The organism is Nostoc spongiaeforme FACHB-130, assembly GCF_014698475.1.
GTDB classification, from domain to species: Bacteria; Cyanobacteriota; Cyanobacteriia; order Cyanobacteriales; family Nostocaceae; genus Nostoc_B; species Nostoc_B spongiaeforme.
The window spans coordinates 1-57,671 of sequence record NZ_JACJTB010000030.1 but is presented as its reverse complement, the minus strand read 5'-3'; the positions used below and the strand labels follow the sequence as shown (position 1 = coordinate 57,671).

44 protein-coding genes and 1 pseudogene (1 of these 45 running past the window's edge) are annotated in these 57,671 nt (G+C 40.6%); 27 read left to right on the top strand and 18 right to left on the bottom strand.

The features are described from left to right. Positions 1-629 carry the 5' portion of a hypothetical protein gene (locus H6G74_RS20230; RefSeq protein WP_190969373.1) on the bottom strand. Its footprint begins 214 nt before the window's first position, so the window shows 629 of its 843 coding nt (coding positions 1-629); it begins with the start codon at positions 627-629; its stop codon lies off the left edge, out of view. 64 nt (positions 630-693) lie between these two features. Between H6G74_RS20230 and H6G74_RS20225 the strand changes: the two genes are divergently transcribed. The 4 genes from H6G74_RS20225 to H6G74_RS20210 all read left to right on the top strand — a co-directional run bounded on the left by H6G74_RS20225 (position 694) and on the right by H6G74_RS20210 (position 5,786). After that, positions 694-843: a hypothetical protein gene (locus H6G74_RS20225; RefSeq protein ID WP_190969372.1), complete on the top strand. Its 150-nt coding sequence runs from the start codon at positions 694-696 to the stop codon at positions 841-843. A 992-nt stretch (positions 844-1,835) separates the two neighbouring features. Next, entirely contained in the window at positions 1,836-4,187 is a 2,352-nt protein-coding gene (locus H6G74_RS20220; protein WP_190969371.1) for a ribonuclease R family protein, read from the top strand. Positions 4,188-4,206: 19 nt separating this feature from the next. After that, entirely contained in the window at positions 4,207-4,827 is a 621-nt protein-coding gene (locus tag H6G74_RS20215) for a flavin prenyltransferase UbiX (protein WP_190969370.1), read from the top strand. A 260-nt stretch (positions 4,828-5,087) separates the two neighbouring features. Next, a complete protein-coding gene (locus tag H6G74_RS20210; RefSeq protein WP_190969369.1) occupies positions 5,088-5,786 on the top strand; it encodes a LapA family protein in 699 nt (232 codons plus the stop codon). A gap of 148 nt (positions 5,787-5,934) precedes the next feature. Here the strand turns inward: H6G74_RS20210 and H6G74_RS20205 are convergent, their stop codons facing one another. After that, positions 5,935-6,135: a hypothetical protein gene (locus H6G74_RS20205; protein ID WP_062294935.1), complete on the bottom strand. Its 201-nt coding sequence runs from the start codon at positions 6,133-6,135 to the stop codon at positions 5,935-5,937. A 471-nt stretch (positions 6,136-6,606) separates the two neighbouring features. Here H6G74_RS20205 and H6G74_RS20200 point away from each other — a divergent pair, with 471 nt between their 5' ends. From H6G74_RS20200 to argB, 3 genes are all read left to right on the top strand, one after another. Beyond that, positions 6,607-8,244, top strand: a complete 1,638-nt coding sequence (locus tag H6G74_RS20200; protein ID WP_190969396.1) for an NB-ARC domain-containing protein — start codon at positions 6,607-6,609, stop codon at positions 8,242-8,244. A gap of 235 nt (positions 8,245-8,479) precedes the next feature. Beyond that, entirely contained in the window at positions 8,480-9,040 is a 561-nt protein-coding gene (locus tag H6G74_RS20195; protein ID WP_190969368.1) for a shikimate kinase, read from the top strand. 296 nt (positions 9,041-9,336) lie between these two features. After that, positions 9,337-10,230 (top strand): acetylglutamate kinase, encoded by an 894-nt coding sequence (gene argB, locus H6G74_RS20190; RefSeq protein ID WP_190969367.1) that lies wholly within the window; start codon positions 9,337-9,339, stop codon positions 10,228-10,230. Positions 10,231-10,316: 86 nt separating this feature from the next. On the opposite strand, the gene H6G74_RS20185 is transcribed toward argB, so the two are convergent. After that, positions 10,317-10,730, bottom strand: a complete 414-nt coding sequence (locus H6G74_RS20185) for a hypothetical protein (protein ID WP_190969366.1) — start codon at positions 10,728-10,730, stop codon at positions 10,317-10,319. A gap of 151 nt (positions 10,731-10,881) precedes the next feature. Here H6G74_RS20185 and H6G74_RS20180 point away from each other — a divergent pair, with 151 nt between their 5' ends. Together H6G74_RS20180 and H6G74_RS20175 are read left to right on the top strand one after the other, a co-directional pair. Continuing rightward, positions 10,882-11,412: a tetratricopeptide repeat protein gene (locus tag H6G74_RS20180; protein ID WP_190969365.1), complete on the top strand. Its 531-nt coding sequence runs from the start codon at positions 10,882-10,884 to the stop codon at positions 11,410-11,412. Between the two features lie 151 nt (positions 11,413-11,563). Beyond that, positions 11,564-12,439, top strand: coding sequence for a DUF3153 domain-containing protein (locus tag H6G74_RS20175; RefSeq protein WP_190969364.1), 876 nt, complete (start codon positions 11,564-11,566; stop codon positions 12,437-12,439). A gap of 722 nt (positions 12,440-13,161) precedes the next feature. Here the strand turns inward: H6G74_RS20175 and H6G74_RS20170 are convergent. The 5 genes from H6G74_RS20170 to ebsA form a co-directional block, all read right to left on the bottom strand. Next, on the bottom strand, positions 13,162-13,653 hold the full coding sequence (locus H6G74_RS20170; protein ID WP_190969363.1) for a YajQ family cyclic di-GMP-binding protein: 492 nt from the start codon (positions 13,651-13,653) through the stop codon (positions 13,162-13,164). A gap of 70 nt (positions 13,654-13,723) precedes the next feature. Then, positions 13,724-14,119 carry an MAPEG family protein gene (locus H6G74_RS20165; protein ID WP_190969362.1) on the bottom strand — a complete coding sequence of 132 codons (396 nt, stop codon included), beginning with the start codon at positions 14,117-14,119 and terminating at the stop codon, positions 13,724-13,726. Positions 14,120-14,213: 94 nt separating this feature from the next. Further along, positions 14,214-14,717 (bottom strand): hypothetical protein, encoded by a 504-nt coding sequence (locus H6G74_RS20160; RefSeq protein WP_062294944.1) that lies wholly within the window; start codon positions 14,715-14,717, stop codon positions 14,214-14,216. Between the two features lie 448 nt (positions 14,718-15,165). Further along, entirely contained in the window at positions 15,166-16,260 is a 1,095-nt protein-coding gene (locus tag H6G74_RS20155) for a phosphotransacetylase family protein (RefSeq protein WP_190969361.1), read from the bottom strand. A gap of 330 nt (positions 16,261-16,590) precedes the next feature. After that, positions 16,591-16,965 carry a type IV pilus biogenesis protein EbsA gene (ebsA, locus tag H6G74_RS20150; protein WP_190969360.1) on the bottom strand — a complete coding sequence of 125 codons (375 nt, stop codon included), beginning with the start codon at positions 16,963-16,965 and terminating at the stop codon, positions 16,591-16,593. A gap of 511 nt (positions 16,966-17,476) precedes the next feature. Between ebsA and H6G74_RS20145 the strand changes: the two genes are divergently transcribed. Continuing rightward, the gene (locus tag H6G74_RS20145) at positions 17,477-18,883 is read left to right on the top strand and encodes a glycosyltransferase (RefSeq protein ID WP_190969359.1); all 1,407 of its coding nucleotides are present in this window, start codon (positions 17,477-17,479) and stop codon (positions 18,881-18,883) included. 114 nt (positions 18,884-18,997) lie between these two features. On the opposite strand, the gene H6G74_RS20140 is transcribed toward H6G74_RS20145, so the two are convergent. Continuing rightward, positions 18,998-20,944, bottom strand: coding sequence for a DNA polymerase III subunit gamma/tau (locus H6G74_RS20140; protein WP_190969358.1), 1,947 nt, complete (start codon positions 20,942-20,944; stop codon positions 18,998-19,000). A 399-nt stretch (positions 20,945-21,343) separates the two neighbouring features. Between H6G74_RS20140 and H6G74_RS20135 the strand changes: the two genes are divergently transcribed. The 6 genes from H6G74_RS20135 (at position 21,344) to H6G74_RS20110 (ending at position 34,122) form a co-directional block, all read left to right on the top strand. Beyond that, entirely contained in the window at positions 21,344-22,039 is a 696-nt protein-coding gene (locus tag H6G74_RS20135) for a hypothetical protein (RefSeq protein WP_242051293.1), read from the top strand. A gap of 338 nt (positions 22,040-22,377) precedes the next feature. Continuing rightward, on the top strand, positions 22,378-26,412 hold the full coding sequence (locus H6G74_RS20130) for a CHAT domain-containing protein (RefSeq protein WP_190969357.1): 4,035 nt from the start codon (positions 22,378-22,380) through the stop codon (positions 26,410-26,412). Positions 26,413-26,637: 225 nt separating this feature from the next. Then, positions 26,638-28,860, top strand: coding sequence for a substrate-binding domain-containing protein (locus H6G74_RS31760; RefSeq protein ID WP_190969356.1), 2,223 nt, complete (start codon positions 26,638-26,640; stop codon positions 28,858-28,860). Positions 28,861-28,943: 83 nt separating this feature from the next. Continuing rightward, on the top strand, positions 28,944-29,093 hold the full coding sequence (locus H6G74_RS20120) for a hypothetical protein (protein ID WP_190590166.1): 150 nt from the start codon (positions 28,944-28,946) through the stop codon (positions 29,091-29,093). Positions 29,094-29,106: 13 nt separating this feature from the next. Continuing rightward, positions 29,107-29,610: a phage tail protein gene (locus tag H6G74_RS20115; RefSeq protein WP_190590165.1), complete on the top strand. Its 504-nt coding sequence runs from the start codon at positions 29,107-29,109 to the stop codon at positions 29,608-29,610. 6 nt (positions 29,611-29,616) lie between these two features. Then, complete coding sequence (locus H6G74_RS20110) at positions 29,617-34,122, top strand: hypothetical protein (protein ID WP_190969355.1); 4,506 nt, start codon at positions 29,617-29,619, stop codon at positions 34,120-34,122. Between the two features lie 7 nt (positions 34,123-34,129). Here the strand turns inward: H6G74_RS20110 and H6G74_RS20105 are convergent. Both H6G74_RS20105 and H6G74_RS20100 read right to left on the bottom strand, forming a co-directional pair. Then, positions 34,130-34,274, bottom strand: a pseudogene (locus H6G74_RS20105) (WYL domain-containing protein); the annotation flags it as partial. A 193-nt stretch (positions 34,275-34,467) separates the two neighbouring features. Next, a complete protein-coding gene (locus H6G74_RS20100; protein ID WP_190969354.1) occupies positions 34,468-35,814 on the bottom strand; it encodes a pentapeptide repeat-containing protein in 1,347 nt (448 codons plus the stop codon). 341 nt (positions 35,815-36,155) lie between these two features. Between H6G74_RS20100 and H6G74_RS20095 the strand changes: the two genes are divergently transcribed. Further along, the gene (locus tag H6G74_RS20095; protein ID WP_190969394.1) at positions 36,156-37,013 is read left to right on the top strand and encodes a tetratricopeptide repeat protein; all 858 of its coding nucleotides are present in this window, start codon (positions 36,156-36,158) and stop codon (positions 37,011-37,013) included. Positions 37,014-37,254: 241 nt separating this feature from the next. On the opposite strand, the gene H6G74_RS20090 is transcribed toward H6G74_RS20095, so the two are convergent. Next, positions 37,255-37,653, bottom strand: a complete 399-nt coding sequence (locus tag H6G74_RS20090; protein ID WP_190969353.1) for a response regulator — start codon at positions 37,651-37,653, stop codon at positions 37,255-37,257. Between the two features lie 227 nt (positions 37,654-37,880). Here H6G74_RS20090 and gyrA point away from each other — a divergent pair, with 227 nt between their 5' ends. Continuing rightward, positions 37,881-40,403, top strand: a complete 2,523-nt coding sequence (gyrA, locus tag H6G74_RS20085; protein ID WP_190969352.1) for a DNA gyrase subunit A — start codon at positions 37,881-37,883, stop codon at positions 40,401-40,403. A 493-nt stretch (positions 40,404-40,896) separates the two neighbouring features. Continuing rightward, positions 40,897-41,079 (top strand): chlorophyll a/b-binding protein, encoded by a 183-nt coding sequence (locus tag H6G74_RS20080; protein WP_190969351.1) that lies wholly within the window; start codon positions 40,897-40,899, stop codon positions 41,077-41,079. Positions 41,080-41,207: 128 nt separating this feature from the next. On the opposite strand, the gene rpoD is transcribed toward H6G74_RS20080, so the two are convergent. Together rpoD and gyrB are read right to left on the bottom strand one after the other, a co-directional pair. After that, positions 41,208-42,383 (bottom strand): RNA polymerase sigma factor RpoD, encoded by a 1,176-nt coding sequence (rpoD, locus tag H6G74_RS20075; RefSeq protein WP_190969350.1) that lies wholly within the window; start codon positions 42,381-42,383, stop codon positions 41,208-41,210. A 1,844-nt stretch (positions 42,384-44,227) separates the two neighbouring features. Beyond that, a complete protein-coding gene (gyrB, locus tag H6G74_RS20070) occupies positions 44,228-46,165 on the bottom strand; it encodes a DNA topoisomerase (ATP-hydrolyzing) subunit B (protein WP_190969349.1) in 1,938 nt (645 codons plus the stop codon). 356 nt (positions 46,166-46,521) lie between these two features. On the opposite strand from gyrB, the gene miaA reads away from it, so the two are divergent. The 4 genes from miaA to bioB all read left to right on the top strand — a co-directional run bounded on the left by miaA (position 46,522) and on the right by bioB (position 50,721). Continuing rightward, positions 46,522-47,415 carry a tRNA (adenosine(37)-N6)-dimethylallyltransferase MiaA gene (gene miaA, locus H6G74_RS20065; protein WP_190969348.1) on the top strand — a complete coding sequence of 298 codons (894 nt, stop codon included), beginning with the start codon at positions 46,522-46,524 and terminating at the stop codon, positions 47,413-47,415. 268 nt (positions 47,416-47,683) lie between these two features. After that, positions 47,684-48,427 carry a tetratricopeptide repeat protein gene (locus tag H6G74_RS20060; protein WP_190969347.1) on the top strand — a complete coding sequence of 248 codons (744 nt, stop codon included), beginning with the start codon at positions 47,684-47,686 and terminating at the stop codon, positions 48,425-48,427. Positions 48,428-48,550: 123 nt separating this feature from the next. Beyond that, positions 48,551-49,435, top strand: coding sequence for an SDR family oxidoreductase (locus H6G74_RS20055; RefSeq protein ID WP_190969346.1), 885 nt, complete (start codon positions 48,551-48,553; stop codon positions 49,433-49,435). Between the two features lie 290 nt (positions 49,436-49,725). Then, positions 49,726-50,721 (top strand): biotin synthase BioB, encoded by a 996-nt coding sequence (gene bioB / locus H6G74_RS20050; protein ID WP_190969345.1) that lies wholly within the window; start codon positions 49,726-49,728, stop codon positions 50,719-50,721. A 95-nt stretch (positions 50,722-50,816) separates the two neighbouring features. Here bioB and petL read toward each other — a convergent pair whose 3' ends face one another. Further along, on the bottom strand, positions 50,817-50,912 hold the full coding sequence (gene petL / locus H6G74_RS20045) for a cytochrome b6-f complex subunit PetL (protein WP_190969344.1): 96 nt from the start codon (positions 50,910-50,912) through the stop codon (positions 50,817-50,819). A gap of 292 nt (positions 50,913-51,204) precedes the next feature. Here petL and aroB point away from each other — a divergent pair, with 292 nt between their 5' ends. Further along, a complete protein-coding gene (aroB, locus tag H6G74_RS20040) occupies positions 51,205-52,299 on the top strand; it encodes a 3-dehydroquinate synthase (RefSeq protein ID WP_190969343.1) in 1,095 nt (364 codons plus the stop codon). A gap of 75 nt (positions 52,300-52,374) precedes the next feature. On the opposite strand, the gene H6G74_RS20035 is transcribed toward aroB, so the two are convergent. After that, a complete protein-coding gene (locus H6G74_RS20035; protein WP_190969342.1) occupies positions 52,375-52,791 on the bottom strand; it encodes a hypothetical protein in 417 nt (138 codons plus the stop codon). Positions 52,792-53,052: 261 nt separating this feature from the next. After that, positions 53,053-54,081, bottom strand: coding sequence for a hypothetical protein (locus tag H6G74_RS20030; RefSeq protein WP_242051292.1), 1,029 nt, complete (start codon positions 54,079-54,081; stop codon positions 53,053-53,055). Positions 54,082-54,308: 227 nt separating this feature from the next. Between H6G74_RS20030 and H6G74_RS20025 the strand changes: the two genes are divergently transcribed. Together H6G74_RS20025 and H6G74_RS20020 are read left to right on the top strand one after the other, a co-directional pair. Then, on the top strand, positions 54,309-54,881 hold the full coding sequence (locus tag H6G74_RS20025; protein WP_190969341.1) for a Uma2 family endonuclease: 573 nt from the start codon (positions 54,309-54,311) through the stop codon (positions 54,879-54,881). Between the two features lie 204 nt (positions 54,882-55,085). Beyond that, a complete protein-coding gene (locus H6G74_RS20020; RefSeq protein WP_190969340.1) occupies positions 55,086-55,553 on the top strand; it encodes a hypothetical protein in 468 nt (155 codons plus the stop codon). Positions 55,554-55,806: 253 nt separating this feature from the next. Here H6G74_RS20020 and H6G74_RS20015 read toward each other — a convergent pair whose 3' ends face one another. Continuing rightward, positions 55,807-56,718, bottom strand: coding sequence for a polysaccharide deacetylase family protein (locus tag H6G74_RS20015; RefSeq protein WP_190969339.1), 912 nt, complete (start codon positions 56,716-56,718; stop codon positions 55,807-55,809). A 164-nt stretch (positions 56,719-56,882) separates the two neighbouring features. On the opposite strand from H6G74_RS20015, the gene H6G74_RS31590 reads away from it, so the two are divergent. Continuing rightward, entirely contained in the window at positions 56,883-57,014 is a 132-nt protein-coding gene (locus H6G74_RS31590; RefSeq protein WP_277927168.1) for a hypothetical protein, read from the top strand. Positions 57,015-57,671 lie beyond the last annotated feature (657 nt).

The following is a 57,671-nucleotide window of genomic DNA, read 5'->3' as shown; positions in this document are numbered from 1 at the left end:
CTGGTGGTTGTGGAAGTAGTTGCAGTTTCAGAAGAACTATAGTTACGGGGTGTAAATGGAGTGACATTACTTGCAGTCATTCCCGAAAAAGCAGGTGTTTCTGGCTGATGCGGAACTTCAATTTCTAAATTATCGACAGAGGGAACAAACGCTGGCTCTCGATTGGGAGTTAAAGGTAAGCTAGGCGTTAAATCTGGGGTATGAGTATCAATGCTTAATGCTTCCGCAGTAAATAAATCGGGTGTGATAGTTTTACTACTAGCAGCGACTGGAGATATTTCCGGTTTACTAGTCACTAATTCCAAATTCTTATCGGGTGTAGCAGCATAAGTTGATTCACTTACACCCACTGTTGTCTGAATCACAGGTGTAGGAGCTACAGAATTTGTCACTTGCGGCGATGATTCTGCCTGAGTTTGTGGTGTATTTGTTACTCCCAATACCATCAGCGCCCGGTTGCGGGCTTGGTCTTCTGCGGCTTCTACGGTTTCGGCTGCGGCTAAACCAGTAGCGCGGATTACACCATCAATCTGCACACTGGCTCTAACAATATATTTGCCTTGAAAAATGTCTACTAATTCGGAAGTTAAACTACCGTTGGGATACAAGCTCTGAAATTGAGCCAACATAATACTGTCACCAAAATCTAATGTCTGCTAAATCACGGGGTTAATTTTCCTGGATTTCTCTCTTGTGAGAAATCCAGGGGTGTGGGAGGGGTGGGAGGTGTGGGAGGATGGTGAAGAAATGTTTCCCATCACACTTTCCTCTCTCCCCACACTCCCCACACTCCCCACACTTCCCTCTCTCCCCACACTCCCCACACCCCCTACCTATGCGTGAAAAATTCGGGTTTTATCTATAGCAGGGAACAGAGAACAGGAAACAAGGATGTTTGACAATTATTCCTTGTCCTCATTCATCTGGCAACTGCGATATTTACCCCAATGGCGAAAGAGAGATAACTATAATATGTCCACAGTGAATCTATGGAAATATTTTAATTTAAGTCTATAATTCCTGGGTTGGTAGAGAAAAGTTTTCGGAAATCTCAGCTTTGGCAAAGTTGATTTGTCCAATAAAGCGATCGCCTACAACTCCCGCCCCATCCTCCAGCTAATTTTTCTGGTATCTTAAAATTCAGAGTAATGTTTATGCTTTATCTGTGGTGTTGTCATTGCAGCAGTAACAATTATTTTGAGGCATAATTAACTACTAGCTCTATTTATGTAGGTTATATCGCCTTGAGTGCTATACTATTTACCTAAATCTCTATTTAGAATTATTTCCTAGAAGTACGCTCTAAATCTACAATAATGGAGATAAGGTTCGCCCTCACTGCTTGTCTGACTGCTGACCTAATTGTGACCGATTCTACATGTGGGAATATTGGGTTAATCGGCAGTTTCTCCTAGTTAAACATCAGAGTCGGATAGCGTAAAAGCACCTTCAAGCTAGACAATCAAACACCTGTGGTTTTTCCGAATCGATCGCTTTTGGGTACTGTGGAGATGAACCTTAAGCCAACCTCTCAAAAACCCTTTGCGTAATTAATTAGCAGGTAAAACCCCCTCATCAGGCGTACTTTATCAGTTTGGTTCAGTGAAGGAGCAGAAAACGCCAGTCAACTCTGAAATGGTCATGCAGTGAGAAGTTCTCAAATTTGGGGAGTAAGTTGATCTCAAGGTAGGTTAACTTCCTCGATGGGGAACTTCACAGAACCATGCCTCAAGGCAACTCGTTTCCAGTTAGTTAGTATCTGTAGGCCGTGAGGGTATACAGAACAGAACCAGATTCAACCAACATGATGTTTTGACCAAAGGTCGGTTCACTGCATGGAATTTTCAATCGCTACACTCCTTGCCAATTTCACCGATGATAAATTGGTAGCTCGGAAAGTTTTAGAAAAGAAACTTGGCTGCGAAGATGAGGATAGTTTAGAAAAGCTGCATATTGCCTTAGATATTCTCGAAAAAATCGGAATTTTAGTCAAAGAACGGGGCAAATATCGCCGCGTCTTTGAAGAAGGGGTGATTGAAGCCAAGCTTCGCTGTTCTAGTAAGGGCTTTTGTTTTGCGATTCAAGATGTAGAAGGCGCTGAAGATATCTACATCCGCGAAAGTCATTTAAGTAATGCGTGGAATGGCGATCGCGTTTTGGTAAGAGTTCTCAAAGAAGGCAGTCGGCGGCGCTCTCCCGAAGGCGAAGTTAAGTTAATTTTAGAACGTTCTAATCACACTTTACTAGCCCGGATTAAACAAGTAGAAAGTGGTTTTCGCGCTGTACCTTTAGATGATCGCCTGTTGTTTGAACTCAAGTTGCAAACAAATGGGATGACTTTTGCCGAAGCCATCGACCATCTCGCCCATGTGGAAGTACTGCGTTATCCTTTAGCACAATATCCCCCCCTGGGAAGGGTCGTGCAAATTTTGGGTAGCGATGCGGAAGCCGCCGCCGATATTGATTTGGTGACTTGTAAACATGATTTATCTCGCAATTTTTCCGAAGCGGTACAAGAAGCAGCCGCGAAGTTACCCAAACGCATCCTGAAAGCGGACATCAAAACCAGATTAGATTTACGCAGTTTATTTACCTTGGCAATTACGGGGATCAATACTGATGCCAAGTTAGTAGAAAATGCTTTGAGTTTGGAAAAAACCAACAAAGGTTGGCGTTTAGGCTTTCACATTGCCGATGTTTCTCACTTCATTCAACCTGATGAAATTTTAGACAGAGAAGCCTTGAAGCGCGGACGTTCTGTGTATTTGGGTGATTTAGTATTGCCTATGTTACCAGACACTGTAGCCGATCGCTGTTCTTTGGTGGCGGGAAGCGATCGCCTGACACTCTCATTCTTAATTACCATCGACCCAACATCCGGGGAAGTGGAAGAATGGGAAATTCAGCCGAGTGTGATTAATGTTGATACCGCCATCAATAAAGACAAGGCGGAAGCAGTTCTCAGTGGTCAACCTGCTAAGGAATCTGAGGAAGTTATTCAGTTATTGCAAAACCTGGAAGGTTTACACCAAGTCGTCAAACAAGCACGCCTCGCCCGTGGTAGCTTGCAATTAAACTTGCCACCAAATCAAAATCCTTACTTTGATGAAGGAATGTTAGGTGCGGTTGTAGTGAATAATTTAACTGTGCGATCGCTCCTCACCGAGTTTACGCTATTAGTCAATCAACTAATGGCAGAACATCTGAGTGCATTAGGTATTCCCGCCATTTGGCGAGTCCAAGGCGCACCTGATCCCGAAGATGTCCAAGAAATGCTCAAACTGGCAATTAATTTGGGTGTGGAACTGACATTAGACCCCGAAGCGGATATCCAACCCTTAGATTACCAATTATTAACGCAAGCCTTTGCCGAATCACCTTCCGAACAGGTGTTAACTTATTTGTTGCAAGACACCCTCAAACCAGCCGCTTACAGCACCACCAAAGGCAGTCATTTTGGCTTGGCACTAGCGCAATATACCCACTGTACTTCGCCCTTACGCCGCTATCCCGATTTGCTCTTGCAACGAGTTTACTACCGACTGATTGAACATGGACGCGATCGCCGCACTACCCGCGTTAAAGACCGCGTTAACCTGCGTCATTCATCATCCCACATCGAAGTCAGTTGGAACGTCTTACCGCCCGAATTGCAACAAGAACTGCAAAGCGATTTAACCAGAGTCATCATTCAACTCAATGACCGCGAAAAAGAAGTCCAAGAAGCCGAAGCTGACTTGGCAGGGTTGCAAAAAGCCCAACTGATGAAACAACGCATCGGGCAAGTATTCCAAGGCGTAATTACTGGTGTGCAGTCCTACGGGTTCTTTGTGGAAATTGAAGTCCCAACCACAGACTCGCCCAAACAAAAACATCCCAGTGCGCCATTACGGGTAGAAGGATTAGTCCACGTTAGTTCATTAAAAGATGACTGGTATGAATATCGCGCCAGACAACAAGCCTTGTTTGGTCGAAAAAATCGTGCTTCTTACAGATTAGGCGATCGTGTATCTGTCCAGGTGAAGAGTGTCGATTATTACCGCCAACAAATTGATTTAGTCACCGTTGGCAGTGATGGCCTACCTAAAGGCTTAGGTAATTCTAGTCTTAACGATGACCGAGATGACATTTATTTGTCCCGTGACCTTGAACCTAACGATTTAGAACCATACACTGATGATGAATAAGTTTTGTTAAGAAAATCGCGTGTCACATCACACCAAGCCTTTAATCATTGGCGTATCAGGAGCATCTGGGCTAATTTATGCCGTCCGCGCTCTTAAATACTTGCTTGCTGCTGACTATGAAATTGAATTAGTTGCCTCTAAATCAAGTTACATGGTTTGGCAAGCAGAACAGGAAATTAAAATGCCAGCCGAACCAACTCAACAAGAGCAATTCTGGCGCGAACAAGCAGGAGTAGCCGTTGCAGGCAAACTACGCTGTCATCCTTGGAGTGATGTGGGAGCCAATATCGCCAGTGGCTCCTTTCGCACTTTGGGGATGATTATTATTCCCTGTAGTATGAGTACAGTTGCCAAGATAGCTGCTGGCTTGAGTTCCGACTTATTGGAAAGGGCTGCTGATGTCCAACTCAAAGAAGGGCGTAAACTAGTGATTGTCCCCCGTGAAACTCCCTTTAGCCTGATTCATCTGCGGAACTTAACCACCTTGGCAGAAGCAGGAGTAAGAGTTGTGCCAGCTATTCCCGCTTGGTATCACAACCCGCAAACTATCGATGATTTGGTAGATTTCGTTGTTGCCAGGACTTTAGATCAATTGGAGATTGACTGCATCCCCATTCAACGATGGCAAGGAAGGAAGTAAAAAGGTAAAAGTAAAAGGGTAAAAGTAAGATAGACTGTCTTTTACTTTTTTAGTAAGAATTCAGCACTCAGGAGTCAGAAGTCAGAATAATAAAGTCCAGTAGTAAATCAGTAGATTGATTTCTCAAATATTGTTCCTCATTCTTTAAGCCTTCTGGCTCCTGAATTCTGACTCCTGAATTCTTACCTTTTTACTCTTACCTTTTGTTTTCATTGACCTAAATAACTTTTAACTTTTGCCTTTTAACTTTTGCCTTGTTTATGGCTGTACTTCGCTTAATTTTATTAGTGGCAATACTAGGAGGACTAACACTTTTGTTAGTGCAGAACTGGTCGCCTGCCATATCGTTAGTATTTTTGGGGGTGCGTACTCAACCATTACCCCTAGCGATGTGGATATTATTCATTACTACTGCGGGTGCGTTGACATCTGTATTGATTACTACTTTATTTAAATTATCAAGTTATTTTGCAGGGCAACCGCAAGTATCCCCCAAATCACGAGTCACTCCGAGACGTGTCACCACACCGCGTAGAGAAGAACCTCAATCTCAACCTTATACTCCACCATCATCCTCTAGGTCAAATCAGACGGCTGAGAGTGAAGAATTTGATGATTGGGAAACAAGCAATAATAACGATGATTGGGATTTTGCAGAACAGTCAGAACCAGCGCCTCCAAGCAAACCAAAAACTCAGCCAGAACGCAATTTTGAACCAGAAGAACGCCAGCCAGAACCTAAAACTGCTTCTAAGTCTGGTTCGACCTACTCTTACAGCTACCGCGAACCAAAAAACACGGCGGCAGGCAAAACAGAATCAGTTTATGATGCTGACTACCGCGTGATTATTCCCCCCTACAAACAGCCTGAAGACGAACCCAAAAATACTAATGATGACGATGACTGGTCATTTTTTGAGGATGATGAATTTGGGGATGATGAAAAACCACGCAAGTGATTGAGTAGATTAGGAGCAGGAGGCAGGAGGCAGAAGAATTTTAGATTTTGGATTGCCGATTTTAGATTGAAAGAGTTTCCTAATCTAAAATCCAAAATTTAAAATCCAAAATTGATTCACTCAGCACTTTCAAGTCAGTCTACAAACTTCAGACTTCACATTTCACACTTCTTTCACGCGATTCTTGCTTGACTTGGCCATTCATCGCCGCTTCCTGTAATGACATAAAAGCATTGAAATCTTCTAAGTCATAGCGGGTAGTCAATAAATGGCGCAATTGGTTTTCTGCTTCAACCGTTAGATAGCCAGTTGCTAAAGCTTGATGTACAACGTCACGAATTCGAGTCATGGTTGATGCCTCTTAACACACCACAATTAATTTATTCGGGCTGATTCCGGTAGATTACGCATCGGTTTTGGTGTTTATACCTTAAATTTTGCAAAGCTTAGTTCTGACAAGCTCAAAAATTCAGTCATTTTTTACACCTTGCTTGGCAAAAGTTATTGATGAGAAGCTAGTTTCCAAGAACTTTAGAATTCCAATAATGTGATGTTGAAAACACAGTGGGATGCCAATCTAAAAATTCTCACAGTACAGACCAAAAGTTACGTAGATTTATGTTGACTGAGTTTGGTTGCTTAAAGTTTCAAACAAGCTTTATAAAAATTCCGTTAAGTCTAAAGATATCTAAGTAATAACTTCCAAGTCACCTAACAACAGTTAGCAAATTCGTTATAAATTTAATTTTGATTTATTCTGACTTCATCGAATAATAGTTAGGATATTTTCGGGGTTATATAAAATACATCAATAATGGTAATGATAACACCAGATGCAAATCAGGCAGAAGAGGAATTTTTTGAGGCTAAAAATAATTGGGAGTTAGAAAAGTTATACGTAGATTTAGCTTCAACAAAGGGTAAGGCTTTAACACCTGTAGAAAAGAAATTTTTGAGAGGTTTACTGTGTGGTTGTAGTCCGGCGGAAATTGCCAGTATAGTTTATCAAAGTCGCAGTAGTAGTACTGTGAGAGTTTATTTGTCTAATGGTTTATACAAGTATATAGAAGAAATGCTGAGTAATGCTGCTGGCTACTCAGTGAAAGTGAAAAATTGGAGCCGTGTAACTTATTTACTTGAGAAAGCTGGGTATAAGAAAATCAGGTTTCAATTACCAGCCGCCATTATTCCCCAACAAACACAAACAACTCAACAGATAGAGTTAGTCAAAACTCCTGCTACGTTGGTTCAAGATTGGGGTGAAGCAATTGATGTTAGTATTTTTCATGGTCGCACCACAGAACTCGCAAAAACTCAGCAATGGGTTTTGCAAGAAGGTTGTCGCTTGCTCTTACTATTAGGGATGGGTGGGATTGGTAAGACTGCTTTCTCGGTGAAGTTGGCACAAGAAATTAAACATCAGTTCGATTATGTTATCTGGCGATCGCTACGTCTTTCCCCTACCCCAGAGCAGATAATTGAACAGTTAATTCAGACTTTATCGCCCACACCAGAGATAGTAATTGCAGAAACTATAGAAGGACGCATCTCTCAATTGATAGATTTTCTGCGCCATAATAAATGTTTAATTATTTTAGATAATTTAGATGCGGTTTTAGCGAGTAATGATATTGATGCGAATTTAACAGTTAGTCACCAAGGGATAAAGAATCATGTTCCGGCTTTTATCCTGCCGCAAATTCAATATCGTTCAGGCTATGAAATCTATGGTGAACTGATCAGGCGAATAGGTGAGTCTCAACATCAAAGTTGCTTACTATTAACCAGCCGAGAAAAAACTCCAGAGATAGCAGCTTTAGAGGGTAACACATTACCTGTGCGATCGTTCAAATTAACTGGTTTAAATCAATCAGAAAGTCTGTCACTGCTGAAGTATAAAGGGTTATTCAATATATCAGCAGAAAAATTCCGCATCTTGTCAGAACAATATGCAGGCAACCCCTTATTTCTGAAATTAGTAGCGACAACAATTCAAGATTTATTTGGGGGTAATGTTGATGAGTTTATTCAGCAAGGAACCGTAGTTTTTGGGGAAATTCGCACTATATTAGACCAACAGTTTAATCGGTTGTCGCAGTTAGAAAAGCACATGATGTACTGGTTGGCAATGAATAAAAATGCTGTTTCAGTGCGACAATTGCAGAAAAACACCATACCAGGATTGTCGCCTAGACTGTCGCAAAGATTAATCTTAGAAGCTGTAGATTTGTTGCATAAGCGATCGCTATTGGAAAAAACTACACCTACGCCCATCGAACAACAAGCTTCTAGCTTTTCGCTAACTGTGGTGTTAATGGAGTATATCGTTGAACGGTTAATTGAGGAAAACTTGAAATTAAGTGACGAACAAGAAAGCTACTTTTTAATGAGTCAGACTATTTTTGCAGCCCACCTGAAAAACCATATCAAACAAAGTCGCTTGAATGCCGAGATTTAAAGTAAAGTGAGGAGTTGAGAATTTACTGGAGTAAAGCGACTGGCGAGCGTAGTTGAAAGGATAATACCATTTTGGATTTTAGATTTTAGATTTTGGATTGAGGCAGGCTTTACTGGTAAGCTTTTGGGCAATTCATTTGTCGCAATCATTCTTCAATTTGGTATAAGTTAACGGCAAGCCAAGACGCAAACAGTAATTCCCAATCCAAAATCTAAAATTTCAAATCTAAAATTGTATGAGCAGCTTATTGCAAGGAGTCAGCCTGTACTTGATTGGCATGATGGGCGCTGGTAAAACAACGGTAGGACGTTTACTAGCACAGCAGTTGGGTTATGGGTTTGTAGATACTGATGATGTGATTACTCAAGCCACAGGTAGATCCATCAATCAGTTATTTGCCGAAGAAGGAGAAGCTGCATTTCGCCAGTTGGAAAGTGATGTATTGGCACAAATTAGCGCCCATATTAAATTAACTGTAGCTACAGGTGGCGGCATTGTGCTGCGGCGAGAAAATTGGAGCTACTTGCGTCACGGTTTAATTGTGTGGCTAGATGTACCCGTAGAACTACTCTACACCCGCTTGGCAGAAGATACCACAAGACCATTACTGCAAGATCCTGATCCCCAAGGTAAACTGCGATCGCTCCTCGAACAACGCCAACCACTCTACGCCCAGGCTGATTTACACATCATCGTCAAAGAAGGTGAAACACCAGAGCAAATCGCTAACAGAGTGATGGCAGCCATTCCTAGCGTGTTGAAAACTACTGCATCTCACCAGAATGTAGAAAATTGAGCGATCTCCAATAAACTCTAGACTCTTGGCGCTCTTGGCGCTCTTGGCGGTTCGTTTCTTCAGATTCTGTGCATCTTCATACAGAACTGGTATAAGCTCAAAAAACTTGAGAGTTCATTTTTACAAGTTAGCTACTTATGAGAACATATCACTACCAAATATGAAACAGGGACTCTTGACTAGATACTAGGATTTTTACTCAGCACTCAGCACTCAATACTCAGCACTTCCAAGCAAGAGATTGTGACCAGTGAAAAAGTCTTCTACACTGACTGCATAGGTTTAAAATCTCAACCATGATGGTCAACGATACTGAGTATATCAGGCAAGCTGAAGCCACCCGTGTGCGGGTACTCAGCGAAGCACTACCCTACATTCAACAATTCGCGGGACGTACTGTTGTTGTGAAATATGGTGGTGCGGCGATGAAAGACAGCACCCTCAAAGACAAGGTAATCCGCGATATTGTCTTTTTATCTTGTGTTGGTTTGCGTCCCATTCTTGTTCACGGTGGCGGCCCAGAAATTAACAGTTGGTTAGATAAATTAGGCATTGAACCACAATTTAAGAATGGTTTACGAGTTACTGACGCTGCCACAATGGATGTTGTGGAAATGGTGTTAGTTGGTCGGGTAAATAAAGAAATTGTGGCTTTGATTAACCAAGCCGGTGGTATGGCTGTGGGGCTATGTGGCAAAGATGGTCACTTAATTACCGCCCGTCCCCAAGGTCAAGAAGGCATCGGCTTTGTAGGTGAAGTTAGCGGTGTTAATATCAAAATTTTAGAAACTCTGTCGAGTAATGGTTATATTCCAGTAGTGTCAAGTGTCGCCGCCGATGATTCGGGACAGGCTTATAACATTAACGCAGATACCATTGCGGGGGAAATTGCGGCGGCGCTGGGGGCAGAAAAGTTAATTTTGCTGACCGATACTAGAGGGATTTTAAAAGATTATAAAGACCCATCAACGTTGATTCCCAAAGTGGATATTCGGGAAGCGAGGGAATTGATTGCTAGTGGTGTAGTCAGTGGCGGGATGATCCCCAAAGTTAATTGTTGTGTGCGATCGCTCGCTCAAGGAGTCAGGGCTGCACACATCATCGATGGTCGTCTACCTCACGCACTGCTACTGGAAATCTTTACCGATGTTGGGATCGGGACAATGATTTCTGGTTCTCACTTTGCTTAAGTTATTGGTCATTTGTCCTTTGTCATTTGTCCTGTGTTCTTTGGTGTAACAAATGACTAATGACTAATGACAAAGGATTAACATCATTACCAAGGATGAGTGATAATCACCCGCGATCGCCCTCTAAATGGTGTCCGTTGCCAGGAATTATTGATAATCACTGGATTCACGATTGTGGAATCTTTAATAATGGGATTAATCAAAGTCGGATTCACCAGCGTGGAATTATTGAACCTGTCGTACCTGACTTGGGGATAATAATTGGGGTAGATGGTGCGGCTAGGTAAAAGCCCTGTTGTGGGATCTACGGGCATAGGCGTGGGAATCGGACTACCATAAATAAAAGAACCAACAGCAGGCGGCTGACTGACGCTAAAAGGATTGCTGCGATCAATCACAATCACTTGTTGGGCTGAAGCTGGAGTAATTACGGTACTCATCAATACCAAAGTGATTCCGGCTCCTAACCAATTCAGTTGAGAAAGCTTGATATCTACCATATTTTGCTCACCTGCATTGCATAATTAAGGGTTTTTACAGATGACTTCTAGTTAGAATTGTAAAAGCTTATTTACTTGAAGATTGCCAGGTTTTGAAAAGATTACAAAAAGATTACTGGCGTTGGCAAAATTAAAGCAGTGCTGATTTAATATGCAAAACGTGAGTGAACAAAGTTTAGAAATTGCCAGAAAGCGTTACCAAGCTGGAAGAATTGCCTTTGAAAATGGGCAGTATCGGGAAGCGATTGAAAATCTGGAAAAGGCCAGCGCCTTGTTAGCGCGGAATTCTCGCTTAGGGGGAGAAGCTCAACTGTGGCTAGTAACAGCTTATGAAGCAGCCGGCAGAAATGAAGAAGCGATCGCACTTTGCAAACAACTACAACGCCATCCCTATTCCGAAACGAATAAACAAGCTCGGCGATTGCTCTACATTTTACAAGCACCAAAGCTGAAACGACCCAGCGAATGGATGACGGAGATTCCCGATTTGGGTACATTATCAGATAATGAATCGAAAATGCGGGTGGCGACTAATACCCCCAAATCTTCCGTCAAGAAAAAACCTGCTGAACAGGAATTTGTTGATCTCAGCCAAGTTAATACCAAAGATAATCGCTTTATTTGGGTGGCGATCGCTGCTATTGGATTAATTCTCTCATACTTAACTTGGTTGGCTTTTTAAAATAGTCAGAAAAAGTCAAGATTAGTTAAGTTATTTGACTAAATCATATTAATAAGGATAAAGGATGAAAAAGGGTAAAAATAAAGGAATAATTTGCGATTTCATCCTTTACACTGCACCCTTAATCGATTTTTTCAGGAGAAATACAGTGATGAATTTTTCTAAGTTGGGAAAAATATTGATGTGGTTAACTCAACCATTGGGCTGGTTAACGATACAAGTCAGACACAACATTAACCGCATCTTTTCCCCAAGAAAAACTATTTTGTGGATAGTAGTGTTTACATCCCTGCTGTTATCTGGGTGTGTAAAGTATGATGTTGGCGTGAATTTTCATCACTCCAATAGCGGCGAATTAGTGCAGCATATTAAGTTAGGTGAACAACTTACTAGTTTTAGTGGTGATTATGTATATGCCTGGTTAGATAGTATAGAAAATCGGACTCGTAAACTAGAAGGCAAAGTCCGGCGTATTTCGCAAGAAGAACTAATAGTTACTATCCCCTTTAGTAATGGTCAAGAATTACAAACTAAGTTTAATGACTTTTTTAATTCCCATAACAATCAAAAAGTAGCGGCTACAAATAGTGAAGCTGATGCGGAATTACCGAAAATAGAATCTAATTTACTGCTATTCCAGAATAATTTTTTATTGTTAGTGCGGAATCGGTTAATTTATGATTTAGACTTGCGATCGCTGGCGTTAATTGCCAGTAAAGGTAACGTCATTGCTGATCCAGGTGCAATTCTCAATTTAGAATTTAGCTTAAACACTCCCTGGGGTGCAAAAAATATTCAACTCACCGAAAATGCTGTCGAACCAGAAAAACAAGGTAATCAACTGCTATGGCGACTCCAACCCGGTGAACTCAATCATATAGAAGTAGTATTTTGGCTTCCCAGTCCTTTGGGTATTGGTGCTTTATTAATTGTGTTGTTTGTTTGGGGTGGATTATACCTCCGATACAATTTCATGCCAGATCCCAGAATTCAGTTTACGCCGCAGCCAACTGCTACAGAACCTTAATTTATCAAGATAGAATTCAGGAGTCAGGAACCAGAATTCAGAACTTAATTCTATGCTAGTGGCGGGGATTTTCCGCCACTCATTGATTCTTACTTCTTCTTCAAAGCCACGAATTCTATTCTTTATTATTTCTTTTTACTTTTGCCTTGTTGTACTAGGTAGTACTCCCGTGATAGTTCTACTCCATACCATCCACACCAGTGATTTCCACGTAAATAGCTTCAAAACAGTTATTTAGCAAGGATCAATCTTTCTATTATCCTCTTACTGCCAAAACAACCCAGTGAGTACAAGAGGTAAAAGTATTAATATCGACACAATTAAAACAACAGTTGCTGGGTCAATTTTAATTGTATTCTTCTGTGGATCACGCATTTGACTAATCTCGAACAATAACTATACTTATAACTATTCTCTATGAAGATGTACCAAATTATTTTGGGATATAGAGCAATAGGTTTCACTCTACATATTTTGTGTTGAAAATAAAAATAACTGCCAACGAACAAAAACTCGCTGGCAGTTTCTTGGAAAAATTTTAACTAGTACAGGTCGGCGTAAATAAACAGACTATAAGAAATTGCTAAAAGGCTTGTGGTATCGTTATTCTTTCTTTTTCCTTTTGCCCTTCGGGTTCACCATTTGCTTTATGCCGGGAAACCCGTCCACCGCAATGGCTCACCTTTTTACTTTTGCCTTGTTGTACTAGATTTAAGCATTTCCTAACGATAGTTTGTAAATTGTAATGCAACTGGGTAGTCTTCTTGTTTTAACCGTTGAATAACAATTTGCAAATCATCTTTTGATTTAGCAGCAACCCGCACAGCATCACCTTGAATTGAAGCTTGCACCTTTTTAAATTCATCACGAATCAATTTAGAAATTTGTTTGGCAATTTCCTGGCTGATGCCTTTTTTGAGGGTGATTTCTTGACGTACACGATTACCACTTGCAGATTCAACTTTGCCAAATTCAAAAATCTTTTGAGAGAGACTACGTTTGGCAGCTTTTTCGCGGAGAATGTTGTGTACAGAATCTAAAGTAAACTCACTGTCGGTATTAACAGTAATAGTTGTTTCACCCAACTCAACTGTAGTTTTAGTATCTTTGAGGTCGTATCTACTGTTAACGTCTCGCACAACTTGATCAACAGCGTTCACTAATTCTTGCCGATCAAAATCGCTCACAATGTCAAAGGAGTAAGTTGAAGCCATAAAAAATGTTAACTTTGGGATTGTGGATGAGTTTATTGGTAATTGGTATTATCTCTCCTCTTCCCTAATTTTAAGTATTTGCTTGCAGGATGCTAAAGAAGAAGAGAGTTGCAGAACTCAAAGAACCAATAGCAAACATCAGCGATCGCAAAAGCGGTACATTCAAAATATAAAAGATAGAGTATAACAACCGCGTCACGACAAAAGCGATCGCCGCAACTACAGCCACACTAGAATTGACATTAGTGACATAAGCCATCAATGCGGCGACAGCAAAAATCATGAATGTTTCAAAAGAATTTTGATGCGCCCAAGTCGCTCGTTGAGCATAAGGTGGCAATTTATCAAACATCGCGCGGGGTGCGGATATATCATATCCCACACTCAACCGGGCATACGCCACCAGCAAAAACGGCAGATAAATTAATACAGCAGCTGCGGCAATACAGTACAAAAAAATAGTCATTAGTTACTAGTCCATAATTATTAGTCATTGGTCATTGGTCATTGGTCATGAGTGAATTGCAAATGACAAAGGACAAATGACAACGGATAAATGACTAATCAAAGTAAAACAAAGTTACTACTTTTCTTTGTTCTTCAGCATCTCCACAAGTTTGTAGCAGAGTGCGACTGTCATGAAAAGCAAAACAAATTAACTGCTGACAACGAGAGACAATCTCTTTGTTACAGATGTAACTAGCTTCAGCTAGAGTCAGGTTATCGTTACTGGGATTTTCTACCAGGTGCATTACCTGTTCTAACTGTTGCCGAGATTCGTAAGGCTGACGTTCCAAGCTTTGCGGCAGAATTACAGTCAGCAAATTGGGATCAGCCCGCATTGCGCCCTTGATGGCAGCTGAATTTGTTCCCGTCGCCCCAGAGGTAATAATCCGATTGCCTGATAACACCAAAGCGTATGTCATCATTTCAATCAGATTTTGATGGGTAATCGGCACATGACGAGAACCCAGCAAAGCAATTCGCTTAGAACCTGTTTGCTGGATTGTCGCCAGTTCTTGCGCTAATGTATCGAGGTTAATTAGGTCTATTGACTGGCTCAAAGATAAAATTAATTAGAATTGAACGACCTAGATATTTTACCAAACAGAGTGTAGGTAGACAGCCAGCTGAAGTTAGACATTGCTACAATTTTTGAATTATTTAACTAAGTAACTGGCTAAGTGAGTCAATAGTTAACAGTCAATGGTCAAAATCAGGCTTTTGTGAACCTTGACCAAGCCAATTTTAGATTTTGGATTTTGGATTTTGGATTCTTTAGGGTACAAGCCCCACCCCTAGTGGGTGGAAAAATCTAAAATCGTTAATCCAAAATCCCCAAGCACCGCACCCTTGTGGTCGGGGTCAATCCAAAATTGCAAATCTAAAATCCAAAATTACTTGACCAAGCCAATTTTAGATTTTGGATTTTAGATTTAACCCAGCAATCCAAAATCCAAAATTTAAAATCTAAAATTCAGAGGGTCAATCTCAAAGATGCTTGGTGTATGGCTAAGATAAGGCTGCTGCTGTACTTAAGCCCAGTTTCAGTAATAAACGCTCAATGTCAAAATGCTCATTCATCAATTGGCGGATGCACTGCACTTTAATTGGTTCATGGACACGTACTTGACCAAAAGTCCGGTCAACAATTTCTACGGTGGTCAAGGTGTCTAAGTCAACAGACAAAATGGGAATTTCCAGTTCTTCAGCACGGCTGAGAATAAATTGCGGCGGTGGTAATTGTCCTGTGAGAATTAGGCATTGAGTTGAGGTTTCTAGAGCAGCTTGTTGAATTTCTACCCGATCGCCTCCTGTTACCACTGCCATGTTACGCCGTTTACGGAAATACTTGACAGCTGCATTGACATTCATCGCCCCAATGGCCAGACTTTCTACCATCAAATCTAAGCGATCGCTACGGCAGAGAACTTCAGCATTTAACTGGTTGACTAGTTCCCCGACTCTAACACTCCGCAGTAAATCATTTTTCGGCAGTGTTCCTAATACGGCAATTCCTTGCTGTTCCAAAAATGGACGCACGAGATTTTCGACCATTTCCAATTCTTTGGGAGGAATATCATTGAGGACAACACCCACCAAGCGATCGCCCACACGCTCTTTTGCTGCCAATACCGCATCTAGAGAAAGTAGCGAATTGTAACGATTAACCAACAAAACCGCAGCGTCTAACACTTCTGCAACTTGTAGCGTTGATAAATCAAATAAATGTCCTTCTGTTAAATTGCCTGGCCCCTCCAGTAAGACTAAATCGCCGCGAGTAACTTGTAAATATTCCTGAATCAACGACTGGCGATAATTGTTGTTATCTTCGCCGCTTAAACGTTTTTGGACACTGACTGCATCTAAAGCCAGCATGGTAGGCGCAATGCGGTTAGCTGCTAGATTCAGGCTAGAAGCAATAAACTGGACATCTTCTTCAATTAAAGTACCACCAGAGGTTGTCAAACAAGTTCCCAGTGGTTTGCCGTAAGCAATATCCAGTCCTTTTTGCTGTAGCTGATAAGACAAACCCAAAACTGTTGCAGATTTTCCGCTATAAGTTTCGGTTGAGCCAATCAGCAGATGTTTAGCAGATTTCGGCACACATGCACTCCTAATTTCAAAAGGAAGTAGAACCCAGCTAGGTGTTTACTAATTTTAGTTTGTTCCAGCAAAAGACTTACGCTCTTAGCGAGCATAGTTTTTGAGTGAGAACATTTTTTTGGTGAAAAAAATAGCTTTTATCTACAGTATTGATGCTGTAAAGTTACTAACTACTTGGTATTTAAAATAATGCTTAAAATGTTATGGGCTGGATGCCAAATATATCCACTAAACTATGTCTCAATACTCGTAAGCATAACTGTCTGGGCTAGGTTAAAGGGAAATAGTTTTCCCTTGTAATCCTATACCCTAGACTTTCAGGGAATTGATTTATTCATCAATACGCAGCAACTTTCTGTAGAATGATTGCGAAAAGTCTGGGACACGATAACGTTTATAGTTTTCCATTAATTCAATTAAAAAACTAATAAACTCAAAGCTGGCCATCATCACTTCATAACTGAGTTCAGCATTACCATCAAACTGCATTCGGCAGCGCGTTAAGTCTGAAGGTAGGGTGGCCACATTCCAAGAAGCAACAAAGGGAATATTTTCACTGGCTTCTATTTTGCGGTGTCCCTCCAAAAGACCTTTTTGATAGAGACTGATGGCGTAGGGCAAGAAATTTCGCTTTGTACCCTGAATATAAGGCAAGTAAACGCTTGCTTGCTGCTGAGTTGCGGGCTGGAGTTGCTCAATAGACATTGTTGAATATTCCTCAAGTTAGGTGAAACTGGGGATATTAGTCGTTGTCAATAGTATTCCCAAAAAAATTGTTGTAATACACACTACAGAAGCAAAACTCTCAGGAACAGCCTCAAAATATTCCGCAAAAAATGTTAATTAATGGCAATAATCAATAAGTAATTCTTTGTATTTTGTCTTTTTAGTTTTGAGTTTGTGATAGTGCCAGCAAAGTTAGTACTAAGAAATATTAAAATTTCGGTTACAATAAGGCTGCATTAGCTTTTATCCAAGCTGGGGCAGTAGCGGCGAAAAAACCTAACATTAGGTCTTAAGACGCTGATTGCAATGTCTCACAACCCAAAGCTGTGTCTATCTTGTAATTACTTTGTTGAATTTACCGTTGCCCTGAAAAAGCAACGTAATTTTGATACAGCAAGTAAAGCTAGATGGCAAAGTCAAAGTTTGACGTTACAGAATTCCCAGCTTATTTATGGGTGTAGAAAAATACTGGTATCGCATTAAGTAACCTATGCCAGCGAACTCCTGGCCTGAAAACGATTCATACAAAGAGCTTGACCCGTTAGATTCTCTGTTGGCTGACCTATCGGCTACAGAAGATTCATTGGTAGGGACAAATCGTTTGTCTCAACCATCCCGGTTTCAAGGACGTAGACGTAAAGCCGCTCTGGTGTTGTCAATAGTTTGGAGTGGTACGATCGCTCTACACTTAGCTTCTTGGGCTTACATTTTTATTCTGGGGTTGACGACAATCCTGGGTATTCATGCCTTCGTGGTGATATTCGCTAAACCTCGCCGCTATCAAAAAGAAATGCAGGGTGAATTACCTTCTGTATCTTTGTTGGTAGCTGCCAAAAATGAGGAAGCGGTGATTGGGAAGTTAGTCAAGAATTTGTGCAATCTGGAATATCCAGATGGACAATACGAAGTCTGGATAATTGACGATAACAGTACCGACAAAACACCGCAAATCCTAGCAGAACTGGCGAAGGAATACAAAAAACTCAAAGTACTGAGGCGTTCCGCCCAAGCTAGTGGCGGTAAGTCGGGAGCATTAAATCAAGTTTTGCCGCAGACAAAAGGCGAAATTGTTGCTGTGTTTGATGCTGATGCTCAAGTGCCATCAGACTTGCTACTCCAGATAGTACCTTTGTTTCAAAGAGAAAAAGTTGGTGCGGTGCAGGTGCGAAAAGCGATCGCCAATGCCAAAGAAAACTTTTGGACTAAGGGACAGATGGCAGAAATGGCACTGGACACTTGGTTCCAACAGCAGCGCATTGCTTTGGGTGGGATTGGCGAATTGCGGGGTAACGGTCAATTTGTCCGCCGCACCGCCCTAGATAGTTGTGGTGGATGGAATGAGGAAACCATCACCGACGACTTGGATATGACCTTGCGCTTGCATTTGGATAACTGGGATATTGAGTGTGTCTTCTCCCCAGCCGTGCAGGAAGAAGGTGTGACAAACGCGATCGCGCTTTGGCATCAGCGCAACCGTTGGGCAGAAGGTGGCTATCAGCGTTATTTAGATTACTGGGATCTGATTCTGAAAAATCGCATGGGAACCCGCAAAACCTGGGATATGCTCATGTTTATGATCACCATGTACATCTTGCCAACGGCTGCCATCCCAGACTTATTAATGGCAATTGCCAAGCATCGCTTACCACTGCTAGGCCCAGTCACCACCTTGTCTGTGTCTATGTCCGTGTTGGGAATGTTTGCCGGACTAAGGCGGATACGTCAAGAGCAGAAATTCACCGTTGCGACTTATCCGGTGTTACTACTACAAACCCTGCGCGGCACATTATATATGCTGCACTGGTTGGTAGTGATGAGTAGTACCACCGCCCGGATGTCCTTTAGGCCAAAGCGCCTGAAATGGGTAAAGACAGTACATTCTGGCAGTGGAGAATAGAAAGGCAAAAATAAAAAGGCAAAGGGCAAAAGAAATACATTCTTTTGCCTTTTTATTTTTTATTTTTTACTTTTACCTTTTTACTTTTAACTTTTGCCTTTTAACTTTTGCCTTTTAATCATCAACCTCCACTTCCTCCACCCAATCCGACGGAGTGATAGAACCAGATAAATCGGAACCATCATCAGCAAAACGGACAATCTGCCCGTCGAAAAATTGTGCTAAATGTTGGGCGGCTCTTGTGACTTCCTCCCATTCTTCTGATGAATTTTCTGTGGGTTGTGGGGGAGGTTGGATGTTAGCAGTACCATTACCATTTGTGGGATATTCTGGTATTACAGGTGGCGGTGTGACTGGTTGTGGTGCTGGTTGTGGTGGCGGTGTAAATGCTTGGGGCGTTGGTGCTGGATGATGGTTGTTTTTTTGGGGCAGAGAAGGTTTGTGAACCCCATTAGAATTATTGGTTGATGGTTCTTTTTTTGGGGGAGAAGCAGTTGCGGCTGTGGCTTTTTCTAGGCTGACTTCAACGTTGCGATTCACAGTCTGCTGAAAAGCCCCAGCAATCATGGTGAGGTCAGATTTAACTTTGTCGTACCATGCAGGTTTAACACCTACACGCGCACTATTACCATCAAACTCAATCAGATGGCACATTTGCCCTAATAATGCCCGACGGGGAAGTAACTGAATATTACTCAGTACTTGCTGCCAAATTTGGGTTAAGTCTGGTTGTGCAGTTTCTGGTGTGATTTCTGCGGTAACTGGTTCAGGCGGAAGCGGTGAGACGGTTTGCGGGTTTGCAGGTATGACTTCTGTGGTAACTGGTTGTACAGGTGGCTGATTTAAAGGTGCAGTGTGAGGCGGTGGTGAGACGGGTTGCGGGTTTGAAGGTGGCGGTGATGGGTGATGATGATTTTGTGGTGCTGGGATATTGACTTTTGGGACAACAACTGTAGCTGCTGGTGTAATACTGGCGCTGGGTAACAATCCGAGTAATGTTACCTCTAACCACAAACGCGGCTGGGTAGTATTTTTAATTTGAATTTCTGCGGTTCGCAGGTGTTGTTGTCCTGCCAAGATTGTACTGATGTGTAAATTTTGGGCTAACTCAACTAAGGCTGCCCAAGTTTGTGGAGTACAAGCTATTAAGTCTTGGCGATTGGGGGCTGTTTTAGCAATGAGTAAGTCGCGGTAGAGGTTGGCAAGATTTTGCAGAATAGTGAGTGGTTCTCGTCCTCGGTCGAGAATGTGGCGGCTACAGTCTAAGATTGTTTCTGGGTTATCTTGAGCGATCGCATTCAATAAGACTAACAAGTCCCGTTCACTCACAGAACCGACTAAATCCCAGACTCTTTCCGGTGTGACTTGCCCCGATAATAAGGCTAATTGGTCAAGTAAACTTTCTGCATCCCGTAACCCACCTTGGGAAATTTGCGCTACTAAGGTGACTGCTGCTTCCGAAATATCAATGCTTTCCTTCCAGGCGATCGCATTTAAATGCTTCACCATCGCCTCTAGTTGAATGCGTCTAAAATCGAACCTCTGACAACGAGAAATAATTGTGGGTAAAACTCTTTGTGGGTCAGTGGTTGCCAGAACAAAAACTACGTGTTTAGGTGGTTCCTCCAGTGTTTTTAGTAACGCATTGAACGCCTGAGTACTGAGCATGTGACATTCATCGACCACGTACACTTTATACCGACACTGCACTGGGGCGAATTGTGCTTTTTCGATGAGTTCGCGGATATTATCGACACCAGTGTTACTAGCGGCATCAATTTCTATTACGTCTAACGAGTAGCCTTTGGTGATTCCCTGACAGACATCGCATACCCCACAAGGTTCGGCGGTGGGTTTGTCACTTTGAAGACAGTTGAGGGATTTGGCGAGAATCCTGGCGCTAGATGTTTTACCCGTACCTCTTGGCCCGGTGAACAAATAAGCCGGGGCAATTTTAGTTGTACGGATAGCATTAATTAAGGTGGTAGCGATCGCCTCTTGCCCCACCAGTTCAGCAAAACTCTTTGGGCGATACTTGTGGTGCAGGGGTTCGTAAGGCATGGAAGGAAAATGTCAATTCATTTTCAGAATCGATTTTTACATAAACGCCCAAATTGGCGCTCACATATTTTAAACGCAGGGTGTCTGTTTTCCATAATTATAGTACATTTGAACTAAACAGTCATTAGTCATTTGTCATTGGCTAATAACAAATGACTAGTACAGGTCGGCGTAAATAAGCAGACCATTAGAAATAGCTAAAAAGCTGACTTGATAAGTATTATTTCTTTTTACTTTTGCCTTCTTACAAAGTTAGGCGGGACGGAAACCGACACCGCCTACTTTGCGCTTTTTACTTTTGCCTTGTTGTACTAGTGACCAAGATTGTACATTTTCTTAACTGCACTACCGCCATCTTCGAGAGCGATCGCTACAATCTTAGGGTAGACAATACAATTTATGGTGGGACAAATGCTCAAGCGGTTAATTCGATGGCTCAAAAACCTTTTTCAGAGCTTATTTGGCGGCAAATCAACGCCGAAAACAGCCGATGTAAATGTCTCTCAAGAGCCAGCACCGCCTCTGAGTGATACAGACTTAGAATTTCTCTTCACCGAACTGCTAGAAGGCGTACATCAGGCACGGGGACAAGCTTGGGCGATCAAGTGGCTGCATAATATTGAGCATCGGGTTTCCACAGAACGTTGGCTAGAGTGGTTACACCGTTTTGGGGAAAGATTACTGGCTGCACCGACACCAAATAATGAGTTAGCAGCGCGGCTAGTACAATTAGGCGATTTGGGCGTAGGTGAACTGGGCGATGAAGCCTATGAAATTGGGATGCAATTATTGACACGCAATTCTGGCGAAACCATCTGGGAATATGATGGGCCAGATGCTTTCAGTAACAATTCCCCATCAGAGGATGACCAAATATTACAAACAGAAACAACTGATGACTCTGCCTCAGAAGCAGATTACCAAACTGTCACCTTAGAGCAGTTGTTTAGCATGATGCAGGAAGATGAAAACCTACGTCAGCAGATTTCCCAACAATTAGGAATTGAGTCGGATGATGCAGAAGTAATTATCAAAGAATTGGTGCATCAATACTATATGCCCAGTAACGCACCATCTGATGAAGCGACAACTTAATAGGATTTTGGATTTGTGATTTTAGATTGAGAGCTTAAAAACTAGCAATAGTAATACTGTTACCTCCTAGCGCGAAAGTGCTGAGTGCTGAGTAAAAATCTTAGTCCCACTTTCAGACTTGGCAATGAAACAAGTTTCATCGGGACTACCTTCTGACTCCTGCCTCCTGCCTCCTGCCTTCTGCCTCCTGCTATAACAACTAACAAAGTTTTGTATATTTTTGATAAACATCTACCCGATAAACCCGTTAATGGCAGTGGGTTTCACGCAAATCTAGCGTTTTTTGACATAACGATCGCTACAATCTAGGATAAACAAAACCTTCAGAGTATGTGCAGATGCTCACGCAGCTATGGCAGTGGCTTAAAACACATTCAAACCAGCCCACTAGTAGTAAACAGACTTTAAAAACTGTTAGCGAACAGGAAATGGTAGAACCACTTCCTGAATTAACTAATGCTGATTTGGAACTTCTGTTTACCCAACTGCTAGAAGGGGTGTATCAAGGACGGGGACAACAATGGGCAATCAAATATCTCCAGCGAATGGAAGACCGAATTAGTACCGAACGTTGGATAGATTGGTTACTCATTTATGGTGAACGATTGTTAATCTCCCCAGCGCCGCCTAATCAGCAGTTAGCCTCGCAGATGATCCAACTAGGGGAACTGAATATCGGCAAAGTTGGTGAACTTTCCTATGACATTGGTATTCGTCTCATGACGCGCCATACCGATGATTGGGACGATGATTCTGAGGAACAACCTGTTGTCTCAACAACAAATGAAACAACAAATACTCCTGGACAAAATTTACTGCGGAATTTGGGCGAGTCGTTATGGGAGTATGAGGAATTACCACCTCCAGCAACTGCACAACCTCCAGAAAATGCAGTTAATCAGGTTCCAGATATGACATCATCCTCGGAAGTTTCTACAGAGAATGTCGCAGAAATTATTTGGGAGTATACAGGGGAAGAATTTGTAGTTAGTACCATACCCCAAGCAGAACCCGCTCAAAATACAGATATCCCGATTTGGGAATATTCTGGGGAAGCATTTACCACCACAGCAGAGGAAACTAGCACCGATGATTTAGCTACCAGTCTTTGGGGTGATCCCACAGCCGAATTGACAGATAGTCCACCGCCTCTAGAATACGCCACGGAAAACACAGATATTCCCACTTGGGAGTATGCACCAGAAACGGCACTAGATAATTTAGCTGCTAGTCTTTGGGGAGACACCGCCGCAGAATTGGTAGATAATCCACCACCCCAGACTACAGAAAACGTGAATACATATACTGGGGAAGCAGAAAGAACAACAGCTACCAGAGAAGACACCGCAGAAGAATTTGCACCATCAGCAACAGTGGCTTTTTTGCCTCCGGCGGCGGAAGATGTGATTGGTAATTTGGGTGAATTGTCACTAGAATATCCAGATGAACTAGCCAGACTGGCGCGAACAGGTGTTGCTGAAAATGCTTGGGATCAATATCTGGCAAATTTAGATCCCACTGTTGCCTACACTTTAGATGAATTGTTGGGCAGGTTGGATCAAAGCGCCCATTTAGTACAGCAATTGGCAATTAATCTGACAACACAATCTAGTCCGTCTCCCCCAACTACGCCGAATCCAGCTAATACGGCAATTCAAGCCCAAGCTTGGTTTTATCAAGGTTTGCAACAAGCCAAAACAGGGGATTTGGCAGGTGCGATCGCATCTTATGACCGCGCTATAGAATTACAACCGGAATCCCCTGAATATTGGTTTAATCGTGGCTTGACTTTGTTCCATTTAGAACGATTTGCCGAAGCAGTGGCGGCTTATGACACAGCAATTGACCTGAAACCAGACCATTACAAAGCTTGGTACAATCGTGGCGGTACGCTGGGAGAATTGGGATTATTTGCCGAAGCGATCGCATCTTTTGGTCAGGCGATTGCAATTCACCCCAATTACCCCGAAGCTTGGGCGAGTCAGGCTTTGGCGTTGTTGAAGTTGGGGCAAGTTTGGGAGGCCATTACCAGTTACGATCAAGCTTTAGAATTGCAACCCCAAGACCCGGAAACCTGGTATTACCGAGGCATTGCTTTAGCGGTTAACGAACAATATGAAGATGCGATCGCTTCTTATAATCAAGCTTTAGAACTGCAACCCGACTATTACGAAGTTTGGATTGACCGGGGTGTGGTGCTGTTTAATTTGAGACAGTGGTCAGAGGCGATCGCTTCTTGGGATAAAGCCTTAGCAGCCCAATCTGATTTTTATTTGGCTTGGTATAACCGGGGTGTGGCACTGGATAACTTAGGTAGGCGGGAAGAAGCGATTGCCTCCTACGAAAAAGCGATCGCTATTAAACCCGACTTTCATTTAGCTTGGTATAATCAAGCAGTCGCTTTGTTTTATTTAGAACGCTATACTGAGGCGATCGTTGCCTACGACAACGCACTACAAATTAAACTTGATTATTGGGAAGCTTGGATTGGACGAGGAACAGCAATCGGTCATGTACCAGAAAGTCATGTCTTCAATTTATTAACTAGCGTCGCCATCAATTACCCAGCTTTAAGACAAGGCGGTTATATAGGTAAACTCGCCAGCTATGAACAAGGGCTGAAACACATTCGCCCAGACACTCACCCAGAAGGTTGGGGTAGATTACATTTGGCGATTGGCAATACCCATTATGAGCAAGGTAAAAAACAACCGACATCTCGTCAACATTGGCGCAAATCTGTATTTGAATACAACCAAGCCTTATTAACTCTCAGTTGGGAAGGATTTCCCCAATTACATTTAGAAATACTGCAATCTTTAGTCAAAGTTCTGTTAGGTTTAGGACAAATTACCCAAGCCCAAGAATTACAACAACGGGCGGCTAATTTATTGCAAGTATTGTTGAGTGATGCTGCACGTTCTGATGAAAGTAAAAAACAGTTGGCGCTAAAATTTGCGGGAATTGGGCAATTAGGCGTTGACTTTTTAGTAGAATCGGGTGATTTAGTAGAAGCTTGGGAATTAGCAGAACAAATTAAAAATGCTTGTTTGCAATGGCTATTGTTTGGCTGGCAAAATGAAATTTATTTCCTGAATTATAACTCAGTTCAAGAGTTACTGAATCCCAATACGGCAATTATTTACTGGCATATTAGCCCAGCAGCACTGCACACGTTTATTATTAAAGATGGCGCTCCTTCGCCAATTTTGGTGTTTATTCCGGTACAAGCACGAGGTAATATTTCATCAGCAAATAATAAGCCTTTACAAGAGTTACCATTACCAGAAGCAACGCAAAGATTGATTGCTTTTGAACATTGGTTAGAAGATTGGCATAGAACTTATCAAGATTATTGTGAACAAGCCCAAGACCCCCAAACTAAAGGCAATCATGTTTGGCGATCGCAGATGGAACAAAGGCTGTTAAATCTGCAAAAAATTCTGGAAATTTCCACAATTACTCAAGAACTAGAAGGGATTACTAACCTCATTTTAATTCCTCACCGCGACTTAGCCAGATTGCCTTTACACCTGTTGTTTAATCTGCCTAATTCTGACGCAGAAATGCTCAATCTTCCAGCAAAATTTATTACAAATTATTTGCCTAGTATTCAAGTAGGGTTAAACTTACAACCCAGAAATATAGAGAACTGGCAAGAACAGATATTACTCAGTATTGAATCTCCAGCACAGACAAATTATGCACCACCAAAATTTGCCAAGTTGGAATCAGAAGTTATTACCCAGATGTTTGAACAGCCCCAACGCATTCAAGCAGAAGCCGCTACTAAAACTACTGTCGAGAAAGCCTTAGCTGATGATTACAATATCTTGCATTTTACAGGGCAAGTTATCAACAATTTCATCGACCAGAGTAAATCAGCATTCCAATTAGCAGGAGAAGATAAACTGACACTTGCAGAAATCTGCCAAAAAAACCTCACTAGTTACAATTTAGTATTCCTATCGGCGTGTAAATTTGCAAGTCATCTTAACCAAAATATTACTACTGAATATGTCTCTTTGGTGAATGGTTTTCTGTGCGGTGGTGTTCCGCAAGTTATCAGCACTTTGTGGAATGTGGAATCATCGGCGAGTGCATTATTAATTATCGAATTTTATCGCCGCCTACAAGTCAACAAATCACCAGCCACGGCTTTAACAGAAGCAACTACATGGTTGCAAGAAGTCACCGCCGGCGAATTGGCTATTTGGTATGAAAATTTAATTAAAACTCTGCATCCAGATGAGTTAAGAATTAGAACTTATTTAGCTACCCATTTATATAGAATTAGCAAAATAGTTCCTGAGAGAAAGCCTTATAATCATCCTTATTATTGGGCAGGTTTTATCATTACAGGAAGAAGCTAATAGTAGGGGACAGGTGACAGGTTTAAAAGTTTTGTGGTGTCTCAGTTTGATTATTTATCGATGTCCCAAGCAACTTGGCTACTGCTATAAGTAGCTGTTTTGAAGAAATAAAATAATAAAATCTTTCTTCCCCACTCCCTATTTCTTAGCGGAAAGTCTAATGGCTTTGGGCAAAAATTCAGTATAGGATGCGGCAGATAAGAGCGATCGCTAAGGGTTTCCGTCGTGGTTTATGAACAAATCAAAGCCAAATTACCGCAGAGGTTTTTCCCAAAATCAAAAAACCCACCAGTTGTAGAACTGGAACCGATTTTAACTCCTGTAACTTTGCAACCACCAACGGCTATAGGCGTGGATATCATCTACCGCAAATATCGCTGCTGGAGGGGAAATACTTTAGGCTGTGAATGGCCAGAAAAAACAGTAGAACAAAACCCGACGGCTAAAATTTGTCAAAATTGTGGTTTTCCGGCGATTATCCCTGCTAAAACTGAATTTCGGGGATATAAAGGGCGGTATCGCATAGATAAGTATATCGGAAATCGCGGTATAGGGCGTTTATATCAGGGGATACAGCTAACAGACCAACAGCCAGCAATTATTAAAGAATATTTATTACCTCAACTGGCTTTTAACGCTGAAGAAACCAGAGATAGAAAACAAGCCTTTGAACGCTTGGCTGGTTTGAGTTTAGCTGATGGAAGAATTCAAGATATCCGGTTAAATTTTCCTTGGGATGCAATTTCTGACCCAATTGCTGAACGCTGCTATCTTGTTACTAATGGCAATATCGATGCTTATCCTACTCTCAGGACATACTTAAAAGCTACTAATAAACCAATGTCTGAGAGGGAAGTGTATCGTGTGCTTGACCAAGTATTACAAACTCTGCAATTTCTCCACGGTCAAAAATTTAGTCTACCGACTGGACAAATACAACAGGGAATCGCTCACGGTAATATTAATTTAGATAGTCTGCTAATTATGGCAGATACCGCAGAATTTTTTATTCATTTAACAGATTTAACATTATGGGAAAATTTATTTAATTTATCAACTAGTAAGCCAGTGATTTCGACTGTAGCTAAAGACTTAGTTGATTTAGGCTATGTAGCTTTTTATTTATTACAAGGTAATATTTTAGCAGCAAATATTGACCCCAAAAAAGAACAATATTGGCAAGGGGTTACTCTTGAGTTTAAAGCTTTTTTATTCCGGCTTTTAGGATTGGATAAACCCTTTAATAATGCGGAAGAAGCGAGAGAAGCATTATTACGAGTTTATCAGGTTTTACCAAGGGAAATATTAATAATTGCAGAACAACCAGAAACCCCTAAAGCCAAACTTTATCGTCCGTCGATATTACTAGTAAGTATTTTGGGGGGATTATTGTTATGTGGATTGATAGTATGGCTAGTCCAGCGATGGAAATCTCCAGAAACTGCGATGGAAGAACCTGTAGTTTGCTGTTTAAAAAGTGTGACTGGTGTACCTGGGGGTAAATTTAACTATACTGGTGAAAAAGACAGCACTTGGAGTTTTATCAGGCGACAAAGCAATTTAATTTTGCAAAATCAAACACTGGAAGAAAAGTTAAAAGCAAGTCAACCAAAATTACAGTTAAACTATCAACCAGAGGATAGTATAAAACAAGTGATCGCCAGCGTCAAAGATAAGCAGAAAGATTTTGCGATCGCTAATATGCTAGAACCATTGACTCCAGAACTAAAACATCAAGAATTTGCTTATGATGGTTTAGTAGTATTTGTGGCTTTTAGCTACTCCAAGCGTGATAAAAGTCTACCACGAGCTTTGAATGGTCAGATTAGTATTCAGCAATTACAAGATTTATACACAGGTAAAATTACTAATTGGCAACAATTAAAAGGCTTCAATTTACCTAAATTACCAGTTAATCTTTACATACCAAAAGACGCGGAAACTATCAGAATTTTTGAACAGCGAGTACTCAGGAATGAAGAAGCGATCGCAACTTTCCGTTATTTAAAAGAACAGCAAGAATCAAACACATTTTTTACTTCTTTATCAACGTTAGAGATGCTACGACAAGTACTAAATGACTTTGAAAAAAATAAAATTCCTATTGGTAGTATTGGTTTTTCTCCACTCAGTCAAGTATTTGGTCAGTGTTCTGTTTATCCTTTAGCTATAGCAGACAAAGATAAAGCCGCAGTTCAAACTTTAGTACAAGATAATGGAAAGCCAATAGATCCCAACACTGACTTATGTGATGATAAAGGCAGTTATCAGCCTAACATCCAAGTATTTAAAACAGGTAGCTATCCCCTCAGCTATCCATTAGTTGTATTGTATCCGGGGGATAACAGCCGTCCTCCCATCGGTCAAAAATTTGCGGAAATGCTAAGAACCGCAGAAGTACAGCAAATATTAGAGAAAACTGGTTTAGTACCGCTAAGTCGTCAATAAAGCATTAAAAGTAGACTATTGGCTAATTGTCGATGTAACAAATTGGCTGATATATATAAATCTATTTCTCCAATTGTTTAGCTATGACCGATGACAGTAATCAGCAAAAAAAACTTGCCAAGTTAGCAGGTAAGGTAATGTGCGATCGTCAATTGTTATGGAAATTGACAGATAAAGTTTATGAACTGATGAAGGAAGATTTACAGCAGCAAAAAGAAAGACTTAAAAATTAGATAGGAGTGAGTTATGGCTAATACTAGCCGAGAATTAAACTATGTTACCGCTAATAGATTTTATGTCGAGATTGAAAGTAATATTACCGCCTGTTTTACAGAATGCCAAGGCTTAGGTGTAAATATCAAAACTGAAAAATTTGCTGAAGGTGGTGTGAATAATCAACAACGAGTCTTGTTAAGTCCCGCAGATTTTTCTGATGTTACTCTCAAACGGGGAATTACAAATGACTTAACTTTTTGGAATTGGATGAATAAAATTTTAAGTGGCGCAATAGAACGGCGTAACGTCAATATTTTAGTGTTTAATCAAGCTGGTGAAACCATGCAATGTTGGACTTTAATTGGTGCTGTACCTATCTCATGGAAAGCACCAGGTTTAAGCGCCGATTCTAGCACAGTTGCTATTGAAGAATTAACTTTAACTTATGAAGGCTTAAAAGTTGATAAAACAAGGTCTGGCGGTGCATCAATTTTATCAGGACGCGATAGTTCAGGTTCATTTGCTAGTAATTAAAAGTATATGACAGAAAATCTGACAATGGGTTTTAGTTCAGAACCTTCAGAACCAGACCTAAATCTAGGTATAAAGCACCCTTTATTACCTCATCAACCTTTAGGAAGTAAATTTATCAGTCCTAAGTTTTTATCACCATTAGGAGCAAAATCACTATCAAACTTTGATTCTTCTATATTTTTTAATCCAGTCATCACAGATTTCAACATCATTGAAAATTCCTTTCAAGATTCACCTTTTTTTTCTGAATCTAAATCACAGCATTTCAATACACCAAGTCATTCTGAAGGAAACAAAGTCACAAAAAACAGTTCAAATTCACCCAACATTCAACAAAAATCAGCAGGAAATAGTTCTAGTTTAAGTGGAGATATATTAAAGAATCAGGACAGTGATATCAGATTATCTCCAAGTGAAGCGATCGCAAATATAGATATAACCACACCAAATACTAATTATAGCAACCCAGAAATAGAAAATAATGATATTAGCGAAATAAATAAATTATCAAACACACCTCAACAATCACATATAATATCATCCACTTCTGACAATAAAGACTCAAAATTAATTCAACCACAAATCAAGACTAATAATTCTGTTACAAATCAAAAAAATGAGACTCTACCCAATCCATCGCAACCAAGACAACACACATCACTAACTATTCAAACGCAAGCAGATAGTAGTAACTCTGTCTCTCTTGAAGCAGAGATAGTAGAAATGGAATATTCACAAACTGAGTTAAGTGAAAAAGCGATCGCACCTTCCATTACGGGTACAGAATCAGATATCATTCAAGCAAAATTAGATAGTGATAATTCTGTCTCTTCTCAACCAGAGATAGTAAAAACTGAAGACTCAAGAACTGAATCAAATCAAACAGCGATCGCACCTTCCAATACTGCTACAGAATCAAACATTATTCAAGCAAAAATAGATAGTAATAGTTCTGCTTCTTTTCAACCAGATATAGTAGAAATTGGCGACTCACGAACTACGTCAAGTGAAAAAGCGATCGCACCTTCTAATCCTGTTACAGAATCACCAATTATTCAACCAAAAACAGGTAGTGATAATTCTGTCTCTTCTCAACCAGAGATAGTAAAAACTGAAGACTCAAGAACTGAATCAAATCAAACAGCGATCGCACCTTCCAATACTGCTACAGAATCACCAATTATTCAACCAAAAACAGGTAGTGATAATTCTGTCTCTTCTCAACCAGAGATAGTAAAAACTGAAGACTCAAGAACTGAATCAAATCAAACAGCGATCGCACCTTCCAATACTGCTACAGAATCACCAGTTATTCACCCAAAATTAGATAGTGATAATTCTGTTTCTCCTCAACCAGAGATGGTAGAAACTGAAGACTCACGAACTAAGTTAAATAAACAAGCGATCGCACCTTCCATTACAGGTACAGAATCACCAATTATTCAAGCGAAATTAGATAGTCATGATTTTACTTCTCTCCAACCAGAGATAGTAGAATCTGACTACTCACAAACTGAGTCAAATAAACAAGCGATCGCACCTTCTAATACTGGTACAGAATCAGATATTATTCAACCAAAAATAGATAGTCATGATTCGGTTTCTCTTCCGTCAGAGATAGTAGAAAATGACCACTCACGAACTGAGGTAAATGAAAAAGCGATCGCACCTTCCAATACTGCTACAGAATCAGATATTATTCAACCAAAAATAGATAGTAATAATTCTGCTTCTTCTCAACCAGAGATAGTAGAAACTGACGACTCACGAACTACGTCAAGTGAAAAAGCGATCGCACCTTCCAATACTGCTACAGAATCAAACATTATTCAAGCAAAAATAGATAGTAATAGTTCTGCTTCTTTTCAACCAGATATAGTAGAAATTGGCGACTCACGAACTACGTCAAGTGAAAAAGCGATCGCACCTTCTAATCCTGTTACAGAATCACCAATTATTCAAGCAAAAATAGATAGTAATAATTCTGCTTCTCCTCAACCAGAGATATTAGAACTTGACGACTCACAAACTGAGTTAAAACAACAAGCGATCGCACCTTCTAATCCTGTTATAAAACCAGACATTATTCAACCAAAACTGGATAGTAATAATTCTGTCTCTCCTCAACCAGGAATAGTTGAAAATGACTACTCACTAACTGTGTCAAATGATAAGGCGATCGCACCATCTAATATTGATACACAATCAGAGATTATTCAGCCAAAACTAGATAGTAATAATTCTGTCTCTCCTCAGCCAGAGATTTTAGAAACTGATCATTCACGAACTGAGTTAAAGCAACAAGCGATCGCACCTTCTAACACTGGTACAGAATCAGAGATTATTCAAGCAAAATTAGATAGTGATAATTCTGCTACTAATCAACCAGAGATAGTAGAAACTGAAGACTCACGAACTACGTTAAATGAAAAACCAATCGCACCCTCTAATACTGCTACAAAATCATCAGTTATTCAACTAAAAACAGGCGGTGATAATTCTGCTTCTCCTCAACCAGAAATAGTAGAACCTGACTACTCACAAACTCAGGTAGCTACAGAATCACCAGTTATTCAACCAAAATTAGATAGTCATAATTCTGCATATCATCAAGCAGAGATTTTAGAAATTGACCATTCACGAACTGAGTTAAACGAAAAAGCGATCGCACCTTCTCATACTGCTACAGCATCACTAATTATTCAACCAAAAACAGGTAGTGATAATTCTGTCTCTTCTCAACCAGAGATAGTAGAAATTGACCCCTCAAGAACTGAATCAAATCAAACAGCGATCGCACCTTCCATTACGGGTACAGAATCACCAGTTATTCACCCAAAATTAGATAGTGATAATTCTGTTTCTCCTCAACCAGAGATGGTAAAAACTGAAGACTCACGAACTACGTTAAATGAAAAAGCGATCGCACCTTCTAACACTGGTAGACAATCACCAATTATTCAACCAAAAGTAGATAGTGATGATTCTGTCTCTACTCAACCAGAGATAGTAGAAACTGAACATTCGCAAACTGAGTTAAATAAACAAGCGATCGCGCCTTCCAACACTGGTACAGAATCACCAGTTATTCAACCAAAATTAGATAGTGATCATTTTGTTTATCCTCAACCAGAGATGGGAGAAATTGAACATTCACAAACTGTGTTAAAAGGAAAAGCGATCGCACCTTCTCATACTGCTACAGCATCACTAATTATTCAACCAAAAACAGGTAGTGATAATTCTGTCTCTTCTCAACCAGAGATAGTAGAAATTGACCCCTCAAGAACTGAATCAAATCAAACAGCGATCGCACCTTCCATTACGGGTACAGAATCACCAGTTATTCACCCAAAATTAGATAGTGATAATTCTGTTTCTCCTCAACCAGAGATGGTAGAAACTGAACATTCGCAAACTGAGTTAAATAAACAAGCGATCGCACCTTCTAACACTGCTACAGAATCAAACATTATTCAAGCAAAAATAGATAATAATAATTCTGTCTATCCTCAACCAGAGATGGTAGAAACTGACGACTCACGAACTGGGTTAAGTGAAAAAGCGATCGCACCTTCCAACACTGCTACAGAATCAAACATTATTCAAGCAAAAATAGATAATAATAATTCTGTCTATCCTCAATCGGAGATAGTAGAAATTGGCGACTCACGAACTGGGTTAAGTGAAAAAGCGATCGCACCTTCTCATATTGCTAAAGAATCACTAATTATTCAACCAAAAACAGATAGTGATAATTCGGACTCTACTCAATCAGTTGTAGAGGAAATTGAACACTTACTAACTGCATCAAATCAAGAACAGATTACACCTGCAAATACTAGTACAGACTCAGAAATTATTCAGCTAAAAATAGATAGTAATTTAACCCATGATAATCTAAAAATTACATCGAAATCAGCAGAGCATAGCTTAAATAAAACAGAAATTCCTCAATTACCTAAAGCTTTAAAAAATATCTCGATTTTTTCTCAACTTTCTCAAGTATCGAAATCTACATCGTCTCTAATCAAAGATAAAACAAATTCACCAAAAGTTACTCAGACTCTTTCTCAATCTCCGAATCCTACTTACAACATTCAAAAAAAACCAGCACAAGATATACCAAATTCATGGTCAAATATTGCTGAATTATTTGATGAAATTCAAGTTAATAGTATTAGTCCACAAACTATTATACAAACGCTCAGAGAAAATAACCAATCTTACAATAAGCCAAAAGCTGTAAAACAAATTAGAAGTGTAGGTAATGATTTTCCAAACAAGGAAAATTCTATGCAATTTATCCAAGCCAGTTATGAAACATTTAATTCAGAGGATTCTGTTCAACAAGATGATAGCAATTCATTAACTAACGAAGATTCTACTTCAGAAGATGAATCGAAAAACTTAGATACTCTTGCACGCGAAATATACAAGATGCTGAAACAGCGTTTGGATATAGAAAGAGAACGCCGAGGAAATAATTATTCCGGGCGTTTACCTTGGTAAATTTATCTCAGGAATCAATGTTTAAATCATAATGCTGACAAAGGGTTTTGAGTTTTTCTTTGATGAGCGATCGCACATTATTCTGGCAATACAATCACACAATCTGGTGCATATTGCATTACTTCTCGAATAAACCAAAATGTACTAGAGACACTTCCCTTGGGTTCTTTACCTGTAGATGTTTTGGTGTACATATAATTAATAGTACTGTTGTACGCTAAAGTTACACCCAAAATACTCTAAACTACCCGAAACGAGTATAAGAGTTGGAGAGTTTGAGAGTGCAAGGGTTTTGAACACCTACACCTGTTAGCCCTGCCTCCTGCCCCCTGCCTTCTTCCATAACTATCTCCCCAACAAGTTGGGAATACCTTCACAACCGCCGGGAATGGTGGCTCTAGTTGCTTCTCCACCCCAAGCACAGCAGTAGTAACGGTTAGTTTCAGACATTCTTTGGACGTTGGTGAAATCGGCATTTTCAATGACCGCACCTGTATGTTCACCCGTTTCGTAGTTGGGTGGTTCTGTGCGGCTACGGGGTGAGGCTTTTTCTAAGGAGCCATAAAATAAGCGCACTCCATTGAGGTCTGCGCCTCTGAGATTGGCATTATACAAAATGGTGCGCGAAAGATTGGCTTTTACCAAGTCGCAATCACTCAGGTTAACACGAACTAAATTCGCTTCACTCAAGTCAGTCCAGCGTAAATCTGTTGCTGAAAGGTCGGCGGCGGCTAACATTACACCTAAGTCAATTACACGCACACCTTCTAGGCGGTCTTCTTCATAACCACCCATACCATTGAGAATGGCTCGACCTAAGCGCCGATCGCGTTTTAAGGGTGTGAGCAATTTAGAACGGGATAAAAAGCGGAGAATTTTGGCTTTACCGCTACCATCAACACTACTAAAAATGGCGGCTGTGCGACCTTCGGCGATCGCTCTTTCTTGGGGCCAGTCTTCTAGTAAGCCTTCTTCATCTAACACCAAGTCAGAAACGCCCTGGAAATAAGAATCAATTGTCTGTTGTTGAGTAATGATATTTTGTTGAACTGTCAGCAAATTTTGTTGAATGGTCAGGTCTTTGGAAATTACATACTGTCGCCACGCTACATAAACAGCAATGATGGCGATTAAAATTTGCCCCAACGCCCCAAACCATTCGGCTAATGTTCCCGAAGCTTCCCAGTTGATTTTTCGCCCAAACATCAGTAAGCGATCGCCTGTACCAGAAAATTTGATCAAGCCTACCAATGCGGCGATTAATCCTAAAAAACCCACAAACAAGGTTCTGTCTTCTGGTGTAAACCATTCTTTGAAGACATATTGCAACCAAGGCAAGAGCATCGCTAGAGATAATACCAAAGTCGCCAAGGTTCCCAAAATTCCGATTATCCAGTTATTGATGATCACTCCCAGCAAAGTCATAGCGATCGCTGCTACTGTTACTATTAATGCCCTGGGTTTAACTGTAAATTGCGGAATAGAGCGTTGCAATACCTGAGAACGGGCTTGCTGCATAACGGCATTATTTTGCGATGATTGCAAAGATGAAATCGCCGCTAAAGCTTGTTGTGCCGTCAGTGCTTCTGGATTTACATGATTATCCATCAAGCCATGATCGAAATCATTTGGCTCCTCTTCGGGTAAGGGTTCTGGGGTTTGGGGTTTGGGTGAGTTAGGTTCAATGGACATGCTTTCTATTCTGCCCCAGTAGACTCAGTTCAACAGCTGTTTTATGTTAACTGCTAACAGGTAGAATTCGGCACAGGGCGATCGCTAGTATAGTCATTTGGTGTGATTTTGGAAATTATCTGTGCAGACTGGGAGTAGGGAATAGGGAGTTGGGAATAAGTAATTCTTTATCACTGATTACTCTCTCGCTTCCATCAATCCCAACTCCCCACTCCCCAATCAATTAAGCTAAGGTGATGAATACAGCCATTGCTAACGACTGTAAACTTGGCCTGTCAGCTAAAGTGGAGATCGTTTAAGCTAACTGACAGATGATTCGATTTGTGGTAAGAGGCGGTAGTGTGCCTAAACACGTTGGTTTGATTTCTTTTCTGGTTGCCTGTAGTTTGTTGAGTTTACCCCAAGTGGCTCATGCACAGGCACTCGTTCCCCATACCCTGCAACTAGATCCAGCAAAACTGGAGAAGCAAGGGTTGGCTTTAGCCCAAGAAGCAGCGCAACTCGCTCAGTTTCAGCAGATTGATTTAGCTTTACCACGAGCGAGGTTGGCCAGCCAACTGGCTCCCAAAAATGATAAAGTGTGGCTGCTTTTGGGTGGTTTGCATTTACAAAATCGGGAATTTGCGCCGGCGCTTGCGGCTTTGAAAAAAGCACAATCGCTCAACCCCAAAAATGCCGATGTTTTTTTTGCGATGGGTTCGGCTAATTTTCAACAGAAACAGTATGATGCGGCAGTTACTAATTATCAAGCAGGTTTAAAGCTCAAACCCAATGACCCAGAAGCTTTGTTTGATTTAGGTAATGCCTACTATATGCTGGGTAAATTACCAGAGGCGATCGCCCAATATAATCAAGCTGTTGCCCAAAATAAAAAATTCTGGGCGGCAATTAATAACATTGGCTTAATTCAATACGAACAGGGTCAAACTGATGCCGCCATTAAGCAATGGCAAGCAGCTATATCTATCGATAAGCAAGCAGCTGAACCTTTATTAGCTTTAGCAGTCGCACTATATACTAAAGGCGATCGTCAACAAAGTTTGACATTGGGAGAAAACGCTTTACGTATTGATCAGCGTTATGCTGATTTAGATTTCTTAAAAGAAAATCTTTGGGGTGAACGTCTACTAACTGATACTAAGAAATTTTTAGAACTGCCCCGCATTCAAGCAGCTCTACAGCAACAACCCACACAGTAAGGAGTGCTGAGTAATGAGTACTGAGTAAAAAGACCGCTACGCGGTGTAGGGCATTTACCAAATATGATGGTTCTGATGATTAATCTCGACTCTTACTCAGCACTCAGCACTTTTTTCTCACTACTACTTGCGGAAAACCGTATCTTATAGTACATCTATACTAGGCAAAAGGAAAATATTCGCCCAAAAACACTGTGCTTTCGGGCGAATATTTTCACAGAGTCTAGTTAATTCCTAGCGGTCATGAATGGGGAAGCAGTGCCATGATTTGGTCAACAAATTGTTGGTGATCAACAACAGGCTTAGAGATGTAACCGTCAGCGCCGCTTTGCTTGAGGAAGTTCTCGCGATCGCCTTCCATCGCGTGTGCAGTCACTAAAATGATTGGTAAGTTGGCTGTTTGTGGATCAGCCTTTAACATTTGGGTAATTTTGATACCATCAACAGATTTACCTTGATAGACACTTCTAGACAAAGAAACATCCATTAAAATTAAGTCGGCGTTCCCAGATTGAGCAATTTGGATTACTTCTTCGACATTTTCGGTATGTTTTACATCTAGTCCACCGCGCTTAGTCAAAATTTTGGAAAAAACGCGAGCATTAATTAGATCGTCTTCAACAATTAAAACTGTTTTCATGAGAATTTTATTAATAGAGGTTAAGGGAAGAATGCACTGAGCAGCAAAGTTGTCTAGCTCTTTTTTAATCACTAATGTATGTTCCCGTCATCAAGGATAATACTACTGCCGTTTATCCTGTGGCTAACAAGATTGTGTTAGGAATGTCTTTTCATCCGTTATGCTGTGTTTGCTGCATTGTTCAGTTATAGAGATTTTTGTGTAGTTAACTTTCAGGGAAAAAACTCATGGCAAAACAGTTAAACCTTCTCTCAACGGGACAGGTAATTACAACAGCCTTGCACACCGAGATGCAAAGGTCTTATCTAGAATATGCCATGAGTGTGATTGTTGGGCGAGCTTTGCCAGATGTCCGCGATGGCTTAAAGCCTGTGCATCGGCGCATTTTATATGCCATGCACGAACTAGGCTTAACACCAGATAGACCGTATCGTAAATGTGCGCGTGTGGTGGGTGATGTACTGGGTAAATACCACCCCCACGGTGATCAAGCAGTTTATGATGCTTTGGTGAGGTTGGTGCAAGATTTTTCCAGCCGTTATCCTTTACTAGCAGGACATGGCAATTTTGGTAGCGTGGATAATGACCCGCCAGCAGCCATGCGTTACACCGAAACTCGTTTAGCATCCATTAGCCATGAGGGGATGCTGACAGAAATCGGTGAAGAAACTGTAGAATTTATCGGCAACTTTGATAATTCCCAGCAAGAACCCACAGTATTACCTGCACAGTTACCTTTTTTGTTACTCAATGGTTGTGCGGGAATTGCTGTGGGTATGGCTACTAATATTCCGCCGCACAATTTGGGGGAAATTGTTGATGGCTTAATTGCTTTAATCGACCAGCCAGATTTATCTGATGAAAAGTTATTAGAGTTAATTCCAGGGCCAGACTTTCCTACTGGTGGGGAAATTGTGGGTGATGCAGGGATTCGAGAAGCATACACCACAGGTAAAGGTGGAATTGTGCTGCGGGGAGTTGCCCAAATTGAAGAAGTTGCTGGCGGGAAGGGAACGAAGCGCCGGACAGCGATCGTAATTACGGAATTGCCTTATCAGGTGAATAAGGCTGGCTGGATTGAAAAGGTCGCAGAGTTAGTTAACCAAACTCGCTTACAGGGAATTTCTGATATTCGTGATGAAAGCGATCGCGAAGGAATGCGGGTAGTTATTGAACTCAAACGCGACACCAATCCCCAAGAAGTATTGCAACATTTGTATCATCAAACTGCTTTGCAAACTAATTTTGGGGCAATTTTACTGGCAATTGTTGAAGGACAACCCCGACAATTAAGCCTGCGTCAATTGTTACAAGAGTTTCTCAATTTCCGAGAAGCAACCCTCAACCGTCGCTATAGTTACGAACTAGGTAAAGCTGAAAGTCGCTTACACATAGTTGAAGGTTTACTCAAAGCTTTATCTCAAGTCGATGAAGTGATTAGTATTTTGCGCCAAGCTGCTGACGGTAGTACAGCCAAAATAAATTTGAGTAGTCACTTAAATTTAAGCGACACACAAGCAGATGCAATTTTAGCTATGCCTTTGCGTCGTCTCACTAGTTTAGAACAACAGAATTTGCAGCAGGAATTTGAGCAACTCACTTCACAAATTGCCTTATTGCAAAACTTACTTAGCGATCGCCGGGAATTGTTAAAGTCTTTGAAGAAAGATTTGCGATCGCTCAAGCGCAAGTATAGTGATCCGCGACGTACTAAGCTAGGCCCCAGCGTAGCCGAGGAATTACCCAAAAGCAAAACAGCAGAAGGTTCTAGAAGTCGTAAAACCGAAGAAACTGAAGAAAGTCTCGCCGTCGAACAGCCTGCGGAAGACGCAATTCTGGAGTTTACCCAACGGGGTTATGTCCGTCGCCTAGCCACCACTGGGAAAAAATCAAAAGTAGAAAATGGTCTACCAGACAATGATTTCCTCATCCAAACAGAATTAACCGATACAAACCAAGATTTACTCATTCTGACCAGTGGTGGCAAAGTTTATCCTGTGCGAGTCGGTGACATTCCCTTAACTACGGGTCGTTCTCCACGGGGAACACCATTAATTACCACACTCACTACTACAGCCCAAGGCAGTCAAGAACCTGTTGTCAGCCGCTTTTTATTACCAGCAGATTTCGACTCCAAGCAAATGATTCTCCTAACAAAACAAGGCAGAATCAAGCGGTTATCTTTGGCAGAATTTACCAACCTGACTCGTCGCGGAATTACAATTGTCAAACTCAAAGACGATGATGAATTGTTATTTACTCAATTCACCACTACAGGAGAGCATTTAATTTTAGCTAGTTCCGGTGGGCGATTATTGCGGTTTGCTGTCAATGACGAACAGTTAACAGTTATGGGTAGAACCGCGATGGGTTTACAAGCCTTTCGACTGTTGCGAAATCAGCAGATGGTTGGCTGTGCAACTGTGGGTAAAGATGACCAATTGCTGTTAGTGACTCAACAAGGATACGCCAAGCGGATGCCCGCAAGTCAATTAAGAGCAGCGAACCGTGGCGATTTAGGTACACAAGCACTGAAGTTTGCGAATAAAACTGACAACTTAGCCAGTATGGTGAAGGCAACTACCCCAGAAGTAGCACTCATCACAAATAAAGAGCGTGTAGTCCGGCTAACTGTAGATACAGTCCCGATTTTGAATAGGGATACAACCGGTGAAAGTATTCTGCAACTCAATCGAGATGAGAAAATTATTGCTGTTGTTGATGTGCGCTCTCATCTGGTTCAGTCTTGATTCGTAAGAATTCAGTAGTCAAAATGCAGGAAAAATCAGAAAAAATTATTGAAGAAGAACTCAGCAGTCAGAATTCACAAATCAGAACAAGAGTGTGTAGCGAATTTATGATTGCGGAACTCCCATAGCAGTCCTAAATCATTCGTGAAATTTCCTTTATTTTCCTTCCTCTCTTTCTTTGTGTCCTTTGCGTCCTTTGCGGTTCGTTAAAAAGAATACTTTTTCACAACTCAGATAGGATTGCTATATCAAATTTACAGATTAATGATCAACCGGAAGAGAGATTTTTCCGGTTATTTGTTTTGTTAACTAATACATAATCTGCCCCAAACCTTCATTGTTTATCAGAGAAAACAAATTTATTGGTATGAAAATAGTTTGAGGCGATCGCACTCTGGTAAATATCAATAAATGTTGCGTTTCTTAAAAAAGTTGTTATATTAGTTTACATAAGGCAATAAATCTTGAGTAAATCCAGTTTGGAGTTTTAACAATGACCAATACAACCACAAAAATCACCGCCCCTGTAGTGGAAGATCGCAATGCTTGGCGTTGGGGTTTCACTCCACAAGCAGAAATTTGGAACGGTCGTTTAGCAATGATTGGCTTTTTAGCTGCTGCATTGATTGAATTATTTTCTGGTCAAGGCTTTCTACATTTCTGGGGCATTCTTTAAGTTTTAAGTAATGTAACCAACTGTTCTCAGAATATGAAAAATAAAAACCTGGTAGCAATTAACTACCAGGTTGTTTATTGTTTTAGTTATTTGTCCTTAGTCAATTGTCATTTGCAAAAAACAGATGACTACCGGATATATTCTTTGAGGACGCTATTACGGTTGGGGTGGCGTAATTTGCGGAGGGCTTTGGCTTCGATTTGACGAATACGTTCACGGGTAACGTTGAAAATTTGGCCAATTTCTTCCAGGGTTTTCATCCGTCCATCATCCAAGCCGTAACGGAGTCTGAGAACATCGCGTTCGCGGGGGCTGAGGCTATCGAGGACTTTTTCTAAATCTTCACGCAACAAGTTCTTAGAAACTTGATCTTCTGGGGTTTCACCATCAGATTCAATAAAATCACCCAAGCGAGAATCTTCTTCTTTACCAATGGGGGTTTCTAAGGAAATTGGTAGCTGTGCAGATTTAGCAATAAACCGCAGTTTCTCGATGGTCATTTCCATCCGAGTCGCAATTTCTTCTTCTGTAGGTTTGCGACCCATTTCTTGAGAAAGTAGCTTGGTGGTTTTCTTAATCCGGGATATAGTTTCGTAAAGGTGAACTGGTAGGCGGATAGTACGAGATTGATCTGCGATCGCTCTGGTGATGGCCTGACGAATCCACCATGTAGCGTAGGTGGAGAATTTATAACCTTTTTCGTGGTCGAATTTTTCCGCAGCACGAATCAAACCAAGGCTACCTTCTTGAATTAAGTCTTGGAATGATAAACCACGGTTCATGTATTTCTTCGCAATCGAAACCACTAACCGGAGGTTCGACTGCACCATTTTATCTTTTGCTCTCCGGCCAATGTGCAGGCGGTAACGAAAAGCTGGCAACGGCAATTGTACTGCTTCTGCCCATTCACTATCACGAGGATCGCGATCTAACTGTTCTGAGAGTCTTTCTCTGACTCTTTCTAATTCCAGTAAATCGGCGATTTTCCGTGCTAATTCAATTTCTTCATCAGCCCGCAATAAGCGAATTCGCCCAATTTCTTGCAAGTAAAGACGAATCGAATCTTCGGTGTAATGCTTTTTCTTGCTTTGTGTGCGACGACGCGATTTAGCGGCTTTTCCAGACTTTGCGTCGTCCTCATCAGACTGAGGCTCTAAAAATTCATCCATATCGCCGTCATCAACGAGAAGCAAGTCTTCCTCTTCTTCGATCAGGAGGTCTTCTAACTCCTCGAAATCAGGCTGATTTATTATTTCTAGGTCAGGCTGAAAATTGCTTTCGAGTACGTTGTTAGCCTGGTTCATGCCGCGTTCCTCATGCTCCTTGCAGAATCAATTACTTCAATTACTCAAGATGTATTAGCACTCTTGTTATGAGGGCTATTTAACAACCGAAAAATCGGGTTTTAGGCTGTTTTCCCTGAAAACTTTTCGGTGGTTTTACTCCATTTTGGAGGAGTTATTTATTGAAGTGTGAAAAGTCGCATTGACTGCTGACTTACTCACTTTATTAACAGTCGCGTGTTGTTGTCGCACACAACTTTTAACTTGTTTGTTTAAAACAGGACTTGTCTTTGTGTTGCTCAAAAATTCACCACTTCATATAAACAATTATGATTGCTGGCATATTTTCTTACAAAGACTGTTCCGATTGTAGCCTGTTTCACAAAAATTGCACTCTTTTTGTGTGTTAATCATGAAGTCATTAAGTAAGTTAAAGCCACTATTATCAAAAAGATATAAAAAAGGGTAGGTATTCCCTTAAATTTTCTTTAAACCTTTTTGGAATTACAGTGGACTCATCTTTACATTCAAAGGAAATTACTCTCACCTTCACACAATTTTAGGTATTAACTACAACATTAATTACCGAGAAACAGTGTGTTTTATATTAACTTAGGCAAGAAGTCTTGAGAGGCATATTTTTACATTTCCTTCATAAATGACTCACCCCAAACAGTTATGCAGTCAGTCATGCTAGATAGAGCAACCAGAAAGATGCTGCTAATATCAAGACACCGAACTTTAGTTGATGCCAGTTACCTTAACTGAGGAGTTGAGGGTAAGGCTGAATCTGCCGGATGGCCTTCAATAAAGTTTTAACTGAGTTGGTCTTATTCACACATTAGCGCACAGATGAGATTTCAACCCTATGAATCTTGACAAACTGCTCCTATTGTATACAAGGATATTTTAATCAATTTATAAAGAATTTGACAGTTGCTAATTTAGATATTTATCTGTTCACGGCAAAAGTTTATTGGATACAGACAAATTAGCTATGTTAGCAAGACAACATCAAGATGTTTGCATGTACTATATTCCACAAATTTTTGTCGCTAGTAACTGGTAAGTTGGACATAAGTGAAGTTAGCGCCTTGGTGGAGAATCTAGTTAGTTAATTTTGCTCACGTACGCATATGTTAAATATACTACTGGTTTATGAAGAAAATGATGACTTTGTGTAATCTTCAACATCCTTAAACACTTAGCCAATTTTGTTGGTATACAAGATGAAGCTTCGCACTTCAAGGATAACAAATGCTTTTCCGGCTGGGAGGAAATTTGAATACACAAATTCTTGATTAGGATTTTTAATTTTGGCTAAATGCCCATAAAGTTGGGATTTAGGTATTAATCCCACTTGACCACTAACTTGACAAAAAAAAGTTTTTATGCACTTCTATGACAAAAAGAAAACTAATAACCTTATTAATTAATAATTATGTATTTTATCAAACAATTTTTAGAACCTGGAAATAATACTTATCACAAATTTACGTAGGGTTAGGGTTAGAGGTTAGAAGGAAGCCTTTAAAACTCTCTATTGCCTTGCTTTTGGTCGCCGGGGTCGAGGTGCTACCCCCGGATCTGTCTTAATGATAAGTCTTTCCGCGACACGATATAATCCAATAAGGTTCAGTTAAGAGAATAGTAGGTTGGGTGTAGCGATAGCGGAACCCAACAAAGTATGCGTAAATGTTGGGTTCCGTTCCTCCACCCAACCTACAGCAGTCTAAGTTGTTGCCTTAACTGAACTGTATTGCGATATCATCAGCCAGAATTTGATCGGACATAAAAAAAGGTAATGAGCGATCGCCCATTACCTACCATTACTGCACATCAGGATAATTGATATTAGCTTGATATTATATATCAAGTTCTGCTAAATTGAGTTTAGAACCGTAAGTTTCGATAAACTCGCGTCGAGGTGCAACGCGATCGCCCATTAAAATGGTAAAAATGCGATCGGCTTCGGCAGCGTCTTCAATTTCTACTTGCTTGAGGGTGCGGGTTTCTGGGTTCATTGTCGTTGTCCAGAGTTGTTCGGGCATCATTTCACCTAAACCTTTGAAGCGTTGAATGGTATAGTTCGCATTAGCCGGGAACTTGGCGATAGCTTGTTGTAGTTCTCTGTCGCTATAGCAGTACTCGTGATTTTTGCCGCGTTCTACTTTATATAAAGGAGGACAAGCGATATATATGAAACCTTGCTCGATGAGCGATCGCTGGTATCTGTAGAAGAATGTTAACAGTAATGTGCGGATGTGCGCCCCGTCTACGTCCGCATCGGTCATGATGATAATGCGGTGATAGCGCAGTTGGGTAGAGTCAAATTCTTCACCTTTTACACCTAAACCCAAGGCTGTGATTAACGCCTGAATTTCGTTGTTTTTATAGATTTTAGAATCGTCAGTTTTTTCGATGTTCAGGATTTTACCACGCAGGGGGAGGATGGCTTGAGTGCGGCGATCGCGTCCTTGTTTGGCGCTACCACCCGCAGAATCACCTTCCACAATATAAATTTCAGATTCGCCAGGATCACGAGAACTACAATCAGCTAATTTCCCTGGTAACGGCGAAGATTCTAAGACTGATTTGCGTCTGACTAATTCTCTGGCGTGACGTGCGGCTTCTGCGGCTTTAAAAGCTTGGATGGCTTTATCGAGGATAGAATCAGCAATGCTGGGGTGAAATTCCAAATACTCGGTTAACACTTCCCCGACGAGAGAATCAACAATCCCGCGCACTTCAGTGTTACCGAGTTTGGTTTTGGTTTGTCCTTCAAATTCAGGATCAGGGACTTTGACGGAAATGACTGCGGTTAAACCTTCACGGACGTGTTCACCACTGAGGTTGGGTTCATTTTCTTTGATTTTATTTCGTTTACGGGCGATCGCATTCAAGGTTCTCGTTAAAACTGCCTTTAAACCTTCTAAATGCGTCCCGCCATCAACGGTGCGGATATTATTAGCAAAACCTAGAACGTTATCTGTGTACGCATCAGTACACCATTGCAACGCCACTTCGATTTGAACGTTACTACGTTCTCCCTGGACATAAATAATTTCTTCATGGAGTGGCTGCTTCTCCCGGTTCAGGTAAGCGATATATTCTTTAATCCCACCCTTGTATTCATAAGTTTCGACCTTGGGTGTATCGCTTTTGAGAATTTCTAAACGATTGTCTGAGAAGGTAATTTTCACCCCTGCATTCAGATAAGCCAACTCTCGCAGACGGCCTGCTAGGGTGATGTAATCAAACTCAATACCAGTAGTAAAGATTTGAATATCGGGTTTGAAAGTTACAGAAGTCCCAGTTCTCGCTTCTTTATATGGCTTGGCTACCAATTCCGTCACCGGAACACCCCGTTCATAGCGTTGGGTGTGAACCTTTTTATCCCGCCAAACTGTAACTTCTACAACTGCAGACAAGGCATTTACTACAGAAATCCCAACCCCGTGCAATCCTCCAGAAACTTTGTAGCCGCCACCGCCAAATTTACCGCCAGCGTGCAGCACTGTCATTACGGTTTCCAAAGCCGATTTCCCAGTCCGCGAATGAGTATCAGTAGGAATACCCCGACCGTCATCTGTTACAGTCACAGAACCATCCGCATTAATCTCTATCTCTATGTGCGTGCAGTATCCTGCTAATGCTTCATCAACAGAGTTATCTACCACCTCATAAACTAAATGGTGGAGTCCTCGCGGCCCGGTAGAACCAATGTACATCCCCGGTCGTTTGCGGACGGCTTCCAGACCTTCCAGAACTTGAATCTGATCGGCACTGTAACTGCTCGTCATGAAAATTCTCCTGATGCGTGGGGTTGAAATCGCCAAAAGGCTGAAAAAGTAAAAACACACCAAAATTTTAACACAAAAGCCTTAGTGACGACTGTAGGGCATTTGTGTGAGAAGTTTATCTAGGGGATGTATCCCCATAAGTTTTCCCGATAGATAATCTAATTTTTTCCGAAATCACTTCTTTCAGCACTCATGGACACAGAGCATTTTTAAAGATGACTTTATAAAACCTCTATAAAAATACTTCTCTGAGAGGTTAACATGGTTCTCAACGATTGAGAATATAGTACAAATATACCATTATTAGAGAGCAACTAACTATTGACTATTGAGCAATGACAATTGACCATTAATCAATGACTAAATTAATTGTGATTTGTGGTGCGACTGCCACAGGTAAATCTGGTTTAGGTTTAACTTTAGCGCAAAGATTGGGTTCTGTGATTCTCAGTGCAGACTCCCGTCAGGTTTACCGAGAGTTTAACATTGGCACAGCTAAACCAACGTTAGCAGAACAAAAATTAGTGCCACATTATTTAATAGATATCTGCGAACCAACAGAAACAATGACGGTAGCAGACTATCAACAGCAAGCACAAGCTTTGATTGCGTCTTTTGCTGTTGAGCCAATTTTGTTAGTGGGTGGAACTGGTTTATATATTCGTTCAATAGTTCAAGGGATGAAAATACCGAGAGTTGCGCCTGATTATGAATTGCGATCGCAGTTAGAATCTCTCGGTCAAAATCAACTTTATACTATGTTGCAACAAGTTGATCCCACCGCCGCACAAAAAATTCATCCTAATGATTCCGTGCGGACTTTACGCGCATTAGAAGTATTTTATATAACAGGAAATCCCATATCTCAACAACAAGGTGAAAACCCGCCAGATTACCCGATTTTGCAGATTGGTTTAGATTGTGATGTTGAAAAATTAGACACACGCATTCACAAGCGAACTGAACAAATGATTGCCGATGGTTTAGTGGCTGAAGTGGAATATCTTTGTCAGCAATATGGTGCTGATTTATCATTGTTAAACACTTTGGGATATCAAGAAATCAAGCAATATTTAGCGGGTGAGATTACTTTAAATGAGGCAAAAGAATTAACAGTTTTACATACAAGACAATTTGCCAAACGCCAGCGTACTTGGTTTAGAGCATATCCGCAAATTGAGTGGTTTTATGCAGATGATGTTGATTTGATAGAGAAAGTTTGGCTGCGTGTAAATGAGTTTATTAATTAAAAGCTTATCCCAGTAAATTGCCTACCACTGCTACACTAAAGTTTACGAACCACTCCAGGCTCAGAGAACGCAGAGTCAGAGGAGCAATCACCAACCCATTTTATCGTTTATAGATAATTTCACGAATCAAACCGGATGCCTATAGTGAATGGCAAAATTGAGTAATTGCACAGATAAGCAAATTAATTAAAAAACAACAGTCTTTTATGATACTATTAAGAAATATCAAAATGATTTAACATCAAATTTAGAGTTCTGTAGGTACAGCATGGTCTTTTGGCGCTGCATAGCTGCCTCTGGCTTGATTGTTTGCTTGATATCTGGTTGCGGTAGCAAAGCCCAATCATCAATCAAAAATACTCAGCAAGTGGTACAAGAAATCAATGTTTCTCGGTTGCTGACAGAAGCAAAGACAAGTCAAAAAGCAGAAGATTTATTTCATCAGGGCAATAAATTATTAGATGCACAAAAATACCAAGATGCCATAGCAGTTTATGATAAAGCTATCGCCCTCAATCCAGATAGTGCAGATGCTTGGATTAACAGAGGCATAGCTTTAACAAAGTTGCAAAAACATACAGATGCACTAGCATCTTATGATCGAGCGATCGCTATCAAATCTGATAAAGATGAAGCTTGGTACAATCGAGGCAATGCTTTGGCCTCCTTGCAAAGTTACACAGCCGCAGTTGCAGCTTATGATCAAGCGATCGCCATTAAACCAAATAAACAAGAAGCCTGGATTAACCGAGGCATAGCCTTGACAAAATTACAACGTTATCCAGAAGCTCTAGCATCTTATGACAAGGCGATCGCCATCAACCCAAACAAGCCAGAAGCCTATTACAATCGAGCTTGTACTTATGCCTTACAAAACAAAGTAGACTTAGCCGTTGCAAACTTAAAAGTCGCCACTCGCCTCGTTCCAGAAAAATACCAACAATTAGCGAAAACCGACCCAGATTTTAAGAAAGTACGTAGTGATCAAAGATTTCAAAAATTAATTCAATAGCAGATTTTGTTAACTATTCTGTATAAGTTTTTATCTGTTTGCTGTTGCAAGTTACAGGGTATGATTTGGATAAACTAAATCTAATCTCTGCATTGCTTTGCTGCCTGCAATCAAAAATCATATATGAAAAAATTATTGATTACCGGAGCCAGTGGCTTTTTAGGATGGCATCTTTGCCAACTAGCAAAACAAGAATGGGAAGTTTATGGTACTTATCACTCTCATTTGCTAGAGATTCCGGGAATCAAAATGGTGAAAGTTGATTTAACAGACTTTCAAGAATTAAAACAACTATTTATAACAATTCATCCAGACGCAGTTATTCATACAGCAGCTCAGTCGCAACCAAATTTTTGCCAAATTCATCCTCAAGAATCACACCTCATCAATGTCACAGCATCTTGCAACATTGCTGGACTCTGTGCAGATTATTCGATTTCTTGCGCGTTTACATCCACAGATCAAGTCTTTAATGGCTTAAACGCTCCTTATCATGAAGCTTCACCAGTATGTCCCATCAATATTTATGGTGAGCAGAAAGTCATGGCTGAAATGGGTATGTTAGAGCGATATCCTATAACTGCAATTTGCCGAATGCCCTTACTGTTTGGTAGTGCAACACCCACAGCCCAAAGTTTTATTCAACCATTTATTAAAACTTTGAAGGAAGAAAAAGAATTAAATTTATTTATTGATGAATTTCGCACACCAGCCAGTGCGACAACAGCCGCGAAAGGACTATTGTTAGCCTTACAAAAAGTGAATGGACTCATTCATCTAGGAGGGAAAGAGCGAATTTCACGTTATGACTTTGGACAGTTATTAGTAGAAGTCTTTCAACTACCATCTACAAGTATAAAAGGCTGCCGACAACAAGATGTCAAAATGTCCGCACCCAGGCCAGCCGATGTTTCTTTAGATAGTTCTCAAGCCTTCGGTTTAGGATATCAACCTTTATCTATCAAAGAAGAATTACAAATAATTGCTCAATATCAAAATTATCTTTGATGTCTGATAAGTCTTTACAACTCCCTACTCCCAGCGTGAACAAATATAGCAGTCTTATTTGAGATAGAAACCGATAAGGAGGACAAGGCAGACAAGGGAGACAGATATTTATAAATCATTGAGAATTGCTATATTTGTGAGTTTATGTTGATTTATTAATCTGCCATCCAAGCAAAATCTTGATAAGCTGATGTCTAATGTCTACAAATCTAGGATTAAAAGCAGTACTTCAACAGATCCAGCAACGAGACAGATATTAATCAATCCAGTCAACAAGAAGGATTTATTGAATGTCGGTGGGAATACGCTACGATTGGCAGGAAGCAGAAATTCAGCAGATTTACAACATGCCATTACTAGAGCTTGTTTATCAAGCTGCTAGTATACATCGTCAATATCATGACCCAAAAAAAATACAGGTCTGTAAACTAATCTCCATTAAAACAGGAGGTTGCCCTGAAGATTGTGGCTACTGCTCTCAGTCTTCTCATTACAACACAGAAGTAAAACCCCAAGCACTTCTTTCCAAAGAGACTGTAGTCAATATAGCCCAAACAGCCAAGCAAAAAGGTGTCAGTCGTGTTTGTATGGGTGCGGCTTGGCGAGAAGTGCGGGATAACTCTCAGTTTGAAAAAGTGCTGGAAATGGTCAAAGAAGTGACCGATATGGGCTTAGAAGTATGCTGCACCCTGGGGATGTTAACAGCAGACCAAGCCAAGCGATTAGAAACAGCCGGGTTGTATGCTTATAACCATAATTTAGATACTTCTGAGGACTATTACAGCACAATTATTACCACAAGGACTTATAGCGATCGCCTAAATACTATTGAGAAAGTCCGGCAAACCAATGTCACTGTCTGCTCTGGTGGTATCTTGGGCTTGGGTGAAACTGCTAAAGACCGTGTATCAATGTTATGCACTTTAGCAAATCTCAACCCACATCCAGAGTCAGTCCCAATTAACATTCTTTCCCAAGTTGAAGGTACTCCCTTAGAAAATCAACCAGATGTCCCAATTTGGGATGTAGTGCGGATGATTGCGACAGCACGTATTGTTATGCCAACTTCCGATGTGCGGTTGAGTGCAGGCCGCGCCCGATTTTCACAAGTTGAGCAAGCTTTCTGTTTCATGGCTGGAGCTAATTCTATCTTTTCCAGCGACGATAACAAAATGCTAACTGTCACCACACCTTGTCCAGATTATGATGCTGACCAAGAAATGTTGAACTTGCTGGGCTTAGAAATGCGTCCACCTGTCCAAAGACCCGCAGTAACTTTGGCTTAGGGGCTAGGGGCTAGGGAAGAGAGTTTTACTTGTTTGGTTGTCATGGCCAAATCCTGAGTCGAAAATACTAACCTCTAGCCTCTAGCCTCTGAGAATTAGAGGATTTTAGCAGAACGTAGACCGAATAATAAACCTGCTGCGATCGCAGTAAATACAGCTAAAAAACCGATGTAAGCAACTACGGCAAACATTTTGATGCTTCTCCACAATACTTTACTAAATCTATTGAACCATTAGTCAAGGGTCAATGGTCAATGGTCATTTGTCCTTGGTTATTAGTTCACATCCCTGTACCCTTCCCCTCTTCTGCTTTCCTTGCTTCGGGTGAACGAAATTTTGTGTGGGATTTCTAGCTAAGTATCCAAAAAATTACCCTCCACACTCCCCACACTCCCCACACCTTTTTTCTCTCACCCCCCTGCCTCTTTTTGTCCCCAGATTGCGTTAAAATACAACCCCACGGGCGCTTTTTAGGGTTGGGCAATGACTTCTACCATTAACGTTAATTTACCGCAGCAGTCTTACGAGATTGCGATCGCACCAGCAAGTTTAGATCAACTCGGTCAAAGTATGGCCAATCTCCAGCTAGGGCAGAAAGTACTTGTAGTATCTAATCCCACTATTTTTAAACATTATGGCGAAAGAGCGATCTCATCACTAAAATCGGCAGGATTTAACGTAGCTAGTTATTGCTTACCAGCCGGGGAACGCTACAAAACTCTCAACTCTATCCAAAAACTCTACGATGTCGCCTTAGAAAATCGCCTGGAACGTTCCTCGACAATGGTTGCTTTGGGGGGAGGCGTAATCGGTGATATGACTGGCTTTGCGGCTGCAACTTGGCTGCGGGGAATTAATGTTGTCCAAGTACCTACCACTTTGTTAGCAATGGTAGACTCTGCTATTGGCGGCAAAACAGGCGTAAATCATCCCAATGGCAAAAACTTAATTGGCGCATTTCATCAGCCGCGTTTAGTTTTAATTGACCCAGAAGTATTAAAAACTTTACCTGTGCGTGAGTTTCGCGCAGGTATGGCAGAAGTGATTAAGTATGGCGTGATTTGGGATGAGGAATTATTTACCCAAATGGAAGCCAGTAAACATCTCAACCAACTCCGTTACATGAAGCCGGAATTGTTGAGTGAAATATTAACTCGTTCTTGCCAAGCTAAAGCCGATGTCGTGGGAAAAGATGAGAAAGAAGGCGGACTGAGGGCAATTCTTAATTATGGACACACCATCGGTCATGCTATTGAAAGCTTGACTGGTTATCGATTAGTGAATCATGGCGAAGCAGTTGCGATCGGTATGGTAGCGGCTGGACAAATTGCTGTCAATTTAGGTATGTGGCAACAAGCCGAAACTGACCGACAAAATGCGATCGTTCAAAAAGCAGGTTTACCAACAAAGTTACCTGCTGGCGTAGATATTGCAGCAATTATTGATGCACTACAACTAGATAAAAAAGTGAAAGCTGGTAAAGTGCGGTTTGTTTTACCAACTCAAATTGGTGTAGTCACAGTTACCGACCAAGTACCAGCAGAAGTCATTCAGCAAGTATTACAAGGAATGCAATAGATAAGCTAGATAAAGGTTTGGTTCAGAGGTTGTTAGAATTTTTACGATACCAAAAGCTGTTGCTAACCTACAGCATTAAAACTCCCAAACATGATCTGGATCATCAAGTGCCGCTTTCACAGTAGACAGATCAGTAAGGTTCTTGAAAGGACTAGATTTTGCCAATTCTACAACCGCATTTAGTGCCAAGCCAAGCTGTTGATTGTTACCAGACGATATAGCTTGATCAACTACTTGAAAAAGTGAGTGAAAATTGTCAGCACGCTCATCAAAGGAATGCTCAAGATAACCAATTAAGAAATCACGTTTTTCTTTAATTTCCGCGAGAGTTACTTTCTCCCAGGCTTCGATTTCACAGCGTTTTGTCTTTTCCTCTTCTGTAATTTTCAAATATTCAGTCCATGCTTGAACAACATCATTCAGACATTGTGCAGGACTAGCAAATGCTTCAACACCTCTTACGAAGTCTTCTGGGTGCTTTTTATTTACCATATTCTTTCCTTAAATAATCTGAGCGTGAGACAAGCTAAAACCCAATATGGTTCAGTTAAGAGAATAGTAGGTTGGGTGTAGCGATAGCGTAACCCAACAAAGTCTTGAAAATGTTGGGTTCCGTTCCTCCACCCAACCTACACCAGTCTAAGTTGTTGCCTTAACTGAACTGTATTGAGCTAATACCATAATTCTGTTTTTGGATAAAACCTCTATTCCTTGGTCTAACTAGCAACAAAATCGTATTAACCCGAACCGAGGTTAAATAGTACGATACTTTGCCTTTAATCCTGCTGCATCACAATTTAGATTGCCTTCACCATCTAAAACGGGAGTTTTCATAATTTCGACTAATGCTTTAATGAAAAGTGCAACTTCTTGAAACTTTGCAGCATCACACTCACGGACAAAAGGCTTTGATTCAAGCTGTATCAAATTATCAGTAGCTCTATTATTAAGATTTTCTACAAGCTCTTGTAACTCTGTAATTCGTCGTTGAACTTGTCTAAGGAAATCTTCAAAAGCATTAAGTTTGGCAATTTCAGTGTTTGCTTTAGCTTCATAGCCACGGGCCTCAGTCAAAGCTTTTTCACCTTGCCCTCCTAATACAAAACCACCAATCATTAAGGCAGGCCCTACTGCAATTCCACCTAACACTAGAGTGCCTAATGCCATACCGCCGCCACCTGCCGCTAAGGAACCTCCACCGAGCCATGCGAGAGTAGCATTCCAAGCAGCAGCACCACTCAATCCACCGATAGCTGCTCCAGTACTGGCTGTACCAAAAAGCCCTACGAGTGCCACTGTACCTTGGCCTGCCGCATATGCTGCTCCAACTGCTGTAAACCCACCTGTTGCAAATCGCTCCGCTTCCAATGCAGCTGCTTTATATTCCTGGATTTGCTGAGGCGAAACGCCCTCCAATCCCTCTAAAAATTTCAAATCGCTTTGCGATGCCTGTTGACCAATTCTTTCAATAAAGGCAATAAAACGCCCAATGGTTTGAAGTTTGACTTGAATTTGGAGTTGCCCGTATTCCTCTGCCAATTTTTGAGTTGTCTGTAAGGTTTCCTCTACTGATTTTCGCTTCTGTTCATAACGTTTTTGATTTGCTTTTCCAAGCTTCTTTGCTTCATCCATTTTGGAAATGCCATCCACTCCTGCTGCAACACCAACACCAGCAGTAATCAAAGCAGCAGCACCAAGAATAATTGGAATAATAAAAATCATCAGAAATCTCCCAGCTACAGTTAGTACACTTATTTGAGCGATGAGATAAATTTCAAACAATTCTTACCAACATAGCAATGGAGAATAGAACACACCCTCCGTAAAGACTCTGATGCTGAGGCATCTAGCTATTTAGCATTTCTGCATAACATCCTGTGAGCATTATTCAAAAAAAGAGGTTATCTGAACTTAAGCATTATTCTTACCAAGAACGATAAAATTAGGGTTTAAGCTAATCCAGAGCTCAGGTTAATTACAATTAAACTAGCTAAAAGCTGGGTTGCACCATGATTCTCCAAGCCAAAAATCAATTAACTTTACAAGAGTTTTTACATCTTCATCCAGGTGAGGGAGATACTACCTATGAACTTGTGGATGGTCAAGCTATTCCTAAAATGTCACCAAAGTTTTTTCACGCCAAGTTGACTTACGTCTTTTTAGAATTAATCGAACAATGGAACAAAGAACAGGGGATTGTCTGTCCCGAATGGTCTGTGGTTTTACAACGTCGAGGACGTGACTGGGTACCAACACCAGATGTTGTCTATATTTCTTATGAGCGTTTACCAGCTAACTGGAATGAGGATGAAGCTTGTCCAGTTCCCCCAGATTTGGTTATTGAAATAATTTCACCAGGGCAAACCTTTGGTCAAATGATTGCTAAAACCAAAGATTATTTAGATGCGAAAGTGCTGCGAGTGTGGGTGGTTGATAGCAAAGCCAGAAGTATTACTGTGTTTTTCCCAGATGCAGCACCACAAACATATATGGGGGATGAAATACTCAAGGATGCGCTGTTCCCAGGGTTGGAATTTACAGTTGAGCAAGTATTTTTACAGGCAAAAATTCCATTAGAGTAGTTATTTTGCAGTTATGAATTATTAGTAAAGTGCAAGAAACCCGATTTTACAAATAATTCGGGGATCTGATATATGCAAACTCAGTACAATTACTAATACCAATAAGAAGAAATGATTAATCACCTCAAATATGGGGTGATGACTGTTACCCTAGTGTATATATGACATGAAGTGAACGACAGCATAACACTCAGGGATTGCTCCATGAAAAGGTTCATTTACTTACCGATAATGTCTTCTTTATTGATGAGTGTAGGATGCCAAGTAGCTCTTTCTCAAAGTTTCAACTATGATGTTAAACCGGGGTTAATTACTGCACAAACATTATCTGAGTTAAATCCAGCTAATATTGTGAAAGTTGCTGAATTGACTAACAAAATTGATGAAGAAACAGCTTTGAATTTGGTTTGGAAGTTGCCACAAGTACAACGCAAAGCCAGGGAAATCGCCAAGCTTTCTAGAGGGACGATTAAATTAGGGGCGGTAGTTGATGGTTCTCCTACTGCTAATGAGCCTTACTACACAGTTCGCATATTTGAAAATCAATCAGACTATGATTCAACAATTTATTGGTTTCGGGTGTTTAATAACAATGGTCTGATAGAAGTTCTGGATGTAATTGAGAATAAATACATCAGTTTAGATGAATGGCAACAGCAATTAAAGCGATAGAAACTTGCTTAGTCGTGATGTTGCATAAGCGGCTTGATAGCAATTAAAGCTTGGTGGGTAATCATGCCCACCCTACATCTGAGTGTTGCGATCGCATTCTATCAAACTAGTAGAAAACTCATATTTGATTGTGCAGAAAACTTAGATATTGGTAAGGTGGGCATTTGTCAATCCTAAACATGACCACCCCACACATAATTTAAAAATCAAAACTGATTACTATATTAATAATCGGTAATTAGTAATTTAACTATTACTTTTTCTGGGCAACTACACTTTGTGCTTTATCTTCCATTTCTAAAAGTTCTGGAACAGTCACAAAGCTGTATCCTTGTTTCCGAAATCTATTAATAATTTCTGGTAAAGCCTGCACAGTGCGGGAGCGATTTCCACCACCGTCGTGCATCAGAACAATCCCACCTGGTTTAGCTAGGCGAAAGACATTATCAATCAATTTGGGTACAGCAGGCTGAGAATAGTCTACAGAATCAGTTGACCACATCACAACTGCATATTTAGCATTTTTAGCGTATGCTGCTACGCCATTGTGCATGATTCCTCCAGGTGGGCGAAACAAATTTGTTTTGACACCTGTAATTTTATAAATCAAGTCGGTTGTATGCTCAATTTCATAGGCTGCTGCCTGTTGATTCATGACATGATACCAGTGATGCCAAGTGTGGTTAGCAACCACATGACCTTCCACACTCACCCGCTTGAGTAAGTCGGGATAATTTTTGACGTTTTGACCAACAACAAAAAATGTGGCTTTGATATTATTCTGCTTCAGAATGTCCAGTACTTGAGCAGTACTTTCAGGCCAAGGGCCATCATCAAAAGTGAGTGCAATAACTTTTTGATTCGGACTAAGTTTAGCCTCTTTAATAACTGCTCCTTGAAAGCGTTTTGCTAAAGCATAACCAAGACCTTTAGCTTGTGCTTCTTGTTGCCAAGTCGTCAGCATTGCTGCTTTTAATCCTTCAATGCGCTTTTGCGTACCCACTTTGGCAACTAAGTTATTATTGATATTTACATTCTGGCTGCTTTGGGCTTCAGAAGCATTGGGTCTCAGAAGCATCATCATACCAATGCTTAATGTAGCACCTAGGGCAAGCAAAGCAATTAATATACCTTGCGGCCAAAGTAACGATTTATTATTTTCCACTTCATAGCTCCTTCAAGGGTCGAACCATTGTGTATGGTTCTGACGGTAATTTATAGCACACTTTTCTCTAAAATTTAGATTCCCAATTACTTTCTACTAATCCTGAAAATTTGCCTCAGTTTTACAGAATTTTATCTGAGGGTTTTCCTGGTATGAGGCGGGTTATGCTATCAGTAATCCTTCTGAAAGCGATCGCCCAGAACCACTTTGACTACTTAAGTATTTTTACTCTTTATCGTTATATTAATACTGCTCATACTGATAGTAATAACAGTCTGCTTGTATTAGTCTACTAATCATTTTCTTAACCTTCAAGAAGCCTCCTGTAAGATTTATACAAACAATAAAATTCATAATTTATACAATTCTACCTACAGTTAATAACTACTTGCATAGGTTATTTGCTCCTCGCAAGTTACATTTAATATTGTATATTTTACTGCTAAAAAATATTCTTTCTGTTTGAATAAAAAATTAAGTTTTTCCATACACAAGAGTTTCTCCTAGCTTTTGATTTATATAGTGGTCATCAACAAAAGCTAGTTTCTCATTATCAAGCAATATTAAGCCGTTAATTTCTATACTCTTTAATCATTCATTGGCAATGATATGATTAATCCATGATTTTAACTACATTTTTGTACAATAATGCTACGAGCTGAAGATAACTTTTGTTAAAAATTTAAATAAAATTTAATATTGCTGTGTTTTATGTACATAGTTAGAAAAAACTATAATGATTCTTGCTAATTATCTAGCAACTATTTAGCCTATTGCCCATTTTCGTAAAAATTTCGTTTTCCCGATACATACTTGTTTGAGACATCAAATATCAACTATACGCCTTATGTGAGATGGGGTAGCAAAAAAGAAGGGGAAACCACAAGATAAAGGTAACGACACCAAAGCTTGAGGTCTCCCAATGAATATGGTAGACGGTTCGACCCTGTTGA

What these genes read in the sequence shown, in the direction of transcription:
- H6G74_RS20220 (WP_190969371.1), top strand. Translation starts at nt 1,836, where the DNA reads ATGGAATTTTCAATCGCTACACTCCTTGCCAATTTCACCGATGATAAA.
- H6G74_RS20210 (WP_190969369.1), top strand. Translation starts at nt 5,088, where the DNA reads ATGGCTGTACTTCGCTTAATTTTATTAGTGGCAATACTAGGAGGACTA.
- H6G74_RS20205 (WP_062294935.1), bottom strand. Translation starts at nt 6,135, where the DNA reads ATGACTCGAATTCGTGACGTTGTACATCAAGCTTTAGCAACTGGCTAT.
- H6G74_RS20200 (WP_190969396.1), top strand. Translation starts at nt 6,607, where the DNA reads ATGATAACACCAGATGCAAATCAGGCAGAAGAGGAATTTTTTGAGGCT.
- H6G74_RS20195 (WP_190969368.1), top strand. Translation starts at nt 8,480, where the DNA reads ATGAGCAGCTTATTGCAAGGAGTCAGCCTGTACTTGATTGGCATGATG.
- argB (WP_190969367.1), top strand. Translation starts at nt 9,337, where the DNA reads ATGATGGTCAACGATACTGAGTATATCAGGCAAGCTGAAGCCACCCGT.
- H6G74_RS20185 (WP_190969366.1), bottom strand. Translation starts at nt 10,730, where the DNA reads ATGGTAGATATCAAGCTTTCTCAACTGAATTGGTTAGGAGCCGGAATC.
- H6G74_RS20180 (WP_190969365.1), top strand. Translation starts at nt 10,882, where the DNA reads ATGCAAAACGTGAGTGAACAAAGTTTAGAAATTGCCAGAAAGCGTTAC.
- H6G74_RS20175 (WP_190969364.1), top strand. Translation starts at nt 11,564, where the DNA reads ATGAATTTTTCTAAGTTGGGAAAAATATTGATGTGGTTAACTCAACCA.
- H6G74_RS20170 (WP_190969363.1), bottom strand. Translation starts at nt 13,653, where the DNA reads ATGGCTTCAACTTACTCCTTTGACATTGTGAGCGATTTTGATCGGCAA.
- H6G74_RS20165 (WP_190969362.1), bottom strand. Translation starts at nt 14,119, where the DNA reads ATGACTATTTTTTTGTACTGTATTGCCGCAGCTGCTGTATTAATTTAT.
- ebsA (WP_190969360.1), bottom strand. Translation starts at nt 16,965, where the DNA reads ATGTCTATTGAGCAACTCCAGCCCGCAACTCAGCAGCAAGCAAGCGTT.
- H6G74_RS20145 (WP_190969359.1), top strand. Translation starts at nt 17,477, where the DNA reads ATGCCAGCGAACTCCTGGCCTGAAAACGATTCATACAAAGAGCTTGAC.
- H6G74_RS20140 (WP_190969358.1), bottom strand. Translation starts at nt 20,944, where the DNA reads ATGCCTTACGAACCCCTGCACCACAAGTATCGCCCAAAGAGTTTTGCT.
- H6G74_RS20135 (WP_242051293.1), top strand. Translation starts at nt 21,344, where the DNA reads ATGGTGGGACAAATGCTCAAGCGGTTAATTCGATGGCTCAAAAACCTT.
- H6G74_RS20130 (WP_190969357.1), top strand. Translation starts at nt 22,378, where the DNA reads ATGCTCACGCAGCTATGGCAGTGGCTTAAAACACATTCAAACCAGCCC.
- H6G74_RS20120 (WP_190590166.1), top strand. Translation starts at nt 28,944, where the DNA reads ATGACCGATGACAGTAATCAGCAAAAAAAACTTGCCAAGTTAGCAGGT.
- H6G74_RS20115 (WP_190590165.1), top strand. Translation starts at nt 29,107, where the DNA reads ATGGCTAATACTAGCCGAGAATTAAACTATGTTACCGCTAATAGATTT.
- H6G74_RS20110 (WP_190969355.1), top strand. Translation starts at nt 29,617, where the DNA reads ATGACAGAAAATCTGACAATGGGTTTTAGTTCAGAACCTTCAGAACCA.
- H6G74_RS20100 (WP_190969354.1), bottom strand. Translation starts at nt 35,814, where the DNA reads ATGTCCATTGAACCTAACTCACCCAAACCCCAAACCCCAGAACCCTTA.
- H6G74_RS20090 (WP_190969353.1), bottom strand. Translation starts at nt 37,653, where the DNA reads ATGAAAACAGTTTTAATTGTTGAAGACGATCTAATTAATGCTCGCGTT.
- gyrA (WP_190969352.1), top strand. Translation starts at nt 37,881, where the DNA reads ATGGCAAAACAGTTAAACCTTCTCTCAACGGGACAGGTAATTACAACA.
- H6G74_RS20080 (WP_190969351.1), top strand. Translation starts at nt 40,897, where the DNA reads ATGACCAATACAACCACAAAAATCACCGCCCCTGTAGTGGAAGATCGC.
- rpoD (WP_190969350.1), bottom strand. Translation starts at nt 42,383, where the DNA reads ATGAACCAGGCTAACAACGTACTCGAAAGCAATTTTCAGCCTGACCTA.
- gyrB (WP_190969349.1), bottom strand. Translation starts at nt 46,165, where the DNA reads ATGACGAGCAGTTACAGTGCCGATCAGATTCAAGTTCTGGAAGGTCTG.
- miaA (WP_190969348.1), top strand. Translation starts at nt 46,522, where the DNA reads ATGACTAAATTAATTGTGATTTGTGGTGCGACTGCCACAGGTAAATCT.
- H6G74_RS20060 (WP_190969347.1), top strand. Translation starts at nt 47,684, where the DNA reads ATGGTCTTTTGGCGCTGCATAGCTGCCTCTGGCTTGATTGTTTGCTTG.
- H6G74_RS20055 (WP_190969346.1), top strand. Translation starts at nt 48,551, where the DNA reads ATGAAAAAATTATTGATTACCGGAGCCAGTGGCTTTTTAGGATGGCAT.
- bioB (WP_190969345.1), top strand. Translation starts at nt 49,726, where the DNA reads ATGTCGGTGGGAATACGCTACGATTGGCAGGAAGCAGAAATTCAGCAG.
- petL (WP_190969344.1), bottom strand. Translation starts at nt 50,912, where the DNA reads ATGTTTGCCGTAGTTGCTTACATCGGTTTTTTAGCTGTATTTACTGCG.
- aroB (WP_190969343.1), top strand. Translation starts at nt 51,205, where the DNA reads ATGACTTCTACCATTAACGTTAATTTACCGCAGCAGTCTTACGAGATT.
- H6G74_RS20035 (WP_190969342.1), bottom strand. Translation starts at nt 52,791, where the DNA reads ATGGTAAATAAAAAGCACCCAGAAGACTTCGTAAGAGGTGTTGAAGCA.
- H6G74_RS20025 (WP_190969341.1), top strand. Translation starts at nt 54,309, where the DNA reads ATGATTCTCCAAGCCAAAAATCAATTAACTTTACAAGAGTTTTTACAT.
- H6G74_RS20020 (WP_190969340.1), top strand. Translation starts at nt 55,086, where the DNA reads ATGAAAAGGTTCATTTACTTACCGATAATGTCTTCTTTATTGATGAGT.
- H6G74_RS31590 (WP_277927168.1), top strand. Translation starts at nt 56,883, where the DNA reads ATGCTATCAGTAATCCTTCTGAAAGCGATCGCCCAGAACCACTTTGAC.